This window comes from Ruegeria sp. HKCCD7303, assembly GCF_013111185.1.
Taxonomy (GTDB): domain Bacteria; phylum Pseudomonadota; class Alphaproteobacteria; order Rhodobacterales; family Rhodobacteraceae; genus Ruegeria.
This window is the reverse complement of record NZ_WVRE01000015.1, coordinates 1-40,621: the sequence shown is the minus strand read 5'-3', so window position 1 is coordinate 40,621 and position 40,621 is coordinate 1. Positions and strand designations below refer to the sequence as shown.

The following is a 40,621-nucleotide window of genomic DNA, read 5'->3' as shown; positions in this document are numbered from 1 at the left end:
TTGCAGCGACCAAGGACGAAGTCTGGAAGCTCATGGAACTGCACGCGGTGGTCGCTCATGGAGAGGACCCCAGCTCGTGGGATGCCGACACTCGGGCATATCTGGAAACACTAATAAAGCCCGCTTGATCAAATAAATTAAGCTTCAAGTTCCTACGGATAATCGGCCAAAATTATCAACTTGGTTGCTTAACCGCGAAGGGCAGCTTTCGTCTGCTACTGGGAAATTGCTGGGCCCATTTGTGAGTATCCGGGTTTGGACTGCGGCCTACCGCCAAGGCGCCTAGAAGCGCACGGCCATCACGAACCCAAATCGGAAACGTGTGAGATTGGTTTGCATCACAAACCATCCTGCTACAGCGAAACCTTGCTCCTATTCAGGCAAACCGGCTAGTCGCAATGACGCACAGTCTTTCTCCAGCCTTTTTCTGTCAGAGAAAAGTTGAGTATTCGCCCAGTCCGATATGGAAAACTGAGGGCGGTATTTCATCACATTCCGTGCTTCATCGCGAGCGGCCTCAAGGTTCTCCGTCTCTACATGGACGATTACGAGGTCGAGGTGACCAAAGCCTTCAACCCTTTGACCATATTCGGTGAATGCTTTCTTGGCTTCCTCGTATTGACCGTCGAGTCGAAGGGCTAAACCCAGAACGCCTGCATACCAACCTGGATAGTGAGGGTTCAGGGTAATGGCTTGTTGTGCGACTTGGATCGCTTCATTTGCCTGGCCATTGAAAGCTAGGGTGATTGACAGTCTGGCAGCCACGTCAGCGTGGTTTGGATTCAGCGCTAGTGCCTCGTTGAACTTCTCGATAGCCGAAACCAGCTTGCCATCGATTGCATCCGCAAAACCCGCAATAGCGTGAGCCTCTGGGTTGTAGCTGTCTATTTCCAGAGCCCGCTGAGCGCAGTCACGAGCCTCCGCTAGCGCGGCACGCCGGTCAGCAACAAATCCATGTCGTGCTTCGACAGTGCAAATGAATCCCAAAGTACAATACGGAGCCGAGTAACCCGGGTCGAGTGCAATTGCCTGTTGTGCAAATCGGCGAGCGTCGGCCTGAGCTTCCCTGGTAATTCTGCGCGAAGCCTCAACGGCCTTTAGTTGAGCGGTCCACGCGCCTAGGTTATTTGTGCCGGATCCTCTGAAACGAGCCATTTCTCCCGCCAACAGTTCGACTTGAAGCTCGGTTGCAATCCTAAGTGCGATTTCATCCTGAACTTCGAATACATCTTCAATGAGGCGATCATAGCGGTCTGCCCAAATATGCATGCCGGACTTTGCATCGATTAGCTGTGCTGTGATCCTCACCCGGTTACCGCTTTGACGGACACTTCCCTCAAGAACAAGATCGACACCCTGCTCCAGACCGACCTGTTTCACGTCAACGGAGCGACCTTTGTAGACGAATGTAGAGTTACGCGCGACGACTAGTAAATTCGGGAGTTTTGATAAAGTGGTGATGATCTCTTCGGTAATTCCATCTGCAAAAAACTCCTGATCCGGGTCAGAAGAAAGATTATCGAAAGGTAAGACGCCGATTAGCAGAGACTTTGTATGGCTAGCCGGAGTTACTCGCGGTGGGGCAGAACCTGGCGGCGACCATTGGAAAACTTCTATTGGTGACGGCGCGTTCTTAAACTGTCGCTCTCCAGCGCGATAAAATTGCTCAGCGAGGCGCTCGTCAAGGCTGCGATGGACGACATCTGAAATTAACACAGCCCCTTCGTTGGAAGCCTCTTGTAGACGTGCAGATAGATTGATGCCATCGCCGAAAATGTCATCTTCGTCGAATACGACATCTCCAAGATGCACACCCACTCGTAGTTTCAATGAGGACTGAGTCGACACCTGGCTTTGAAGATCAAGGGCGCATCGTACTGCATCAGATACCGAGTTAAACTCGACTATCCATCCATCACCCATCCTCTTAACGACATTACCTCGATGATCGCTAACCAAAGGATCAAATAACTCTCGACGTAGAACACGAAGTTCGCTGAGAGTCCTATTTTCATCTGCCTTAATCTGGCCTGAGTAGTTTACTACATCTGCCGAGAGTACTGCGGAAAGTCTGCGGTCTCCATTCATGTCTATTGGTAACGCAAATTACGCTGCTTGGAAAAGACAACATGATTTCCTGAACGTCGCGCATGTCCTAGTGAACGGTTTGGTGCAAAACTGAAAAGCTTGACTGTGAATGCCTGCTTCGGGCTGGACCTGCCAAACATGCAAGCTGCGGAGAATGGCCGCTTCGAGCCCAAACCAACCGATGTTGCTGAAAGCACCAATGTCAGCGATGCGCAGAAAGCAGACTTTGCAAAGTCCGGTTGACCACATTGTCCACCAAAGGCGACAGTTCTGCTTCGCGACTGGGCTATACATAGCCCTCAAAGCGTATTGTTTGCGGGACTTCAGTTGCACCGTTTTCCTGAGCGAGTAGGGCGCGTGCTGACGAAAAGGTAGCAAGCGCAAAAAGAACAAGAAGGGCCTTTATCATCGTAGCGCCTCGGATCCGGGTTTTGAACTTGGGCCGGGGTTCACAAATGATCGCCCCGGCCAGCGTCAGGGCAAACGAGGTAGTTCTTGCCCTGAAACATCGTACTTTCGCCTAATTTAGAAGATCACCGACGATGCCGACGGCATCGACCACGGTAGACAGGTCATTCGTAACTTCGAGGACTTCGTCATCGACCAGAATGTAGCGGTTTCCTTTGCCCGGCTCCCCAAGCTTCCATTTGGAAAGGTCCCCAATATCCTCGAACTCCAGGTCAGATGGGAGCTTGGCACCGCGCGTGTAGCGCTTGATCTGTCCAGGTGGTACAGCTTTTGGGCCTTTGCCGGGTTTGTCTTCTATCTGAATGCTGACATCACCGTTCTTGCCCCCCTTGTTCGGCTTTTTACCCTTGTTGTCTTTGGCATGGGCATCGCTGCCTCCAAGGATGAAAAACACAACTGCTAAGGCTGCAAGAATTCCGTATGCAATCTTCATAGATTGTTCCTTTGCTTCCCAACTTCATTCGACCGGCGTTGAAAATTCCGGCACGCGCTTGATCTCTCTTAGTTGCCCTTTGGCACACCCCTTAGTGACTGCCTTCACCCCGCATTAGAAAACGATCCGGGTTCTTAGACCGAACAGGGTAATCCGGTCCTGATCGGGATTTAGAAGCGGGTCGGAAATGAATTGTACCGATGGCGTGATCTGCAGTCCGGGTGAGATTGAAAAGCGGTAGAAAGCTTCAAGCGTGAACTGATCGCCATCTATGCCTCTTGCTTCGGCCCAGTTTAGGCCCAGACCGGCCAAATCGGTGTTGCGACCATAGTAACCGAGACCGGCAGAAATCGACCGTTCATAAAGCGCTGCGGTTCCCTTCGAGGCCCCTGCACGGAAGAACGGCATCCATTTATTGTCAACAAACCATGCGGCGGAAAACGCTGCGCCGTAATCTTCTGCTCGACTGCCATCGTCAGCCGCATCCGCATGCCAGAGGGTCAGACGGATATTGTCGAAGTAGATGCGATCAAAGCCGGACGTGTACCCAAGTTCGAGCGACTTGAAGAGATTGCCGTCGCTAAACACATCAAAGTTTGGATCGGACGGGTCGGCGTTTGCGTCTGATACGCTGGCAACGGCGTAGAGGTTCTCGCTCAGCTTTACCCCACCGGCAATACCAAGGCCTTGGTTGGGCGTGTTGATTGTCGGGTTGGTATTGAAAGACAGGTTTTGAAAACCACTGTAGGGGCTTACCAACCCGTAGATATCCACAAAGTCCGTTACATCAATCTGGCCGACTTGCAGCGCCCACGACCCATTCTCAGCCCTTTGGGTCCAGAACAAATTGGTCAGAAGCAAACCGTTGTCATTGAAGGCTGTTCCCGTGATTGAAAGGGCTCCGCCATCCAGCCCGAGAAATTGCGGAGCAACGTCAGTATAACTGTGCCTGTCTTCGATCTTGAATGTCAGAGACCCCCGTTCAGTTGCCTGCCAACTGCCGTAGAACCGCGCAATTCCGCTGGCTGCTTCGCCGGTTCCCAGATCAGCATCCGTGGTTTGGCCCAATGCCAGGTAGTCAATGTTGAACCGAAAACCACCCTCAGCCAGTCGGTCTTTCCACTGAAACCAACCCGGTGCGATGTTGCGTGGAAAATCGGAACGATATTGCGGATCGGTGAGCCCGTCTCCGGGCGCAAGATCGGCTTCGACTGAAGATGGCCCGGATAGTCCCTGAGCCGACGCTGCGCCAGCAAATGCAATGCTCAATGCGGCAACCAGGAGTCTTATCATTTTGACGCCTGTGCCCCACCGGTCTTGCGATTTCCTGCCGCGCGGATGCGATCAGCAGCACGCTGCTTCCATTCCAACCTGTCTGCCTCGGTTTCCAGAGTTTCGACACGTTCCGCCTCTAGCTGGAAAGTCGCATTCATAGGCATGAGGCCATCCACAACCATCATATTATGAACGGAAGGATCGATAGTCAGCGTGCCTGTCAGCCGAACGGGTTCGTGGAAATAGCTAGGCGCCCAGTCCCCGTTCAACCGCACACGGATCATCTGGTTAGGCGGAGGTGGAGGCATGTGGCTGCACATCCCTCTTTCTGGCACCAAATACGCCACAGGCCGGCCGTCCGGATCGCTTGGAGCAGGAATGGCAAAGCCCGCGAGTGTGATTGTTCTGCCGTCGAATTGCGGGTTTCCGCTCGTTCCAGCCTTTCTTCGACGTTCAGTCACAACCTCGCGCTGATCGAGTAACCAGTCGACGTCAATTCCGTCTGACACCAAGGCGTCTTCGGTCTCTGCTAAAAGCAATTGCCATTTCTGCCGTTCTTCGGCGCTGCCAACCTCCTGCTGCAACCTGCCGCGTATACGCACAACGAAAAGAACATCGTCGAACTGTTCGGGGCTGAGTTCACGATAGGGGTCATCAAAGACCTGCGCAGACGGATCTGGCAGATCTGCCCAGTCCAACGCGGTTCCAGGCGTCGCCGCAGCATCATAACCGCACAAAACCAACCCTGCGAATACTGCGGAGCAAAACCAATTTCGCATGAATGCTCTCCGGCTGCTTTATCTGGTCAATCCAGTGTGTTTTTGTAGATCACACCGTCCTTCATGATCAGGCGGATTGTTTCCGGGCTGTCCGGCCTCGGGTCCGCACCGAACCACTGATCGCCTGTTCCAACGACAGAGAAGTCTTCGAGGGGGTTGCCGTCTATCAGCAGGATGTCGGCATAGGCGCCTTCTTCGATCACACCCAGTTTGCCTTCCGGATAGGGGTTCATGAAATCACCGCTAAGTGCCGCGATCTCGCCACCTACCGAAGTTAGGGTTACCATCGACGCATAGGGGCCGAAGAAATGGTTATTCAGATGTTTCTCGTAGGCGATCTGGATGTTGCACGCTTCGACCGAGCCGACGCAATCGGTTTGGAAACCGCGCGGCGCCGGGCATTCCTTCATACTTGGAATGTAGGCTTCGAAGGTCGCCGAGGCCGATTTGGCCTTCCTCAAACTGTTGGGGTTGTTTTTCACGGAAGGAACATCAAGTAGGCCTGGATCAAATGCTGTGATGTTCGTCGTGATGTACGCTCCTTTTTCTTTCATCAAAGCAGAAATCTCGCAGTCAAAGTGAAATCCGTGTTCAATGGTTCTGACCCCTGCATTCAGGGCATTGATGATCGCTTCTTTGCGGTAGGAATGTGCCATGACATAGGTGCCGTACTCGTTGGCAACCTGAACAGCGGCCTCGATCTCTTCTTTCGAACCGGCGAGCAACTGCCATGGATCGAATGCCGAAATCACCCCACCTGATTGCATGAACTTCAATTGCGTGGCACCCATGCGCAGGTTGTTGCGGCCATACATGTAAATTTCGTCAACACCGTTGACCTGTTGGGCCATATTCAGAGTCCCAAAGTTGGTCACCCCACCCGGCGGAGATGTGAAGGATGCGAAATCGGCGTGACCACCACGTGTTCCGAGAAATGCCCCGGAAGGATAAAAGCGGGGGCCGACGATCTGGCCGGCGTCAATTGCGCGCCGCAGCCCGCCGCCAGCGCCCCCGGCATCGCGAACGGTCGTGAAGCCCTGCATCAGGTACATTTCGGCCATCCGGGTCCCGTGGATGGCGAAATCCTCCCAGGTCGAGTTGGTTTCCATCTCGGCAATCGATGGCCCCATGAGCATCAGGTGCGCGTGATTCTCTATAAAGCCCGGTGTCAGAGTGCGCCCACCGCCGTCGATAACCGTCGCGCTCGGCGCATCAATGGCATCGGTTGAGACGGACTTGATCAGATTGCCCTCGACCAGAACACTGGCATTTTCAATGCGTTGCTCATTCACACCGTCGAAGACATGCACGTTGGTAAACAGCGTTTGGGGTTCTTCTTGATCCTGAGCCTGCGCGGTCGCCGAAAAAGAAAGAACTGCCGCGACAATTGCCGTCGAGCAAAGAGACATTCGTAAGCCGGACATAAGTACTCCCTTCATATTCATGTTTTGCCAACTATAGTCTGGAATTCATTGGCTCGGTTGCCCCTTTTGAATTAGGATGTACGAATGTGACTGCAAAAATGGCCACTTCTTAAAGCTAATCCAACAAGGGTTATGAGCTTGCCTTTCAACTCCACCTCCCGAGAGCATAGCGAGGGCTTTGTTCGCCTCTCTTTAGCCGCTCCCTTTCTGCAATATCTCACCGAACGTAAGATCAATCCGCAACCAGCATTGGATCAGGTCGGCTTGAAAGCTGAACTGATGACTAACCCATCCGTGTTCGTTCACTCCGAGTTGGTTTACGGCTTGGTAAATGCTTTCTCAGAAGTATCAGGGGATCGATACCTAGGACTGAATGTAGGGGAAGCGTTTGACCTACAAGGATGGCCGCCCTTCGCTCAAGCCTTGCAATCTACAAAAACGCTGTTCGAGTTTTTTACCCGCTTTGTTGAGCTCGTGCCGCAGGAGTCCAATTCTGTGCGGCACAGCCTTGTCATTGAAGCAGACAAAGCGACTTATCGTATCGAGAGGCAACAGGAACCAACCGTCCCACCCATTCAGGTGACCGGTTTTGGTGCCGCAATCTATGTACGCCTATTGCAGACCGTCGTCGGAGAGTCCTGGGACTCTTCCCGTGTGCGATGGGAAAGCAGATACATCAATGGGCTGCCTATCGACTACAAAGGGATCGAGGTTGGCCTTGGGACTGATCCCGGAATGCAAATTAGTTTTCCTGTGGAATGGTTGTTTTTGCACCACGTCTCTGAGGGTTCTGCCAAGCCCATAGCATCACTTCGACAAGATGAAGAAGTAACCGTGGTGGCAGCTTTGCGATCTGTCTTACGCGACAAACTGGATGAAACCGATTTGGGACCAGAGATGGTGGCTGGAATGCTGGGAATACAACCGGAACGGTTTCTGAAAGCGCTTCAAAAACAAGGCACAACGCTACCGCGCGAAATCAAACGGCTGCGTATCGATGTCGCCAAGGAGCACCTCAAACAAAACCAGATGACAATTGCAGAGATCGGACTGATGCTCGGCTATTCTGACAAGTCCCATTTCACTCGCTTTTTCCGAGGTCAGACCGGAATGACACCGACCAAGTTCCGAAGCAAGTAAATGTGGTCGAGCCAAATGAACGCTTCGAAGATTAGGTCCTCGTGGGATCAGTTCGGAGAAGTTGTAGTGCGACGTTGAACATGTTAGTCGACGACATGAATGGTTGGTTGCCACCGCCGATACAACCTCTGCAACTGGCCGTTTCGTTGTGTATTTCGGAGTTAGCAAAGCTTGGTTGCGAAGGTCCGCTTCGGGCTGGGACTTGCCGAATACCAGTGCAGCATGCCTTTAATTTTGAGTGGTAGGTCTGGGTCAGAGTTGCCGTTCACTGCGATAACCATGATCGGCCGTTGGTGGCTCTTAGAAGCCGTAAACCTCAATGCAGAAAAACAAATGCCAGCAAAAAGAAGATGCTATGGTGATCATTGAGATGATGGGCCCAGCAATAGAGGGTGTGAAGTTTTAAGGGAGGCGAACCGCAGCGATGAGGAAGCTATTTCTTACAGCTATTGTAGCCATCGGGTTCGGAGTTGGAATTTACTCAGCGCTGCCTACCCAGCAGCCAGAGGGTTCCTTTCCAAGTGACGTTAGGGGGCCTGATTTCGCATCACTGTTGGCAAACATCTCTGATGATGAAGGCTTCGAACGGCCATCCTCAAATTGGAAACTGGAGCTGCCCGAGGATCATGGTGCCCATGTTAAGTCACGCACTGAGACTTGGCAGCTACTTACTCATTTAAGCGATGAAGATGGCAACGAACTTGGTTTCCAGTTCTTGTTCTTACGCATTGGCATTGTACCTCCAACGTCACCGCCGCAGGATTCAATTTGGGACGTCAGACAGCTTGAACGGGTGCACATCGCACTTCTCGACGCAAACTCGGCGAAAGTCGCGAGCGAGGAACGGTTCGGACGGGGAATACCCAGGATCTCGGGTTTCGATTGGAATGCTGCGGAGCTTCGAATGGATAATTGGTTCCTCAGTTTCGCAGATGACGGATCACCGGCGACGCTTAAGCTCTATGCGACAATTAGCGACAAGGCTGTCGTGGAGTTTGATATGCGACCGGTGAAGCAGGCTGTTGCCTTGGAACCGGATGGCGCAGACGCACCTTTTGTGGGTTATTCAATCACGCGTCTGACCGTTGATGGAACCGTTGATCAAGGACAGGGAAAGAAAAGGGTCACAGGAACCGCATGGTACGATCATTTATGGGGTGAGCTTCCGGTGCCAGGTGCAGGACCGGTCGCATGGGATCGTTTGCAGCTTCAACTTGAGGATGGAGCCGAGATCTCGGCAGTGCGCTCACGGAGGATCGATGGAAGAGGCGCAGCGTCCGTTAACGGCGCTATATTTGAACCCAATGGTGAAGTCATTTCCTTGGACGTGGGGACCATTAAAATGACGGCTTTTCGAACTTGGCAATCTCCCTATACCGGGGTCGAATATCCAATCGAATGGCAACTTGAAGGCCCCGATCTGGACATAACGATTGAGCCCTTGTTTGACGCCCAGGTGCTTGATTTTTCCGTCCCGTTCTGGAGCGGTATCGTGCGGGTCAGGGGAAATCGCGCCCAGGAAGCGGTCTCCGGATTTGGGACGCTGCAACTGACAGGATATGAACAGTGATTAGAGGAGGAGTAGCAATCGGCGGCGTCGCCGTACTGTTGGGCGCTTTCGCCGCCGGAGCGTTCTGGCTCTACGCAGCTTTTGACGACCGGGAAACAGCCTCTGACACGAGCCAGTTCCGCTCTCCGACAGGACCAGTTCCGCCTTCGGTGCAGCGCCCTGGTGACGTCGATGCAGGCCGTCACGCTCTTCTAAACGCTCCCTACGTCAGCTGTGGTATTCCGTATAACGCTTATCGCCGCCTGAATCCCGAAACCGCCGAAAACGAACGTCTTCCGGGGCGTGAGGGTCGGAACGCTGAACTGTCTTATGCACTCACCTCGCATGTGAACGAAGATGGGGTCGAGGTAATCTCCAATAATTGCCTGACGTGCCATGCCGGACGCCTCAACGATGAGATCATCATCGGTCTGGGAAACGAATTTGGGGACTTCACGCGCGATCCGAGCAGGCTGGTTCTCCAAACAGGAAATTACGTTCGTGGAGCTGCCGAAACGAAAGCCTGGGAGCACTGGGCTGACCGCATCGACGGTATTGCGCCTTACGTCCAAACAAAAACGATTGGTGTAAACCCGGCGACCAACCTGACCTGGGCACTCATGTCCAGGCTCAATCCTGAAACGCTGAAGTGGTCAGAGACACCGCTTATTGACCCGCCACCGCAAGACCCGCTGCCAATCAGTGTTCCGCCTTGGTGGGGAATGAGCAAGAAGAACGCGATGTTCTATACGACAATCGGTCGGGGCGACCACGCGCGCTTCATGCTCCTGGCGTCAATGCTGTGCATTGATGGCACTGAAGATGTTGCAGACATCGTCGCCTATGCGCCTGACATTCGTGCCTTCATTGCCTCATTGGCGGCTCCAGCCTTCCCGTATCCTGTCGATGCAGAGCTGGCAGCTGACGGAGAGGGTATTTTTCTTCGTGAGTGCAGCGCTTGCCACGGTACATACGGGGCAAATGAGACCTTTCCAAATCGCGTCTATCCGGTTTCCGAAATTGGAACTGACCCCGCATATGCAACTGAGGCGACGGATGGATCGCGAGACCGGTTCTACGCCTGGGTGGCACGTTCTCCTTTCGGAGATACTGAAAGTGCCAACCCTGCACCTGGCTATATAGCACCTCCACTCGATGGGATCTGGGCCACGGCACCCTATCTACACAACGGTTCAGTGCCAAATATGGAGGCTTTACTCCTTAGCGACTTGAGGCCGAAATACTGGCGGCACCTGTTCGATCCACGAAATTACGATCCCCAAACGATGGGCTGGCGCTTTGAAGTCCTTTCAGCCGGGCAAGAAAGTGAATCAGACCCAGATAGGCGAAGGCTGATCTATGACACCACGTTGAGAGGCTACGGTAATCAGGGCCACACCTACAGTGACGAATTAAGCGATAAAGAACGGTCTGCCCTACTTGAATACCTAAAGACCATTTAGTGTAACTCATTTGTTTTTGGTGCAGCAGCTCGGAAGGTCCAAGCTGCGCGGAGTGGAAGACGGGACTTGCTCGGCTGTCCGCTTCGTCCGCGAAGCTGGTATTGCAAAGCCTTGTTTTGAATGTCTGCTTCGGGCTGGGACCAGCCAATCATGCTTGCTGCGGAGAACGGCAACACTGAGCCCAATTTACCCGTTTTGATTGTTGTAAACATCCGGAGGTTATGCCGACCCTTCCGTCATCCATGTGCTCCACTCGGGTGATCGGTTTAGGGCTTTTCCGTCTGCACCCGCTGAATGTGCAATGCTGTAGGCTACAATACTTCCTTCTCAATGGAGTGGGGTACTATGGTGTTCGACTGGTTCGAAAACAGGGAAAATTGACAAACCAACAAAATCGCAACGGTCGTATTCGTTCAGTCTAAATTGGCCTATGGGTTCTTAAGTCACACCGTGCTGGGCAAATCTTACCAATCCTTAAAGAAAATCGCCCAAACAACAGCAATGATGACTCCGGCGCCGGCTGCGAACACCAATGCTATGGCGCTGAAGAACAAACGCGACTGGCTGGAGCGGCGGATAATCGAAAAGTGAATTCTAATCTGGCCTCTAAGCAAACCATCTGCTGCCATCGATAAAGCAAAAAGGCCAAGAGACAGCGCACTGGATCCCCCCCATAGCCGTTGCCATTGCTCATCCTCAGTCAATGCCAACGGCAAACCGGTTACGACAAAAAGCGCTGCGAAGACCCACATCAAATACGTAGATATCATCAAACCGGTAACCACATGCCTTATTCTATCCAGTAGTTAATCAATGCGGCTTGTGCAAATTCACCAAGATTAGGGTGGTCGCTGAAATGGTACAGAAACCTCAACACGACCTCCTTCTGTGCAGGCGTCAATTGGTTGAACTTGGACTTCCGGAACTCGTGCAGCAATTCTTTCGATGTGCCGGGGTCGAGTGCCCGAAGAATGCTTTCACTGGCATATTCCGGGCTGTCTGAATTTCGCAGAGTCCATATCAGATACGCGGGCAAGTAGTACTGAAAGGCTTTGGGGCTGAAAGCCGTGGGGGCAGCGTAACTGTATACGATCATTTTACCGGTCATCTCATGCCATTTGACCCCGCCGTAGAATTCAAGAATATCCACGTCATCCATACATTCGGGGTGAAGCAGTTCATCATCAGCAGGTGGATCAAGGCCGTCAAATGCAGCAATGATCTGAGTTGCAAGAGCTTCCGTTGTTGTCGTTACCTTTGGCATGGTGACATATTAAACTGGCTGAAACCCCGAAATCGAGCGTGTCAGCAACAATTCGGATTCGAGTGATTGCAATGGATAACGGACAGAGGCTCTTTCAGGACGTCAGTCATGAATTCCACGACAATTCCATTTATGCCCTAAAATTGGTTTCGCCTGACCCAGACAACAATGACTGGGTGAGCGAACTAATACTCGATATCGACCACATTGAGGAGTGGATCAGGCAGGACAACGAGCAATTCAGTTTTTCCGTTTCCCAGGTCAATCTGTGTTTCGAGGGCGTTTCCGATCTGTTCGTTTCCTTTTCGTTTCCGAAATCGACCGTTACACCGCTGCCAATCGACCGGATTACCCGGTCCAGAGAACCAGTTCGGATCCACGGAATAGATTATTCCGAATTTGCCTGGACCATCGGGCTGAATGACCGCCGCGGCGGTCGCATTTGCTTCCACGCTACTGGGTATCGCTTTGAAAGCGTCGGAAAACCCGTCACCTGCGAGGAACAATATATACCCAAACACTTGCGCCTACCGCAGTAGGTGCAGAAGACTGTGTGACCACCTCGGCAACGAATGCCATAGGAACCCACCTGCCATCTCACTTCAATCGCAATTGGGTACGCATTTGGTAGGAGGTACTGCACCTGTCACAGTTGGCTGCGAGTGTATTCAGCATAGTTAGACCAAATACGTAAACGAGTTTTCGTTTGCTAAGGATCAGCTTTGCCGCGCCTTTCAGATGCTACAATGCCCGCTTTGCGTGGCGATATCACTATGAGAAAGTACCGCCGCCCTGTCTGGCATGGTCGTCGCGGTCGAACCAAACCAAAGACAACTGTATCAAGCCATTGTCGTCGAGGGTCCACTCCTCCCAGCCCAACAGGCGAACAGGAGAATTTTCACGCCTTCCGGGACCGACGAGCATACCGGTAAAGAGAGCGTGGTTCCCTGATAAACGAAAATCATGCAGCAACACGGAAGAACCAGGGAAATCGCGGAAGAACGGGGCTGCGTAATCCGAAGCAATTGCTTCCCGACCTTGTATCGCCGCGCCGGAATTGAGCCGAGCCGCCCCGTCTTCTGCGAAATGTGCTGCTACCTGTGCCGGATCGTTGGAACTCCACGCAGCAGCATACGAAGAAGCTTTCTCCAGCGCATCAGCAAACAACATTTTGGTTGCTCCTTTCTCGAACATGGCCACTCTTTGGCTTTGAGGGTGAGACCATGGACTTATCTTAGACGCGTATGTGCAATAAGTCATAGGTATCCGCGTTTTAGGCGTTCAATCCCAGCGCAGCGAAAGAGTGCTCCTCAAACCGGGCGCTCGCAGACCCAGCGGCGAAAATGTCGGACGAACTAAATTTTCTTGTTGCTGCGGAGGTAACAAAAGTCCGCCACAAAGTTTGTGCCAGCCGATATTCAGTAATCACGTGTTTGGCAGGCTTCGCTGCTGTATTCTACAAATCGTGAGCGCTATTCCGTGGACCCAATCAGAGCATACGACTAGCATCAGTGATTACTCAGCACGAAGGGAGACACACATGTCGAAGTTCACTAATAGAACAACTGCCCATAGGGTTGCTGCACTCGTAATCTGCTGTTTCGCAATGGCTGCACAGGCTCAATCGGCGAGTGAGGAGATGTCATTTTTCATAACCAGTGTGGGTAAGGGGGACGGCGCCAATCTGGGCGGGCTAGAAGGCGCCGATGCTCACTGCAATGCGCTTTCTTCTGCGGCCGGTTCTTCCAAATCCTTTGCAGCTTACCTGAGCACCTCAATGTCCATTGATCGCAGCACCGACCCGATGACAATCACCAATGGCATTTCTGCGCGCGACCGGATCGGGTCGGGCCCTTGGTATAATGCCGATGGAGAGCTTATCGCCAACAATGTTGAAGACCTGCACAGTGACGGTGTGAATATCAATCTTCAAACCGCGCTCGACGAGAATGGTAACCCTGTCAATGGGCGTGGCAGTCAGCCGAACAAACATGACATTCTGACAGGCTCCGATTCCGCAGGACACTTTTCGACGGCAGGTGGCGATACGACGTGCAGCAACTGGACTTCGAATAGTGAAGACGGGTCTGCGATTGTTGGGCACCATGACCGTGTAGGTCTCAACGATGCTCGAAACATGTTGTCCTGGAACTCATCGCACGGCTCGCGCGGTTGCGGGGAGGAACATCTGCCACGTTCTGGCGGGGCGGGCCTGTTTTATTGCTTCGCAACTGACTGATCAGGCGGCATTGGAGCGCGTGTCAGCAATATTGCACCTGGTATTGCTAAGTTAGTTTTTAGGGTCACGTTCTGGAAACGGTTTTTGGGCAGCAAAGCCCGATTGCCGTTTAGACCTGTGGCCGACACCGAATTAGGAGATTCGCAATTTCTATCGACAGTTTCGCGGACTCTGAGATTGGAAAACACTTGACCGACGCTGCACGTCGTTGTCGCATGGTTTTCTTCACCGGACTACCAGCATCTGGAAAGTCGTTCCTGTTGCGTCAGCAGATATCCATTGCGATCTCCTTGGGACGTCGTGTGCATATCATGCGTTGGGACACGGGGCTCGCGGCGTTTCAGACCGAAGACATACTCGAGAGTTATCCAGATGTTTCAGATGGAACTCATCCGTTGGTACGAAGGGCCGCTGGATTGTGGGGGCGGAGAGCCCTGGCGCGATGGCTGGTAGAGAATACCGACCCCACAGACATGATTGTCGGTGAAGTCCCTATCATCGGAAACAGGTTTTCCGAGTTCATCCAGGTGCAGCCGGATCAGGTTGAACCAACCTTAGCATCCGAGGAAACCACATTCATCTATCCTGTTCCCACAAAAAGCTTGCGTGCCGATCTCGAAGCCATCCGAAGGTCAACGTTTGCGAACCCAAAACATCCTGATGAGGCCAGAGATGCGCCTCCACCGACAATGGAACTGGCCTGGCGCCTAACATGCGCCAAGGCTGTTGAATTGGGCTTAGTCTCTAAGGTTGACACCCATTCTCCGTATGAGGAGGCGATCTATGTCCGATTTTTTGAGCACCTGCTGCAACACCGAAACGCCGTCAGAATTGCGGTCGATACGATTTATTCAGATGCCGGGTCAGCCCATGACCTGAATGCGAACATCATGGAACTCAGTGCAAGCCCAAACGAAGTGCAACGTGCTGTCGCAGAGGTAGAGGCTGCTTTCACAGTCCAGGAAGTCGTCCGAGACGTCGAAAACTGGTATCAGGTGTAGTCCCGGGCAAAAGTCAGCTCCATTGGTATACCCGAAACCGATAAGGTTGGTTGCGAAGGTCCAAATTGGGCTGCGAGCGGCCAATGATGCTGACCGCAGGTAGCGGCAGTTCTAAGTTCAACCAGCCGTTGCCGGGCAGCCATTTGCTGGGTTAGCCTTGTCAGTATGAGCGCGAACGTTTCGATCATCGGGACATGGGTATTGAAGAGTTTCGTCGCGGAGTTTGACGACGGCTCCACTCTCCAACCCTACGGCGACAACCCGCAAGGCCGCATCGTCTACGCGGGCGATGGGTTCATGTCGGCTCACTTATGGAACCCCGACACCCATGTTGAGGGAACCAACTCACGTGACTACCCAAGCTACTTCTCGTACTGCGGTGATTGGTCAATTGAAGGCGAAGTCGTTCGGCACCGAGTTCATGCTTCGACCGAAGCATCTTGGGCTGGGCAGGACAAATTGCGAACCATGGCGTCAATCGGCGAGCTACTGGAATTGACGGCGGAAGAGGTCGTGTTCGGGGGAAAGGAAGGAAGGGGTATTTTGGTTTGGGAACGCCTTAAGAATTAGCCGACAGCGGCAATCGGCCAACGATCACTTCGTTCGCAACTAGGGAGTTGAAAAGTCTAGTTTCGAGTGTCGGCTTTGGGCTGCGTGCGGCCAATCATGCTAACAGCAGACAACGATGGCACCGAGCCCAATTCAGTCGTTTACAGCAGACAACATGATTTCCTGGACGTCGCGCATGTCCTAGTGAATGGCTTGGTGCAAAACTGAAAAGCGTGATTGTGAATGCCTGCTTCAGGCTGGTTGCGGTCAACCATGCTCATCGTAGAGACTGGTAGTACATGGTTCCGCAGAGCAGTGTTGGCGAAATGCTTGTCCGGGGCGCTTTGGTTCCTAGCAGGAGAGGCGCTTAGAAGAAGCGCGCACTACTACAACGACAGTCGCCATATAAGACTTCGTATGTAAAATATTGGGTAATGGCGGCAGGTAACTGTACTAGCGGTCTGGGTCTGTATCGAGTTTGCCCCAGAGATCATCAACCAGATCTGAGAAGCCATCATTCGAGGTCCCCTTGGGCAGTAGACCAGCTCTTCGCCGGCGTTCGATCTCGGCCAGTAGTTCCTCCTCTGTAGCTGTTTCAACCACATCACATCGAAGAGCTTCAATCTCGTCCGCTGTCCACGACTCAAATTTGTCAGCGTAGAAGCCCAGGGAATACGGCTCGTCATCAGAAATCTGTTTGATCACAGCATTCCAATCGTCATTCTGGTTCGATGCCTTTTCGATCCTCTCGTCTGGTTCGCGAATGGACTCACGGATCAACGGCAGCAGCTTTGCCTGAGCGCTTTCTTCACCAGCACCAGTCCCTGCAAGCCAAAGGTCTGCCATCTTGCGAACAAGCGACCAAACAGTTTGATTTCGTGGGTGGTCTTCGATTCTGCCGCCAAGGCCTCGTTCTTCAACACCGAGCTGTTCAGATGCCCTCTCATTCATGCGGATATCGTAATTAGACACGTCAGCCAGATCTGAAGCGTTCTCAGCCACAGCTCGGGCGACCTCTTGATCACCAACATAGACAACCACCTTCAACATCCCGCTACCTCTTCCTTCGCCGGTTCATCACTCGGTCCAGGTGGCTGTAGTCTAGATCTCGCATTATCCTTTGAACTCGCTCTGGATCGACTTCTCGATCTTTTCCAGCAGTGTGGACGATGTGTCTGACGTAGGTCGTCAACGCGACAATGATCACGGCGGATAAGATCAAGCTGATATGCTCCGCCCCCATCACCAAGTCTTCTTCCTTGGGTCTTCGATCCCGAGGTCGTCGAACACGTTGCCGCTACCATCAGTGATCTCGACATCATCGTCGTCAGTCACTAGATCCCAGGTGTTCTCTTTGACCCATTCATCCCGCCATTTGGGCGCATCGGCCGGACGCTGTGCAAAATCGGCGATTTGCTCGAAAATCATTTTGCGCAATGCAAGCCAGACCTCCGGACCCTCTTTGCGACGAGCTTGCAACTCTGCGATCAAGTCATCCAGAGGAACATCCTGTAACGGGCGCCCGAAGATCTCGTCTTCTGAAAAATCATCTGTCATCGCTCAACATCCTCGACACTGATCGTCAAGACTAAGATCTTGTTCGGTTTTACAGTGATCTCTTTTCCTTCAATCTCTCGAAGTTTGCCGTTCACCAAAGTCTCGCAGACTACGAAAATTGGGATTTCCTCTTCTGAAGTCTCGTCACGCATCTGGCTCACCCTTCGGATCAGGCACCTTTCGCGACCGGATCTCATCCGAGGTAATCGACTTGGTTAGTGTTGCTCGACCGGCCGCAATTTCAGCCTCCCGAAGCCTAAGCAAACGCAAGGTTTGTTCATCCAGCTCAACGTCGTCGTCATCACCCATCAGACTTCTCCCGAGTACAGTAACAGTGAGAACAGAGCACTTGAGACCCGTCGGCTGTCCGAACGATGTCACCAACGTGGCCACACTCTTCACACGTCACACCGCATCGAAATTCCATCCAGTCAGCGTACTCCTGAATGAGATCGTGGTAACGACTGAAACCGATGGAAATCTTGCCATCCTGGCCTTTCTTAATATCCGAGATCTGGATAGTTCGAGGGTCCAGTGCCCTGAAATCCTGACTGAAGAAAAGCTTGTGGAGTGCTTGCGAAATCATGACGAGCCAGCCCTTTCCGACAGCAGGAACAAGAGATGCGCAATCCGGAGAAACGAGGTCTGGATAGTTTTCCACAATGTCCAGCCTCAGGCTGTCGGGCCAGGATTCTTCGGCGCCCTCAAATCGCCGCCGCAGAGCATCATTGTAGCACCAGCTGCAAAGCGTCGTCACAAACCCAAGGACGTTCTGACGTTGGGCAGAATTAGAACAACCTTCACAGGTTTGCTCAATCTGATCGACACGCCATTGAATCTCTTCACTCGTAGCCTGGTTGCAGCCCGGGCCCTCATAGACGCGCAAGCCTCCCCATTTCTGTTTGATCTGAACGATGGACGGGCGTTCATCACCAAACAGGTCGGGCTGCTCGTCGATCAACCTCTTCACTTTCTCAAGTGCAAGCGTAAGCTGCTCCGCCCACCCGGCACGATGCTCACCAAGCTGCTTGAAGACGCTTCCATGAATATCGTTCCAGTCGACAACACTGCTCATCACTGACCTCCGGGCGCGCGCCTCTTTGAGATCGTGTGAAACCTCCGCCATAGCAATCATCATACGGTCGACCACTTCGCGGTCATCACACTCGACATGCAGAAACTCGGTCGACCATGTGACGTCAGAGACGCGCGGAGCTGGGTAGTTGTGCGCCATCACCAAACGCATGTCTTCGGCGTACCAGGCGTCAAATGAGCGGAGATCATTTGGAGCTCCATGGTCCTCGATCACACCTCGAACCTTTTCCCGGAATTCCTTCCAGTTCTTTTCGACATCATCCATCAGTCACATTCTCCAGAACTTGGTCTTGTTGAGATGGAAGACCCCTCTCGAGATCTGGCAAGCCGGACCAGCCTTCGGGTGTGCGTCCGAGGCTCTCCTCGACCGATTGTTTGATGTCTTTGAAATCAATTGCGTTCGTGACGTCGCCCGCCATGTCAGACACCTCCTGAGGATGGTAGGAGGCGTCGGAATCGAACCGACTCGTGCACTCTAATCTGGAGCAATTACAAGGATATAAGCCTCGCCCGCATACCAATGCTGCCTCCCACGGATTTTGCGTGGGTTATCGACCTCAGGCCGATATTCGATGGCAGTGGATGCGTGTGAACGTCATGACCGCAAGCTGAACCAGTTCGCATAACCATGTCAAGACGGAGCGTGCTGTACTTAGAAATTCACCGCGTAGTTCTGGGAACCTTCTAGCTTAGCGTGTGCCCGATACACTGATGCATGTTATTTTGCTGGTCAGTACAGCGTCGAGTAGCTCTCAGACAGCGAAGCGATTCGATACCCTGTAATCCGGAATCGAACTCAGAAACTCCGTCGATAGTTCGCTCTGAACCGACGCGCGTCTTTTTATCTGCGTCTGATGCGCTCCGTTCTGGAGAAATACAAAAGTCTTGATCTGACCAAACCTCAGCGGCAGCATTGACCTGCATCTTTCGAAAAATGGAGATACCGGTTGCAAGACCTTGTAAGTCTCATTCCATTTAGCGTCTCGAGTAATTTGTGATGATACGTTCCTCACCTGAATTGCTGGCAGTTTCGAGGCGTTGGTATGAAATACTCAGAACAAAGAAGAATACTGACGAGTTGCAGGATTTTTTGTCGAAAGCAGATGAACTAAGGTTCGTTGGGACAGGCGAAGGTGAGTTCTGGAGCGGGCAAGCAGTTCGCGATGGGGTTAGCGGATTTTTTGCGGAGATCCCGGCACCCGTCGTTTTCGAAGAAGTTGAAGCTGAGGCCTTCGAAAACGGAGAAACGGGATGGTCATCCTTCGTCCACAAGATTCAGTTTGTCGGCTTTGATGAAGCCGTCTTCTACCGCACAGTTCTGATTTTTGTCCTGGAGGGAGCAGCCTGGAAGATCATCAATCGCCACGCTTCAGTGCCAACTCCAAATATTGAACTCGTGGGTAAAGAACAGCTGGCCATCCAAAAACTGGTTGATGCTGCGCGTGAAGATGGACCCGATCTGATCCAAACCGAAGGTTTGGCTTCAGTACTTTTCACTGATGTAGAGGGCAGTACAACGTTGGCGGAGGCGTTGGGCGATCAGCGTTGGTCGGTGCTGATCGAAAACCACTTCCAAATCTTGGCGGCGATCATTGAAAAGTATCATGGCCAGTTCGTGAAATCCCTTGGAGACGGAACGTTGTCCGTCTTTCCGTCCGCGAAAGAAGCACTAACGGCCGCTATTAAGATTCAGGGGGCCATTGCATCGGCATCCGCGGAGCCATCCTTCGGTGTTCGGATTGGGATTCATACTGGTGATGTCGTGCAATCTCGTGGAGATTTTTTCGGTACGGTGGTCAATAAAGCGTCACGCATAACGACCGTTGGTGCGGCGGGCGAGATACTTGTTTCAGATGCGACTCGCGCCATGGTCGGAGGACGAACCGATTTCTCATTTTCTGAAATAGAACCCAGACTCCTGAAAGGTCTACGCGGTCACCACGTCTTGTATCGGTTGTATTGGCAAGATTAAGTGTTGGGGGCGCCATAACTCCGGCAAATCGCCTAGTTTCCTAGGGGAGCAGCACCGCCAGTTGTTTTGAGGTTCGCAGCACACCTCACATCGCCAGCAATTCCCGATGAATTGCGACCATCGCCCAGGTGTCGCGCGTGCAATACGCCACAAGATCAGAATAGACCTTCTCGCGCGCTGAATCATCCGGTTCGGTCAGTGTTACGTCCTTCCAAAGGCGAGACGCGCTCGCCCCCTCTCTGATGTCCAGATCATCGTATGAAATTTCTAGCAAAAACGCTGGAAGGACGGCCTTGATAGAGGCGCTTCCCTTGAACGCGGGATCGTTGATCACTTCATCCGCAAACGGCTCCATAAGATCTACAACCCGTGCATTTAGACCTTCCAGAAACTCTGCGTGCTCTGGATAAGTCTCCGCCATTTCCGTATTGCGCGATTTCTCGAACGGCGCATACCAAACCACTAAAGAGCCAACGTCTCCTATGTCCTCACGAAGCCTTTTCAGCAAGGCTGGCATCGGGTTACTGGCGTCTCGGTGGAGATACTCCCTGTGCTCAATTTCTCCGCCAGGCTCATGCTGGATATGCAAGGAATACTGGAAAGCCACTTGCTGATAGGGACGCGTTCCGTCCCAGGGTGGCACCAAACTCTGAGACGTCTCGTAGTCAAAATAATAAACCGGATAGACAATCTCGCTCAGAAACCTGCTCAACTCCTGATGATCGATTGTGCGCCCACCATTCGCCGTGGCTCTCAAGTAGCGTTGCGTCGACTTGCCCAATACAGATGGATCGCTGATCTCGTCAATCTTTGTGATCCCGTCTGCGATGAGTTCTGAGGCTTTTTCCGCATTCATGAACGGAAGGCGGTGGATGCTGTCCGGCGCGATTGGAGGGTCTAGCTTCTCGCGGATCTCCAGCCATTCACCGTAGGATTTAAGGCGCGCACGTTCGGGGGACGGATCAGGCATCGTACCGCTGGCAACGACGCTCAATGCCTGATCGATACGCGTGCGTGTTTTTTCGAGCTGCTCAGTCACCGCATCCGTGATGTCAGTGATGCTGACAAGCTCTTGCGGATTGATTTCGCCATTTCTGATGTAATCACGGTTCACATGTGCGACTTCGCATCGCGCAATGGGGAACCCGGCTGCCTCAAGCACGACACGCTGGAAAGCGAGATCAAAAGTGTGCTCGGGTTTTGCAGATGTCGCGCTCTTGATCTCTGTCAGAACGTACTCATCGCCGCTGCGGCTCACGATGTCGGAGATGCAAGTTATGGTTCCATCTTCATAGCGTCCCTGTGCCACGGCGTTTGCACCATCTTTCCAAACCTCCAAAGTACGCGCGGGCAGAGCCTGGTATTCTGAAAAATCTGAAAAACCGAGGTGGACGAGATCACCAAATAGCGCCTCCGCGTAGGGCTCAAACGCGTGCCCCTCGTCAAAGCGCGCCTGCAATGAGGGGTCAATCGGCGGCAACAGATGCTTGGCGTGCTTCTTGATCCATAGCCAGGCGGGGTGCCTGAGAAACATCATGTAATCTGATTTGGATAGCATCATGTAATTTGCATCCCAGAATTGATGAAATAAGTGGAAGACCATCATGGTCAGCTATTGAGAGCAACTTTTCTTTGGTGCAGTCGGCGTCACCACTCTACCAAAGCCTCATGTAAATCGTACCGATAGCTCAGTTTCCATCACGCCACCAAAACCAGCTGACCATTCTTCACCCGGAGACACTGGCCATGCGTCTGTCAAAGTGCCGGTTGTAACCAGCTCGCCTCCCCGAAGCTGGTCGGCTTCGGAGAGCAGAGACACTAGATGAGCCAAGACTTCAATTGGGCCGCCGAGCGCGTTTTCACCTTTGCCGGACTCGATGGCCTCGGCACCCTTGAATAATGCTAGTGGCACTTCGGCCAAGCCGGTCAAAACATCATGCGTAGCCTCGATTTTGTCGCCAAGAACAAGGCAGCCGTGCAATCCTTGTGCTGCGATTGAATCTTCGACCGAGAATTTCCAGCCGGGATAAATCGATTGCACAATTTCAAATCCTGGAGCGACCCACTCCACGCAACCTGCCAACTGCTCATTGTTCATTTCAGCCGTCGGCGCATAGCCAAGGCCGAGTACGATTTCTGGTTCGATTCTCGGTTCTGAATACCTTGCCAAGTTTACCGGCTGATCAGTCGAAAACAGCCCATCTGAGTGAACCTCTCCCCAAATGGGTTGATCTACACCATAAACAGGCCAAATCGTGCGGTTCGTGAAGCCGACCTTCCGGCCAACTCTCTTTTTGCCCTGTAGCTCTCGGACGCGACTTGCAATCGAATATGCTTCATCCAGCGTTAGCTGTTCGGCCTCTGAGGACAGTTTAGATATCTGCTGGGCAGAGGTCAGGGCATCAGCGATTGACTTAGCGCTTGCTTCAATATCTCTTGTCATATTCGCATTATACGCGCCGACGGCTGGATTGCGATGCAAGCAAGGTTTTGAAGAATCGGGATGGTGATCTCCGCCTAAGTCTAGGTTCAGGATCTATGAAGTGTCTCGAACTTAAACGGCAGTTTCTACTATCCGCGGATTTTCGACACAATCGGGGCAACGACTTAGTTGTGGACTTTGCAGTTTGTCAGAAAACGGCAAATACCCGTGCGATTTTTAGCGTGACGCTTCACATTTGTTAATCGCCACAACGAACTTGCTTTTATCTAGACCCAAAATCAGAACCTGAATTTGACTCCAAGAACCGGCCCGTGCTGATCGACGTCATATTCGAACGGCCCCGTGGACAGCGTGTCGCTGTAGTCCATGCTGAAATATCGCCACCCAAAGAACAGCGAAGTTGTCTCCCACGGACGCCAATCTACACCAACATTGGCTCCGATTTGCAGGTCGTTGCCGCCTGCGCCAAAGCCGCCAAGTTCCAAGGATGCAATTGCAGTCCACCGCTCGTTAAGCACCCAAGTGCCGCGTGCACCGATTACCGGTTCCCACCAGCCTTCATCGCCGCCCAACACAGGGATTGGTGCCGGAGATGTTACTGTAATCTCCTGACGCAACGAGTTGTAGCGCGCGCCAGCCTGTAGATCGATGGCGTAGCGCTGCCCGTTACCCCCGATTGCGTCAACGGCCTTGTACGCTGCATATAAACCCAGCCATTCTTGACGAATATCAGCGCTGAACGAGGCGCTTCCAGGTGTGGGCAAGCTGCCATCGGCTTCAAGCGAAACATAGTTGGCGTCAATTATGAAACCCCAATCGGCGCGCCAGGCTTCGAATCTACCGGCTGCGGCGAAATCAAGGAGTTCCAGTGCATCGCCAAAATCGAGATCGAGTGGAACGGTTGTTCCTGCAACCGTCGAGTCTCCCTTTGTTCTAACCGGTAGAAACGCGTAGATCGAAAGGGTGTGGCGCCATTCTGTTTCACTCTGGCCGCTGAGGGGAATTGCCTCGGATTGGGCGGCCGTACCAACGCTTTGAAGCGCAATGGTGATGGCAGTATTGAGCAAAGTGGTTTTCATTGTCTTGTCCTAAGAATGGAAGCGAAGCGGGCCATCTCAGGGATGACCCGCCAACCTGTTTCAATGACCTTCGGCGCTGAGGCGGGCCTCTTCTGGGGTCATTGGGGCGCGGTGCGGGAACTGCTCTACACGACCCATGTGCTGTTGCAGGATCTGCTGCATTGGCTGCACCACCCATAGACCTGGATAGAGCGCGCCATACTTCTCGCCGGGATCGCGCATGACATTGTAGAAATCCATGCCAGGCAGACCGCCGTGCCCCTCGGTGATGTGGATCTTGTGATCTTCGAAGCGGAAGGCTCCAAGCGTGTCGGCGCTGTAGTGAGCCATGAACTGGCGACGTCCGTGGCCTTCACCGTTCAGCAGAAGTGAAGTCTGGTCCACACCGTCGGTGATCCGGTCGTCGGTGATCAGATCCATCGCACCACCGATACGCGCAGCCGTGGTAAACCAATCGGTCACGTGCACAATATCCGTCGGATGCTGACCTGGCTTGATCATACCCGGCCACCAAGCCATTACTGGCACGCGCACACCACCTTCTAGTACGTCCCCTTTGGCACCACGCAGAAGCGTGTAACCGGCGGTTGGCCAGAAGGCGTACATTGGCCCGTTGTCGCTGGTCCATACAACCAATGTATTCTCGGCAATGCCCTCAGCCTTCAGCGTCGTCAAAAGCTGATCGACATGCTGGTTATGCATCGCCATGAACGACGCTTGGCGATTGTTCTTGTCCACGTGATCGGCGTCTGCAAACTCTTGGCTTGGCGCAATCTGCTGCGCGTAGGAAGCCCAGTAGATGTAGAAGGGATTCTCGTCGTTGGCGTGATCTTTTACGAATTGGGTGATCTGAGCGATGGACTCGTTTTCAAAGGCTTCTTGACGCTCGGGGGAAAGGTCACCTGCAACGCCTTCGATAGGAGTTCGTCCCTCACCCTTGCGACCGACATAGCCACCGATGGACAGGTCGATCCCTGTGAGTTCCTCGTACTGGTCGTAGCCGGGGAAGTCAGCAAAAGGGAAAGTTCCGTTCGGGTCCTCGAATGAGGCTTGCCAGTAGTCCGGAGCACCGTTGAAGAGGCCATAGTAGGCATAGTCATAACCTTGGTTCTCAGGCGCGTGTTCAGGCAGGTCACCGAGGTGCCATTTGCCCCACATGGCAGTGTTGTAACCTACTTCCGAAAGAATCTCGGCAGTGGTGACTTCTTCAGGAGAAAGTCCCTCCACCGAGCCAGGCCAAAGCACGCTCAAAAGGCCCGTGCGCACAGGGTGTCGACCGGTGTTGATCGCAATCCGTGTGGGCGTGCATGAGGGCTCAGCATAGCCCGACCAGAAGCGCATTCCTTCAAAGGCCATCTGGTCGAGAGCATCCGAGGGTGTTCCGCGGTGCTTACCACCACCTTGCCAACCCAGTTCGCCCCAGCCGACATCGTCGGTCAGAATGTATATGATGTTGGGCTTCTTGCCGAACTTAGCTTCCAGCTCAGCCAGCTTGGCGTCAATGGCTTCGTCTTCGGCAGCCCAAGCGGCAGCGTTACGTTCAGAATGAGCCATGTGGGGACCATCGGGTTCAATAGCGAGGGTAGATTGGACCCCGGCGAAGAACAGGGCCGTAGTAAGCCCAAGTTTGTGGGGAAGATTCATCGTATTGCCTCCTAGAAATGAGCTAAGTCGGTGAGTTCGGGTTAATCGGAGCGTGGTTTTGCCAGGTCCGACAAACGTGCAAGTTCGTCTGCCAAAAGACGCGCATCGACTGCTTCAAGAGCGGAGAGCTCGGCATCTTCCATCGCAACCAACGCGAAGTCCAATGCCAGAGCTGCGTTTTGCTCAAGTTGCGCGGCGCAACGATCTGCGAGATGGGCATCGGCCCGTGTTTTGGTTGAAACCAACTGCGCGCGCGCCATTTCGGAGCGCTCTGTTAGACGTTCGGCTAGGTCTTGCCAGGCCACTGCGATCTCGCTTTCAGTCGATTGAATGCGCGACTCCATTTGGCTTTGATGCCTTCGAAGAGTGTCTTTGAGCGCCTTGATACGCTGCTCGCGCCTGTCACCGGTTTCGGCGAAAAAGGCTTCTGCTCGCGCCTCGACATCACCGATCAGGATCGACAAATCCGAGAGTCGTTCAGATAGTTTTGTCACTCCGGTTCCTTTCTATTTTGTTGTCCAGAAAGGCAGAAAACAAAGCTCTCCCGGCACCTGCCAAAGGGGTTCGGGCAGGTCTGCGCTTGGATCCTGATTTCAGTTGACTGGTTGTATTGCTGCCACTGGAGTTGCACAACGCATGCAATTAAATCAATATCTCAATTAGAATAACTAAAATTCTAAAAAGGAATTTTATAATTGGATCAACTTGTTGCAATGAGCGCCTTTGTGCGAGTCGCCCAGAATAAGAGCTTCCAAGAAGCTGCAAGGCTGGAAGGTATGGCGCAGGGCACCATCAGCAAAAGGGTCGCAGCGTTGGAGAAACATCTCGGCACACAACTGCTGCGGCGCAACCAGCGCGGCATCACTCTAACTGCTTTGGGGGAGACCTATTTCGAGAGCTGCCTCCAAATCCTTGAAGACGTTGACGCGGCGGATTCCCGCATTCGAACCGATGCAGGAACACCCGCTGGCACAGTGCGCCTTTCCATGTCACCTGTTCTGTCGCGCCTGGTGATCGCCCCGCTTCTGGTCGCGTTTTGTCGGGAATATCCCGAAATACGCGTCGCCTCGTTTCTGACCGAGGATCACATCGATATCATAGGTGAGGGTATTGATGTTGCTGTTCGCGCACGACACATGGAGGACTCAGCACTCGTTGCATCACGCCTATCCTCCAACCCTCTGATCCTGGCAGCTGCGCCTTCGTATCTGGAACAAGCGGGACGGCTGGATCAGCCCGAAGATTTGGCCAATCATGAATGTCTCGTATTCTCACGTATGCGCGCGACACAAACATGGCGTCTAACTAAAGGGCGCAAGGAGCGAGACGTAGTGGTGGCAGGCGGGTTTGCAGCCGATCAGGGCGACACGCTTGTTGAATATGCGAGAAACGGCGCCGGGATCGTAATGATGCCGGAGTGGGTGATGGCGAAAGAACTGGCAAGCGGACAGCTTGAGCGCGTTCTGCCGGAGTGGGAACCGCCAAACATCCCGCTACACATCGTGTTTTCTACCAGCGCGGCTGTACCCCTGCGCACGAGGCTGCTGATCGATTTCATCCGGCGCGAAGTGCGCAGCAAAGCTCTACTCCCTCGCTGAGTGCCAGCACTGTTTTGATGCAGATCATGGTTGGAACACCAGAAGGAGCATCAATATCTGTTGCAAGGTGATGAGGTTACGGTCGAAAGGATGTGCATGAAATTCTCCGCCAGATGGAAAGCCGCCTTTGACGCTCGCGATAGGCAAGCATTTGAAGCCATGATTCACGACGACTTCGCATTTGTCCGCCATCAGCTTGGAAAAGACCTGCACAAGGCCGAAATGGTAAACATTTGGTCCGCTGACGGACCAAGACCGGTACGCCGGAACTATCGCATCGTTTATGAGAACGACGATATTCTCGTCACACACCAGTTCATGGTATTTCCCAGCGGCGACAAGGAGTCAGTGATGGTGGTGATGCTCCTAAAGGGCGGACAGTTGTATCGGATGGAAACTGGCGCGACACCGATGGTTTAGGAAATCGCCGTCGAACAGATCAAGCTTGATCCAAAAGTTCTGGCCCACCAGGCCAGGCGCGTAAAACAACCGCTAGCGCTGCGCGGGCTTACTCTGGCGCCGAACCAACGGTTAAAATCTTCCCATTGCTCCAAACTAGCGCCTCGTAACAAACCTCGGCTCCTGCGCCTCCGCACCAACCACCGTCTCGTCCAATAAGCAGTATACGGTCAGGCCCCCAGTCAATAAGACGCCAACCCGTTGCCTGCCACGACATGATCTCACCGTCGACGATAAGACTGAGCATGCAACCCCCTGTTCCGCAGTACATAGAGGCAGCAGAAGAGCAGGAATACTGACTTCCATCTACGAGTTCAGCCTTAGCCGTGCCAAACTGTGAGCGCAGCTCGATCTCGGTCACAGCGTCACCCTGATCAAACTCTCCATTCTCGAAGTCTTTGCAATCAGCAGCCGCGCTTTCGATGATCCGTTGTGCTTCCTGAGAGGAGGCCAAAACTATTGTGGCGCAAAACAACACTGCAACCATTGATGCCAGAAGCGCAGCAAACGCAAATTTCGCCTTTTTCATTTTGTCCTCTTCGTTTGAATTCAGTGATATCCCGCCAAAATAGCTTCGTAAGAGGCGGTTTCGCCGAAGTTTTCCATCACCCATTCTGGATCGTAGTAGGTGTCGAGATAACGGTTTCCGTCGTCACACAGAATAGTGACAATGGAGCCAGATCGTCCGGCAGCCTCCATCTCTTGCGCAATTTGCAAAGCCCCCCAAAGGTTTGTGCCTGTTGATGGGCCCGCTCGCCGCCTGATCCGATCTTCAAGCCAGAGCATAGTCGCAATGCTTGCCGCATCGGGCACTTGGATCATCCGGTCGATTACATCTGCCAAAAATGACTTTTCCACCCTGGGACGTCCGATACCTTCAATACGACTTGAACAGGGGCGGGTCAGGGTCCTGTCTCCAGTTTGAAAGCTATCAAAAAACACTGAGTTTTCTGGGTCCACAACAACCAATTCACTATTAAAGCCTTTGTAGCGAATGTACCGCCCCAGCGTTGCTGAAGTTCCGCCAGTTCCCGCGCTCATCACAATAACCGATGGAATTGGATGTGGCTCTCGTTCCATCTGACGGAAAAGGCTTTCTGCAATGTTGTTGTTGCCTCTCCAATCCGTCGCTCGCTCGGCGTAAGTGAACTGATCCATGAAGTAGCCACCGACTTCAGCTGCCAGTTCAACCGAGGCCTGGTGCATGTCCGGCGCCGTATCGACGAAGTGGATTTCCCCACCTTGGAACCGGATTAGGTCGATTTTGCTCTTGGCGGTAGATTTTGGGAGAACCGCGGTAAAAGGCACTCCGATCATACGGGCGAAGTAAGCTTCTGAAACGGCGGTGCTGCCAGACGAGGCTTCTATTACACGTGTCTCTTCCCTTATTTTCCCGTTTACAAGCGCATAAAGGAAAAGCGAGCGTGCCAGCCTGTGCTTGAGGCTGCCAGTGGGATGTGTACTTTCATCCTTGAGATAGATGTCTACGCCCTTCAGCCCCCGAACGGGAAGCTTGAAAAGGTGCGTATCGGCAGAGCGGTGAGCATCTGCATTGATCTTGGCAATCGAATCCGAAACCCAACGGTCCATGCCTCTACTCAAACGCCCTGTTTAGGGCCCGTCAAGCTTGGGAAAACCGTCTTTGAAATTCATGGGGATGCAAGCATGCGTCACCAATAGGACCGATTGTCCATCCAACGGGCAGGAATACCTATCGTGCCAGATTGTGCTTCAATGAACAGCCAGTGATTAAAAGGGAAAAATGTTAGGGTACTATAGACGACGACTTGAACTCCAAGGAGAACCAGGCCGAATACATGAATGAGTGCAGGTATTTGATCTTCGTAAGCAAGCAGCAGAATTGACACGATCTGGCCGATGCAAATTGCTGCAACAAATATTCCAATATCAATCAACAAAAAGTTGCGCTCAAGTATCGCTGTGTATGCTGTGAATACTATTACAATCAAAATAGAAGTAATTGCGAGGCTAACTCCTTTAGCACTAAATACGTCCCTTCTTGTAAGTCGGTGTGGAAGCGGCATTAGGCAGGCCCAAAACAAGCCTGGCCAAAAAGCCAGTTTTAAGTGTTCCCAAATTGACTCGTTGACAGCTGCCACAAGCGCCATTGGCGTCCAACTTCCAAGCAAAACAAATGCAAAGTGCAGCCCGGACCCAAGTACGATCATTAGGACAGCCCCTATCGCTTCGAGCCAAACTATTCGGGACGAAGCTTCCAGCATGTTTGGATCTCCCAATCCTGATTGTTGAATACTCTGCTTAGATTCTCAAAAGTGAAATGCCCGCAGACATAGAAGGTCTAGAAATAGCTTTCACCCCCCTTGGTGAGCGGCAATGTCCAAGTTCTTGTAAGAGTCTGTAAAGTTGACCCTTCCTGATTTTTAACCCCAGTTGCTGTCATTGCCAGGTGCTACAATAGACCGTAGGCTGGATTAAAAGCCGGGGTTGAGCATGCACGATAAAAGGTGGGTTATATTATCGGTTGGATTTATTGCTCTGGCCACAGCGTCGTGTACAGATTTGTATCCTGACGCCGATGTCATGCCCACTCGCGCTGATGGGGCAGCCTTTTTCTCAGAAAACTGTACTTCTTGTCATGGTGTGGATGGTAGAGGCGGTGGCCCGGCAAGCAGCGGTCTTTCCGTTGCGCCAACAGATTTGACAACATTGAGCGCGAAGAACGGAGGCACTTTCCCTCAAGCACGGGCCCTAAGCTACATCTATGGCGACCCAGGAAACAGCCATCTTGCTCGGGTTATGCCGGAATTTGGCGGGGAAATGGCGGAAGACCTGGTTCCGGTTGAAATCGAGGGTGTCTTGACGCCCACCCCGCGCGAGTTAGCAGGGTTATTGTTTTTCTTAGAAGGCATCCAACAGTAGATTGGTGTTCTTGGCGTTAGGTCAGTAATTGATCGTTTGCCGGTGTTCTGGACTTGCACCTTTTTTGACCCGGTGACAATTGCAGGCCTAGCATTGTGAAGCGCCGTGTTCTGCTAGGCGTAAGCAGTCACTCAAAATCATTTGGCCGAATTGGCGTGTCGAGTCCAATTCTGGCAGACTGCGAGGTGACATATGATTTATGTCAAAGAGCCGAGCGCCTTCACATGCTAAATTTCGAATGTTAAATAGTGAAGCTGTTCTGAGCTCGTTGCTGCCTGTCCCCATAAATCGGTTTTGGGCCACAGGATAGTAGATGTTAAATTGTAAAGGACCGACGTTGACCGGGGGAAGATGTCGGTCCATTTCTGTTGTAGTAAACTCTCGTGTTGCAAAGGACCTCCGGCTTATGAGGCACTTTATGATCGTTGCAAGCATGGGCATTAGTTCGGTTGCAACGACGTCTGCGGCCGATGAGTTTTCGGACCTTGGCAAAAACTTCTTTGTTGAGCATTGCGCCAGATGTCACGGAATCGATGCATCTGGAAAAGGGCCTGACGCAGCTGATTTGAAAACTGATCCTGCTGATTTAACAAAGATTTCCGACCGTAGGGGAGGCGTGTGGCCCATGTTGGAGGTCATGTCGATCTTGGACGGTTATTTGAAAGTTCAAGAACCTCGCGATGACATGCCAATAATCAACGAGTTGAACGACGGCCCTACTGTCGAATTCGATACGGGGAATGGTTTGGTTACGCGTATTCCTTCCAGACTAATCGAAGTTGCTGAGTATTTGGAGAGTATTCAGTCTCCGAAGCCGGAACGATATGTTCCGTGAAGGTCTGCTTCGCATTTATGTATGCTAAAGAATGCTACGTTGGGCGGTTTCCGTAGTCGCCAAGAAGCAACGAATATGAGGATCGCTTTGTGGACGATGTCGTCGCGGTCTGGCCTAGCGTGCTTCAGTATCAGGTCTCGCGCTTCACAGCGGTCTAATCCAAGACTTCTTGTAGTACCTCACCGCTCGCACCATTAGGACGTGCCGTGCTCAATAATGCTGACAGTGTGGATGCGAGAGCAGTCGTGCAAACACGGCGTGCGACCCGTTGCGGTTTTAAGTTCGGTCCAGCAAAGATAATCGGCACATGTGTGTCACCGCGCCACGGTGACCCGTGGGTGGATGTGACAGACAGACCATCGAAGTCCGCGATGAACCAGCCGGGTTTGAAGATTACGTATATGTTCCCGGATCGGGTGGGGTGGTAGTTGTTGCGGACCAAGCGCATGATGTCGGTATCGGGCAGGAGGTTTGCTTCGATAGCCGTACTGGGGGCGGCGAATGCCACATCGGGAAAGGATAGAAGCTCTTCTGCAATAGCTGACTCCAGCGTGGGTAAATCAATATCACTGCGAGCCAATACTTCGGGGGCGATATTGAGATAGGGGTGATTATAACCCTCAAGCAATTTCCCGGTGATCCCAAACCGCTCCTTAAGCCTGGCTATCTGTTCCGTCGGGTCCCATGTGTCCGGAGCAACAAGGCCAGTTCGGATGCCAACACTCTCTAAATAGCCCGGCGCATCGGTGGTGCCGTGGTCCGCCGATAGAACGATCAAAACGTTTTCCAGCCCAATCCGTTCGTCAATAAACGCGAAGAGATTCATGAGAGTCTGATCGAGGCGGTATATCGTGTCCTCGGCTTCAAGACTGGAGGGGCCAAACACATGGTTGACGTAATCCACGGACGAGAAGCTAATCGCCAGATAATCCGCTACCGCGTCTTGCCCGATATCCTCGGCATCAATCAATCGTTTGGCAAATTGCGCCGTCAGATCGTCACCAGCGGGACTAAGCGTTAAAAAGGTCGTAAAGTAGGGATCTTCCAGCGGGTCAAACCCATTTTGCGCCGAAGAATAGCGATGAGGAAAGGTTGTGCCGAACCCGGCGACATCCGTCTCCCATGGTTGGTTGTCACGGTCGCCAAAGAGATAGGCTTCCTTTGGGTGCATCAATTCCCAAGAGGTTCCTTCAAAGGAGGCGCTTGGCGATGCGTCATTCCAGGCGGAAACCCAATCCGGGTATTTGTCGTAATAATACGAGCTTGTGACAAAACGGTTTGCGGCTTTTGAGAACCAGAAGGCTTTGCCGCTTTGTCCCGCCATTGTAATAGCCCCACGGTCTTTGATTGAAACTCCAAAGACCTTGGCCGCACCAGCAGTGGAAGCGCTTAATTCGTCCGAAAGAGTTGTAACAAGCATAGCGCGTGGTGACCGCCCATCTGTGCCAGCTGCCGCCTGTGTTGGGTCAATTTCAATGTCGTCATTGACGCCAGCGCCATCTCCAAGGAGCGGAGCGGTGCTGTCTTCAACGTTGTAAACAAGGCGGTCTAGGGTTGTGTCGAACCAAATGTTTCCGATCATCCCGTGCACTGCCGGTGTTGCCCCGGTGGCCAATGTGGCGTGCCCGACAACAGTCTCTGTATTGGCATGGCAATGATGGGCGTCCACATAGTGTACACCGTTTTCAAGTAAATACTTAAGGCCACCCTCCCCAAGATTCTCAAAGTAGCGTGTCGGTAGATCGCCCCGAAACGCGTCAACGGTCAGCTGCAAAACGAGACGAGGAGGTTCTTGTGCATACGCAGGAGCGACTGCAACCAACCACAAAGACAAACAAGCTCTTAGTGTTTTGGTCATAGTGTTTCCTTTCGCTGTATTGCGCAGCTGGTTAGCGGCGACCGCAATTGCGCGTTAGAACAACCCGTTTCAATACCAAACTGATAACAAAAACGCTTCAAGTCTACTTCTTCCCACCTATCGCGAAAGAGCCTGCAACACCCAAACCGGTGTTCATACAAACAATTGCTTGGCACTGAGGTGTCCGGGTCGGTTTTGATCCAAAACAAGGCTTTGAGTCTTTTAAGACACTAAACTCTGCGCCAGAAACCCTGTTTCAGGTGAAACGCTATGACCAAAAGCCTATCGGTTTTTCTTATTTTGGCTGGTTTAGTAATTGCTGGTGCGTTGCTGTATGTCGTTGTTGCCGAGGATGGCGATGAATTGCCGGTTGGGTTTGTTCAAGGAAACGGGCGGGTTGAAGCGGAACAAGTCGAAATAGCACCAACTAATGCAGGTCGGGTTGCGAAGGTAACGGCAACAGAGGGCAGTATGGTTGCAGCCGGTCAAATCCTGGCCGAAATGGACATAGACGAGCTATCTGCGGCCCTGGATCGGGCTAGAGCCGAAGTAGCATTGGCAAATCAAACAAAGGCCGAAGCAGAAGCGCTCGTTGTGCAACGCGAAAGCGAACAGCGCAGGGCTGAGCAAGAGCTTGATCGTGCCACGGCGTTGCTGGCAGGACAAAATATCTCCAAAACTATTTTTGAAGATCGCGATACCACTCATAAAGTTGCTACAGCAGTACTGGGCGCCGCCAAAGCCCGAGTTGCAACCGCAGAAAGCCGTATTGCAGCCGCTGAGGCAGAAGTGCGCAGGATCGAAGCACAGATTGAAGACAGCGCTCTAGTGGCACCTTTGCCCGGACGCGTGCTTTACCGGCTTGCAGAACCCGGAGAGGTCGTTGGCGCGGGCGAACCAATCCTGACTATTCTTGGCCTTGAGAATGTTTACATGGAAGTTTTTCTTCCGGCGCGTGAAGCCGGACTTTTGCCCATTGGAGCTGAGGCTCGCATCGTGCTCGACGCTTTGCCGGAATATGCGATACCTGCATTCGTGAGCTTTGTTTCTCCCGAGGCACAATTCACTCCCAAACAGGTCGAGACCCTGGATGAACGGGAGCAACTGGTTTTTCGCGTTCGCGTCCGTATCCCAATAGACTTGGTTGAAAGTCGGATCGAGCACGTCAAAACCGGTCTGCGCGGTGTCGCGGTGATCCGGCTTAACCCAGCCGTTGCTTGGCCTGAGACGCTGGAACAACGCATCCCAGCAGAGCTTTTCGAATGAGAGTAGAGGGTGAAACCAGCGATATTCGAATTTCAGGTGTTACGCACCGCTATCGTAAGCATGTTGCACTGGATTCTATTTCGTTGGAACTGCCAGGCGGCCAGCTTGTGGGCTTTATCGGGCCGGATGGGGTGGGAAAGTCTACACTGCTTGGTTTGATCACTGGCGCAAAGAAACTGCAATCCGGCAATATCGACGTTTTAGGCGGCCCGATCGGCAATTCTGGCCATCGACACAGGATTTGCCCAGCCATCGCTTTCATGCCGCAAGGGCTGGGTCGAAACCTGTACCCGGAGCTGTCTGTGCGCGAGAACCTCGAGTTCTTCTCAGGTCTCTTTGCTCAAGGGCATTCAGAGCGGGATGACCGTATCGTAGCGCTATTGGCTGCGACAGGGCTTGCGCAGTTTGAAGACCGTCTGATGGGCAAACTCTCGGGTGGGATGAAGCAAAAACTAGGCCTTTGCTGTGCTTTAATCCATGACCCCAAACTTTTAGTTTTGGATGAGCCAACGACCGGGGTCGACCCGTTGTCGCGTCGGCAGTTCTGGGCTTTGATTGATGCAATCCGAGCAAAAAGCCCCGAACTGTCGGTATTGGTTTCAACGGCGTACATGGAAGAAGCCGACGGTTTTGACCGGATTGTCGCGATGGACGCGGGTCAAGTCATCTTTCAGGGGAAGCCCGCCGAATTGAAAGGGAGTGATGACGACCTCGAAATTGCATATCGGCGTCTGAGATCACAGGAGTTGCCCGTCCAATCGGAGGGGAAAAACAAAACGAATGTGCAGATCGAAGCAAGCCCAGTGATAGTTGCGCGTGGACTGACACGACGCTTTGGTGATTTCACGGCCGTAGACAACGTCGACTTCACAATCAATCAAGGAGAGATATTCGGGTTTCTAGGATCAAACGGTTGCGGCAAGTCCACGACAATGAAGATGTTGACTGGCTTGTTACCTTCCAGCTCAGGTGAAGCACTGCTGTTTGGCAACCCTGTCGATGCATATGATCGAAAAATGAGGCGTGAAATCGGCTACATGAGCCAGGCCTTTTCCTTGTATGGCGAGTTGTCGGTCCATCAGAACCTACAATTGCATGCGCGGATATTTGCAATTGCCGACCGAGAACAACGTGTTTCGGAACTCACTGAGCGCTTTGGGCTCGAGGAACACCGGCATACGTTGGCGACGGCACTGCCCCTTGGGATCAAACAGCGACTGTCGCTAGCCGTAGCAGTGATCCACCGCCCGCGGGTGCTAATTCTCGACGAACCAACATCCGGTGTGGATCCAGAGGCGCGCGATTCCTTCTGGGATTTGCTGATTGAGCTCTCTCGAAATGAGTCGGTTACAATCTTTGTGTCCACTCATTTCATGGGCGAGGCGGAACGCTGTGATCGCGTTTCTTTTATGCATGCTGGTAGAGTTCTAGCGGAAGGTACTCCGGCTGAACTGATCGCTATTGAAGGGGTGGAAAGCCTTGAAGACGCTTTCATTTCGATATTGGAAGCAGCAGAAAAACCAGTCTCTGTTGTCGCGCCAGAAGTAGAATTTGGGACTAAATCCCAAGCCAGTCGAAGGGATTTCTCTCGTGTATTGGCATATGCGCGGCGCGAAACCGTTGAAGTAGCTCGTGACCCGGTGCGTCTGGCTTTCGCGTTTCTGGGTTCTGCTATTCTAATGTTAGTTTTTTGCTTTGGAATTACGCTGGATATAGATGAACTTGAATTCGCGGTACTTGACCTTTCTCAGGGGCCGGAGAGTCGTGCTTATTCGGCTGAATTCGCCGGATCGTCCTACTTTAAAGCCACATCGCCGCTGCAAAGCGCCAGCGAAGGGCGCGACCGTCTAGTGGCAGGTGAGGTCTCTCTGGTTGTTGAGTTGCCACCTGACTTTGACCGAAAGATGAGTACGGGTGAACCGACCCAGATACTTGCAACTGTAGACGGCGCTATCCCATTTAAAGGTGAGACGGTTGAAGGTTATGTTTCCGGATTGCACCAATCATTTCTCTCGGAATATGCCCATAGCAATGGCAAAACCCAGATAGATATTGCCCGGATCGAACCCCGGTTTCGCTACAATCAGAGCTTTGAAAGCATCGCCGCGATGGCTCCGGCAATGCCTGCTATCTTACTGATTATGTTGCCAGCTGTTTTGACTGCTGTAAGCGTAGCAAGGGAACGAGAGCTGGGGTCAGTTGTCAATTTCTACGTGACACCAACCACGCGGCTTGAATTTCTAGTCGGCAAACAAATTCCATACATTTTGATCGCCTACGCAAATTTTCTGCTTTTGGCCGGAATGACAGTTTTTCTTTTCGGGGTACCGTTAAAAGGAAACCCTTTCCCTTTGGCTGTTGGCGCCCTTCTTTACGTTTGGGCAACAACATCCTACGGGTTGTTGATCGCCACAATGACATCCAGTCAGGTGGCCGCCACGTTTGCAACTGCCATCGCCTCAGTTGTCCCAACAATCCAGTTCTCAGGTCTGTTGCAACCTGTTTCAACGCTTGAAGGAGGCGCACAAGTGGTTGGCTCTCTTTGGCCTTCCTCATATTTCCTACACCTAAACGTTGGAGCCTTCACTAAAGGTTTGGGGTGGGAGGCCCTTGCGCCAGACATTCTGGCCCTCGCCTGCTTCGGACCAGTTCTGACACTGATCGCAGCCCTATGTCTTCGGGCGCAGGAGAAGTGAATGCAGCGCTTCTACTGCATATTCTGGCTAGGCTTGAAAGAAGTGATGAGCCTGCGCCGTGATTGGGTGATGATGGCATTGTTGGTCTGGTCGTTCACGCTGGCCCCGATCATGGAAGCAACGGGAGTGGCAAGTTCTGTAAACAACGCCTCGATAGCGTTTGCGGATGAAGACGACTCGCCTCTTTCTCGATCACTTGCCACAGCGTTTTTCCCACCAGAGTTCCAACCGGTCGTCCTAATCGAACCCGGAAAAGGACCAGCGTACATGGATGCTGGGCGCTTTATTTTCGTTGTGGCTGTGCCCCCCGGATTCGAAAAGGATCTGCGCGCAGGGCGCAGTCCGGAGATTCAAGTTCTTATTGACGCAACCGCTATGGAACAGGCCGGTATTGGTGCAAACTACATCACCAGTATCTTGAGCGCTGAAATACATCGCTATGCAATTGGTATCGATCTAGTGGATGCTCCCTCAATCAGTGTCATCCTTAGAAGCGCCTTCAACCCAAATAGAGATACTGTACGTTTTGCTGGTATCGTTGCTTTGATCGGCCAGATCATGTGGCTCACAACTATATTGACCGGAGCGGCAATGATTAGAGAGCGAGAGCACGGGACTATTGAACATCTCCTTGCCATGCCGCTTGCCCCATTTGACATAGCTATTGCTAAAATTTGGGCGAATGCAGCAGTGGTTTTGGTAGCGGCTGGTCTTTCACTAACATTTGTGATGCAGGGTTCTTTGGGTATTAGTATCGCTGGATCCAAGATGTTGTTTTTGGTTGGCACGGCGTTGTTTCTTTTTACTGCGACGGCGCTTGGGGTGTTTCTGGCAACCATTGCACGCTCTATGGCGCAGTTCGCGCTTCTGGTCATGTTGATTGTGCTGCCAATGCTAATGCTGTCAGGTGGCGAAACCCCAATTGAAGGTCAGCCGGCGTGGTTGCAGGCAGGTACTTTGGTTCTGCCGTCACGCCATTACATGTCAGCAAGTCAGGCTATTGTTTTCAAAGGCGCTGGTATTGAGACTGTCTGGCCGGAATTCGTTTGGATGACGTTGTTGGGAATTGCTTTGTTACTAATGAGCCTACGGCTTTTTCGGCGTTCTCTTGCGCAGATCAGCTAGCAATCCAACTTGTTGGCTGTGACAGATTGGAGCGCTAGCTTCAATGTCTCTAGTCATATCGGCATTATGTGGGCCGACGGCTGGATTGCGATGCAATCGAGGTTTTGAAAGGCCATAGTCGCAAACTCAAAGGTTTGCACTGAAAGTGTCGAAACCTTCTGAATCAAATGGGCAAGTCCAAGGCGTTCAAGCGACAAAATTCTCCGCCCGTTTCTGAACCGAAGTTTTTTTACGCCACAACGGGTACACACAATAGAATTGGACAGGCCAGATGAGACTGTTAATGAGGTTCAATTATGGTGACAGGCGACAGGCTGTCGGCAACTGTAAAGCTGGCGGCATTCTTCAATCGCTAACTTGTCGTGATTGTTGGGCTATGGCGATGATCAGCCAGGCTTCGCCATGAAGTCCGCGAACGCTTTCTTATAGTCTGGATGCCATCGGCTGAGAGGTGGGCGATTTTCGATGATGTCTCCCACGCTCCAAGCAATGCGTTTCTCATCGATATCGCGTGAAACGTCATTGTCGGGGCAAAGGATGTAGAAATCCCCTCGGTTCACGCTTTCAACAAAGAAGTCGACCGCCTGCTCAGCGGTCCAGGCGGAGGCAGGCTTCTCGGGCGCGGAGATCATGCCGGTATAGACGAATCCTGGGACCAGAAGATGCGCGGTAATCTGATGACCTGGGCCCGTTCTGAGCTCGTGGGACAGTGCCTCGGTAAAGGCTTTGAGAGCCGCCTTGGAGACATTGTAAGCCGGGTTACCTGGCGGTGTCGTGATGCCTTGTTTGGACCCTGTATTGATGATTGCGCCTGGTCTGCCACGAGCGATCATGTTTGGCGCGAAGACCTGGGTGCCGTGGATCGGACCCCATAGGTTTACACCCAGCATATTGTCCCAAGCCGCGGCGTCGCCAACTGTCGATGAATTGCCTCCGACACCGGCATTGTTCATCAGAATATCTGTCCCTCCGTAGCGGTCTGCCACCATCCGCTCCAACGCCTCTAACTGCGCACGATCACGGACATCTGTCTCAGACGTCATTACATCGGCCGCGCCAGCGGCAGACACTATGTTTGCCGCGGCCGCCAGTTTCTCGGTGTCTCGATCAACAATAACAATGCGCATTCCCATTTGCGCGAACTTCACTGCGGCGGCGAGGCCAATGCCGGAAGCACCCCCGGTAATCACGGCCACAGAGTCTGAGGTAAATGCGGGGTGTGTCATCGGCTAAGCTCCTCCTAAGCCCGTGTTGGATCGAAAGGTCCGGAAAATCCAGACCGGCCTGGTGATATTAGGCGGCGTCGGCAACGTTAGTCTTCAGCTTGATAATACCTTCCAAACCGTAGGCGGTGAATAGCGCCTAGGTCGCCTTTTCTGCTTGTAAGCTTATCGGAATGACGGGGTCTGCCATGCCACTCTTGTCCACTTCATTTTGGAGTTTTTGCTGCCCAAGCGTGGTTTGGGTTGAGTTTTGCCAACTAGAATGCACTTTTGATTGAGTTTTGGTGCGTTCAAGTTGATCGAGCTACGCTAAGTCAATCGACAATTGAGCGCGTATAGTGAACCGTGCAAACTTTTGGGCGAATCGTGCAAACTTATGGGCGACGACACCCAGATTTTCTGAATAAAATCAATGATAGGAATGCAGCGTTACGCGCGTCCCTACATCGTTTGTGGATGATGACAGAAAAACAGATTATCTGGATGCTACTGGATTTTGTTCCTCTTGCGCGGAAGAACGGCGGCGGCAAGAAGAGGATTATTGGGACGACTAGAACCTAACATTGCGGGTTGAGGCTGTGTGTATGGAGTTTCATCAAAACCATACCGCCTTTTTAGTTCCCTGGTGTCTTAAGAAGGACGTCGTTTCAGGTTCATTGCGGACAACCTTTGGAAAATTTCTGCAATCAAGTATTGAGACATGCGAGCTTATATATACTTATAGCTGTAAGGCACTGGCTTTGGCTCAGTTTTGAGAGCACCTAACGACAGAAGCCAGAGTGCTTTCGAGTCGGAGTGCATGATTTGCCCATAAGATTGCGTGCTAAAGAAAGCCCATCGAACAAAACAGCTCCAATGACTTATCTGCAATGCTCAAATGCAGCTTACTCCCAATCGCCAGCAGACGAGCGCCACGTTTTAGCGTCCGCATCCCAAGTACTGGCGCTGAAGCAAGGCGTTGGGTTTATTCCGTCGCAATTAGAGCCATGTATATCTGCGACGACAACGCGTTGACGCCCAAAATCAATGACCGTCCAGCCTTGGTTGAGCAACGAGTGCACCTCCTCTTCAATCAAGAAGTGCGAGACGCATCCGCCAGTTCCGCAATATAGAGATGCGGCGCTTGAACACGCAAAACCAGACTCATTCAGAACCCAGTCGGGTTGTAGATCTCCGTCGAGATCGACCCTCTCAACCG

General features: G+C 52.5%; 39 protein-coding genes, 1 tRNA gene and 1 pseudogene. 15 read left to right on the top strand and 26 right to left on the bottom strand.

Features of this window, described 5'->3' with window-relative positions; all coding sequences use genetic code 11:
* Positions 1-372 precede the first annotated feature (372 nt).
* The 5 genes from GS630_RS21850 to GS630_RS21830 all read right to left on the bottom strand — a co-directional run bounded on the left by GS630_RS21850 (position 373) and on the right by GS630_RS21830 (position 6,467).
* Positions 373-2,088, bottom strand: coding sequence for an adenylate/guanylate cyclase domain-containing protein (locus tag GS630_RS21850; RefSeq protein WP_253282942.1), 1,716 nt, complete (start codon positions 2,086-2,088; stop codon positions 373-375).
* Between the two features lie 520 nt (positions 2,089-2,608).
* The gene (locus GS630_RS21845) at positions 2,609-2,989 is read right to left on the bottom strand and encodes a hypothetical protein (RefSeq protein ID WP_170337130.1); all 381 of its coding nucleotides are present in this window, start codon (positions 2,987-2,989) and stop codon (positions 2,609-2,611) included.
* Positions 2,990-3,103: 114 nt separating this feature from the next.
* Complete coding sequence (locus tag GS630_RS21840) at positions 3,104-4,282, bottom strand: carbohydrate porin (RefSeq protein ID WP_171621557.1); 1,179 nt, start codon at positions 4,280-4,282, stop codon at positions 3,104-3,106.
* Positions 4,279-5,043 (bottom strand): DUF3299 domain-containing protein, encoded by a 765-nt coding sequence (locus GS630_RS21835; protein ID WP_170337125.1) that lies wholly within the window; start codon positions 5,041-5,043, stop codon positions 4,279-4,281. Before GS630_RS21835 ends, GS630_RS21840 begins: the two co-directional genes overlap by 4 nt.
* 26 nt (positions 5,044-5,069) lie before the next feature.
* Complete coding sequence (locus tag GS630_RS21830; protein ID WP_170337131.1) at positions 5,070-6,467, bottom strand: amidohydrolase family protein; 1,398 nt, start codon at positions 6,465-6,467, stop codon at positions 5,070-5,072.
* A 132-nt stretch (positions 6,468-6,599) separates the two neighbouring features.
* Between GS630_RS21830 and GS630_RS21825 the strand changes: the two genes are divergently transcribed.
* The 3 genes from GS630_RS21825 to GS630_RS21815 all read left to right on the top strand — a co-directional run bounded on the left by GS630_RS21825 (position 6,600) and on the right by GS630_RS21815 (position 10,619).
* The gene (locus tag GS630_RS21825; protein ID WP_170357373.1) at positions 6,600-7,607 is read left to right on the top strand and encodes an AraC family transcriptional regulator; all 1,008 of its coding nucleotides are present in this window, start codon (positions 6,600-6,602) and stop codon (positions 7,605-7,607) included.
* 424 nt (positions 7,608-8,031) lie between these two features.
* A complete protein-coding gene (locus GS630_RS21820; RefSeq protein ID WP_171712249.1) occupies positions 8,032-9,177 on the top strand; it encodes a lipocalin family protein in 1,146 nt (381 codons plus the stop codon).
* On the top strand, positions 9,174-10,619 hold the full coding sequence (locus tag GS630_RS21815; RefSeq protein WP_216604519.1) for a hypothetical protein: 1,446 nt from the start codon (positions 9,174-9,176) through the stop codon (positions 10,617-10,619). The genes GS630_RS21820 and GS630_RS21815 overlap by 4 nt, the downstream gene beginning before the upstream one ends.
* Positions 10,620-11,083: 464 nt before the next feature.
* Here GS630_RS21815 and GS630_RS21810 read toward each other — a convergent pair whose 3' ends face one another.
* Together GS630_RS21810 and GS630_RS21805 are read right to left on the bottom strand one after the other, a co-directional pair.
* Positions 11,084-11,404 (bottom strand): hypothetical protein, encoded by a 321-nt coding sequence (locus tag GS630_RS21810; protein ID WP_170817139.1) that lies wholly within the window; start codon positions 11,402-11,404, stop codon positions 11,084-11,086.
* A gap of 5 nt (positions 11,405-11,409) precedes the next feature.
* Positions 11,410-11,883, bottom strand: a complete 474-nt coding sequence (locus GS630_RS21805) for a DUF6714 family protein (protein ID WP_170517511.1) — start codon at positions 11,881-11,883, stop codon at positions 11,410-11,412.
* A 71-nt stretch (positions 11,884-11,954) separates the two neighbouring features.
* Here GS630_RS21805 and GS630_RS21800 point away from each other — a divergent pair, with 71 nt between their 5' ends.
* The gene (locus GS630_RS21800) at positions 11,955-12,422 is read left to right on the top strand and encodes a hypothetical protein (RefSeq protein WP_170517514.1); all 468 of its coding nucleotides are present in this window, start codon (positions 11,955-11,957) and stop codon (positions 12,420-12,422) included.
* Between the two features lie 232 nt (positions 12,423-12,654).
* Here GS630_RS21800 and GS630_RS21795 read toward each other — a convergent pair whose 3' ends face one another.
* On the bottom strand, positions 12,655-13,077 hold the full coding sequence (locus GS630_RS21795; protein WP_170517517.1) for a nuclear transport factor 2 family protein: 423 nt from the start codon (positions 13,075-13,077) through the stop codon (positions 12,655-12,657).
* 445 nt (positions 13,078-13,522) lie between these two features.
* On the opposite strand from GS630_RS21795, the gene GS630_RS21790 reads away from it, so the two are divergent.
* From GS630_RS21790 to GS630_RS21780, 3 genes are all read left to right on the top strand, one after another.
* Complete coding sequence (locus GS630_RS21790) at positions 13,523-14,122, top strand: hypothetical protein (protein ID WP_253285939.1); 600 nt, start codon at positions 13,523-13,525, stop codon at positions 14,120-14,122.
* 188 nt (positions 14,123-14,310) lie between these two features.
* Positions 14,311-15,123, top strand: coding sequence for a hypothetical protein (locus GS630_RS21785; protein WP_170517523.1), 813 nt, complete (start codon positions 14,311-14,313; stop codon positions 15,121-15,123).
* 165 nt (positions 15,124-15,288) lie between these two features.
* Positions 15,289-15,693 (top strand): lipocalin-like domain-containing protein, encoded by a 405-nt coding sequence (locus tag GS630_RS21780; protein WP_170517526.1) that lies wholly within the window; start codon positions 15,289-15,291, stop codon positions 15,691-15,693.
* Positions 15,694-16,125: 432 nt separating this feature from the next.
* Here the strand turns inward: GS630_RS21780 and GS630_RS21775 are convergent, their stop codons facing one another.
* The 7 genes from GS630_RS21775 to GS630_RS21745 all read right to left on the bottom strand — a co-directional run bounded on the left by GS630_RS21775 (position 16,126) and on the right by GS630_RS21745 (position 18,856).
* Positions 16,126-16,722, bottom strand: coding sequence for a hypothetical protein (locus GS630_RS21775; RefSeq protein ID WP_170517529.1), 597 nt, complete (start codon positions 16,720-16,722; stop codon positions 16,126-16,128).
* A gap of 192 nt (positions 16,723-16,914) precedes the next feature.
* Positions 16,915-17,229, bottom strand: a complete 315-nt coding sequence (locus tag GS630_RS21770; protein ID WP_170517532.1) for a hypothetical protein — start codon at positions 17,227-17,229, stop codon at positions 16,915-16,917.
* Positions 17,226-17,381 (bottom strand): hypothetical protein, encoded by a 156-nt coding sequence (locus tag GS630_RS21765; protein ID WP_171621222.1) that lies wholly within the window; start codon positions 17,379-17,381, stop codon positions 17,226-17,228. Before GS630_RS21765 ends, GS630_RS21770 begins: the two co-directional genes overlap by 4 nt.
* Positions 17,374-17,538, bottom strand: a complete 165-nt coding sequence (locus tag GS630_RS21760) for a hypothetical protein (protein ID WP_171621221.1) — start codon at positions 17,536-17,538, stop codon at positions 17,374-17,376. Before GS630_RS21760 ends, GS630_RS21765 begins: the two co-directional genes overlap by 8 nt.
* Positions 17,531-18,589, bottom strand: coding sequence for a hypothetical protein (locus tag GS630_RS21755; protein ID WP_171621220.1), 1,059 nt, complete (start codon positions 18,587-18,589; stop codon positions 17,531-17,533). Before GS630_RS21755 ends, GS630_RS21760 begins: the two co-directional genes overlap by 8 nt.
* Entirely contained in the window at positions 18,582-18,743 is a 162-nt protein-coding gene (locus GS630_RS21750) for a hypothetical protein (RefSeq protein ID WP_170517544.1), read from the bottom strand. The genes GS630_RS21755 and GS630_RS21750 overlap by 8 nt, the downstream gene beginning before the upstream one ends.
* Before the next feature lie 19 nt (positions 18,744-18,762).
* Positions 18,763-18,856: transfer RNA gene (locus GS630_RS21745), tRNA-OTHER, on the bottom strand.
* Positions 18,857-19,321: 465 nt separating this feature from the next.
* Here GS630_RS21745 and GS630_RS21740 point away from each other — a divergent pair.
* Positions 19,322-20,296, top strand: coding sequence for an adenylate/guanylate cyclase domain-containing protein (locus GS630_RS21740; RefSeq protein ID WP_171712247.1), 975 nt, complete (start codon positions 19,322-19,324; stop codon positions 20,294-20,296).
* An 85-nt stretch (positions 20,297-20,381) separates the two neighbouring features.
* Here the strand turns inward: GS630_RS21740 and GS630_RS21735 are convergent, their stop codons facing one another.
* The 5 genes from GS630_RS21735 to GS630_RS21715 form a co-directional block, all read right to left on the bottom strand.
* The gene (locus GS630_RS21735; protein WP_171712245.1) at positions 20,382-21,857 is read right to left on the bottom strand and encodes a DUF2779 domain-containing protein; all 1,476 of its coding nucleotides are present in this window, start codon (positions 21,855-21,857) and stop codon (positions 20,382-20,384) included.
* A gap of 105 nt (positions 21,858-21,962) precedes the next feature.
* Positions 21,963-22,778 carry a 2-keto-4-pentenoate hydratase gene (locus GS630_RS21730; protein ID WP_216604518.1) on the bottom strand — a complete coding sequence of 272 codons (816 nt, stop codon included), beginning with the start codon at positions 22,776-22,778 and terminating at the stop codon, positions 21,963-21,965.
* Between the two features lie 239 nt (positions 22,779-23,017).
* Entirely contained in the window at positions 23,018-23,818 is an 801-nt protein-coding gene (locus tag GS630_RS21725; RefSeq protein WP_171712243.1) for an outer membrane protein, read from the bottom strand.
* A gap of 60 nt (positions 23,819-23,878) precedes the next feature.
* Positions 23,879-25,462: a sulfatase-like hydrolase/transferase gene (locus GS630_RS21720; RefSeq protein WP_171621531.1), complete on the bottom strand. Its 1,584-nt coding sequence runs from the start codon at positions 25,460-25,462 to the stop codon at positions 23,879-23,881.
* A 41-nt stretch (positions 25,463-25,503) separates the two neighbouring features.
* Positions 25,504-25,956, bottom strand: coding sequence for a hypothetical protein (locus GS630_RS21715; RefSeq protein WP_171621530.1), 453 nt, complete (start codon positions 25,954-25,956; stop codon positions 25,504-25,506).
* Between the two features lie 201 nt (positions 25,957-26,157).
* Between GS630_RS21715 and GS630_RS21710 the strand changes: the two genes are divergently transcribed.
* A complete protein-coding gene (locus tag GS630_RS21710; RefSeq protein ID WP_171621529.1) occupies positions 26,158-27,060 on the top strand; it encodes a LysR family transcriptional regulator in 903 nt (300 codons plus the stop codon).
* 30 nt (positions 27,061-27,090) lie between these two features.
* Complete coding sequence (locus GS630_RS21705; protein WP_171621528.1) at positions 27,091-27,480, top strand: nuclear transport factor 2 family protein; 390 nt, start codon at positions 27,091-27,093, stop codon at positions 27,478-27,480.
* 88 nt (positions 27,481-27,568) lie between these two features.
* Here GS630_RS21705 and GS630_RS21700 read toward each other — a convergent pair whose 3' ends face one another.
* The 3 genes from GS630_RS21700 to GS630_RS21690 form a co-directional block, all read right to left on the bottom strand.
* Complete coding sequence (locus tag GS630_RS21700) at positions 27,569-28,048, bottom strand: hypothetical protein (protein ID WP_171621527.1); 480 nt, start codon at positions 28,046-28,048, stop codon at positions 27,569-27,571.
* Between the two features lie 20 nt (positions 28,049-28,068).
* Positions 28,069-29,109, bottom strand: coding sequence for a PLP-dependent cysteine synthase family protein (locus GS630_RS21695; protein WP_171621526.1), 1,041 nt, complete (start codon positions 29,107-29,109; stop codon positions 28,069-28,071).
* 80 nt (positions 29,110-29,189) lie between these two features.
* Positions 29,190-29,762, bottom strand: coding sequence for a DUF6512 family protein (locus GS630_RS21690; RefSeq protein WP_171621525.1), 573 nt, complete (start codon positions 29,760-29,762; stop codon positions 29,190-29,192).
* Positions 29,763-29,991: 229 nt separating this feature from the next.
* Between GS630_RS21690 and GS630_RS21685 the strand changes: the two genes are divergently transcribed.
* A complete protein-coding gene (locus GS630_RS21685) occupies positions 29,992-30,420 on the top strand; it encodes a cytochrome c (RefSeq protein ID WP_253285976.1) in 429 nt (142 codons plus the stop codon).
* Positions 30,421-30,838: 418 nt separating this feature from the next.
* A complete protein-coding gene (locus GS630_RS21680; protein ID WP_171621524.1) occupies positions 30,839-31,255 on the top strand; it encodes a c-type cytochrome in 417 nt (138 codons plus the stop codon).
* Positions 31,256-31,409: 154 nt separating this feature from the next.
* On the opposite strand, the gene GS630_RS21675 is transcribed toward GS630_RS21680, so the two are convergent.
* Positions 31,410-33,113, bottom strand: coding sequence for an alkaline phosphatase family protein (locus GS630_RS21675; protein ID WP_171621523.1), 1,704 nt, complete (start codon positions 33,111-33,113; stop codon positions 31,410-31,412).
* Positions 33,114-33,383: 270 nt separating this feature from the next.
* Between GS630_RS21675 and GS630_RS21670 the strand changes: the two genes are divergently transcribed.
* From GS630_RS21670 to GS630_RS21660, 3 genes are read left to right on the top strand one after another with little or no spacing between them, the layout of a single operon-like run.
* Positions 33,384-34,379, top strand: coding sequence for an HlyD family secretion protein (locus tag GS630_RS21670; RefSeq protein ID WP_171181977.1), 996 nt, complete (start codon positions 33,384-33,386; stop codon positions 34,377-34,379).
* Positions 34,376-37,075 carry a ribosome-associated ATPase/putative transporter RbbA gene (gene rbbA / locus GS630_RS21665; protein WP_171621522.1) on the top strand — a complete coding sequence of 900 codons (2,700 nt, stop codon included), beginning with the start codon at positions 34,376-34,378 and terminating at the stop codon, positions 37,073-37,075. The genes GS630_RS21670 and rbbA overlap by 4 nt, the downstream gene beginning before the upstream one ends.
* Entirely contained in the window at positions 37,076-38,200 is a 1,125-nt protein-coding gene (locus GS630_RS21660) for an ABC transporter permease (RefSeq protein ID WP_171181972.1), read from the top strand. It begins immediately after the preceding gene.
* Between the two features lie 386 nt (positions 38,201-38,586).
* Here GS630_RS21660 and GS630_RS21655 read toward each other — a convergent pair whose 3' ends face one another.
* On the bottom strand, positions 38,587-39,426 hold the full coding sequence (locus tag GS630_RS21655) for an SDR family oxidoreductase (protein WP_171621521.1): 840 nt from the start codon (positions 39,424-39,426) through the stop codon (positions 38,587-38,589).
* Between the two features lie 881 nt (positions 39,427-40,307).
* Positions 40,308-40,621: pseudogene (locus GS630_RS22300) on the bottom strand (hypothetical protein); the annotation flags it as partial.

Coding starts and splice junctions, on each gene's coding strand:
- GS630_RS21725 (WP_171712243.1), bottom strand. CDS start 23,818: ATGAAAACCACTTTGCTCAATACTGCCATCACCATTGCGCTTCAAAGC.
- GS630_RS21765 (WP_171621222.1), bottom strand. CDS start 17,381: ATGCGTGACGAGACTTCAGAAGAGGAAATCCCAATTTTCGTAGTCTGC.
- GS630_RS21740 (WP_171712247.1), top strand. CDS start 19,322: ATGATACGTTCCTCACCTGAATTGCTGGCAGTTTCGAGGCGTTGGTAT.
- GS630_RS21795 (WP_170517517.1), bottom strand. CDS start 13,077: ATGTTCGAGAAAGGAGCAACCAAAATGTTGTTTGCTGATGCGCTGGAG.
- GS630_RS21720 (WP_171621531.1), bottom strand. CDS start 25,462: ATGAATCTTCCCCACAAACTTGGGCTTACTACGGCCCTGTTCTTCGCC.
- GS630_RS21790 (WP_253285939.1), top strand. CDS start 13,523: ATGTCATTTTTCATAACCAGTGTGGGTAAGGGGGACGGCGCCAATCTG.
- GS630_RS21675 (WP_171621523.1), bottom strand. CDS start 33,113: ATGACCAAAACACTAAGAGCTTGTTTGTCTTTGTGGTTGGTTGCAGTC.
- GS630_RS21840 (WP_171621557.1), bottom strand. CDS start 4,282: ATGATAAGACTCCTGGTTGCCGCATTGAGCATTGCATTTGCTGGCGCA.
- GS630_RS21685 (WP_253285976.1), top strand. CDS start 29,992: ATGCACGATAAAAGGTGGGTTATATTATCGGTTGGATTTATTGCTCTG.
- GS630_RS21735 (WP_171712245.1), bottom strand. CDS start 21,857: ATGATGCTATCCAAATCAGATTACATGATGTTTCTCAGGCACCCCGCC.
- GS630_RS21820 (WP_171712249.1), top strand. CDS start 8,032: ATGAGGAAGCTATTTCTTACAGCTATTGTAGCCATCGGGTTCGGAGTT.
- GS630_RS21660 (WP_171181972.1), top strand. CDS start 37,076: ATGCAGCGCTTCTACTGCATATTCTGGCTAGGCTTGAAAGAAGTGATG.
- GS630_RS21830 (WP_170337131.1), bottom strand. CDS start 6,467: ATGTCCGGCTTACGAATGTCTCTTTGCTCGACGGCAATTGTCGCGGCA.
- rbbA (WP_171621522.1), top strand. CDS start 34,376: ATGAGAGTAGAGGGTGAAACCAGCGATATTCGAATTTCAGGTGTTACG.
- GS630_RS21755 (WP_171621220.1), bottom strand. CDS start 18,589: ATGGATGATGTCGAAAAGAACTGGAAGGAATTCCGGGAAAAGGTTCGA.
- GS630_RS21850 (WP_253282942.1), bottom strand. CDS start 2,088: ATGAATGGAGACCGCAGACTTTCCGCAGTACTCTCGGCAGATGTAGTA.
- GS630_RS21805 (WP_170517511.1), bottom strand. CDS start 11,883: ATGCCAAAGGTAACGACAACAACGGAAGCTCTTGCAACTCAGATCATT.
- GS630_RS21680 (WP_171621524.1), top strand. CDS start 30,839: ATGATCGTTGCAAGCATGGGCATTAGTTCGGTTGCAACGACGTCTGCG.
- GS630_RS21770 (WP_170517532.1), bottom strand. CDS start 17,229: ATGACAGATGATTTTTCAGAAGACGAGATCTTCGGGCGCCCGTTACAG.
- GS630_RS21690 (WP_171621525.1), bottom strand. CDS start 29,762: ATGCTGGAAGCTTCGTCCCGAATAGTTTGGCTCGAAGCGATAGGGGCT.
- GS630_RS21695 (WP_171621526.1), bottom strand. CDS start 29,109: ATGGACCGTTGGGTTTCGGATTCGATTGCCAAGATCAATGCAGATGCT.
- GS630_RS21845 (WP_170337130.1), bottom strand. CDS start 2,989: ATGAAGATTGCATACGGAATTCTTGCAGCCTTAGCAGTTGTGTTTTTC.
- GS630_RS21750 (WP_170517544.1), bottom strand. CDS start 18,743: ATGGCGGGCGACGTCACGAACGCAATTGATTTCAAAGACATCAAACAA.
- GS630_RS21800 (WP_170517514.1), top strand. CDS start 11,955: ATGGATAACGGACAGAGGCTCTTTCAGGACGTCAGTCATGAATTCCAC.
- GS630_RS21670 (WP_171181977.1), top strand. CDS start 33,384: ATGACCAAAAGCCTATCGGTTTTTCTTATTTTGGCTGGTTTAGTAATT.
- GS630_RS21700 (WP_171621527.1), bottom strand. CDS start 28,048: ATGAAAAAGGCGAAATTTGCGTTTGCTGCGCTTCTGGCATCAATGGTT.
- GS630_RS21825 (WP_170357373.1), top strand. CDS start 6,600: ATGAGCTTGCCTTTCAACTCCACCTCCCGAGAGCATAGCGAGGGCTTT.
- GS630_RS21760 (WP_171621221.1), bottom strand. CDS start 17,538: ATGGGTGATGACGACGACGTTGAGCTGGATGAACAAACCTTGCGTTTG.
- GS630_RS21775 (WP_170517529.1), bottom strand. CDS start 16,722: ATGTTGAAGGTGGTTGTCTATGTTGGTGATCAAGAGGTCGCCCGAGCT.
- GS630_RS21780 (WP_170517526.1), top strand. CDS start 15,289: ATGAGCGCGAACGTTTCGATCATCGGGACATGGGTATTGAAGAGTTTC.
- GS630_RS21835 (WP_170337125.1), bottom strand. CDS start 5,043: ATGCGAAATTGGTTTTGCTCCGCAGTATTCGCAGGGTTGGTTTTGTGC.
- GS630_RS21655 (WP_171621521.1), bottom strand. CDS start 39,426: ATGACACACCCCGCATTTACCTCAGACTCTGTGGCCGTGATTACCGGG.